Source organism: Ruminococcus flavefaciens (assembly GCF_900119075.1).
Classification (GTDB): Bacteria; Bacillota; Clostridia; order Oscillospirales; family Ruminococcaceae; genus Ruminococcus; species Ruminococcus flavefaciens_Q.
In genome coordinates this window covers 230,687-288,357 of record NZ_FPIP01000003.1, presented here as the reverse complement: position 1 = coordinate 288,357, position 57,671 = coordinate 230,687, and the positions used below count along the sequence as shown (strand labels likewise).

Annotated in this window: 59 protein-coding genes (1 of these 59 cut by a window edge); 31 read left to right on the top strand and 28 right to left on the bottom strand. The window is 49.3% G+C overall.

Features of this window, described 5'->3' with window-relative positions; genetic code table 11:
• The 14 genes from BT105_RS06240 to BT105_RS06175 form a co-directional block, all read right to left on the bottom strand.
• Positions 1-701 carry the 5' portion of a glycosyltransferase family 4 protein gene (locus BT105_RS06240; protein WP_072299932.1) on the bottom strand. 460 nt of this gene lie to the left of the window's left edge, so 701 of the gene's 1,161 nt are visible here — the first part of the coding sequence; its start codon is at positions 699-701; its stop codon lies beyond the left edge, outside the window.
• Complete coding sequence (locus BT105_RS06235) at positions 698-1,699, bottom strand: glycosyltransferase family 2 protein (protein WP_072299931.1); 1,002 nt, start codon at positions 1,697-1,699, stop codon at positions 698-700. The genes BT105_RS06240 and BT105_RS06235 overlap by 4 nt, the downstream gene beginning before the upstream one ends.
• 17 nt (positions 1,700-1,716) lie before the next feature.
• On the bottom strand, positions 1,717-4,185 hold the full coding sequence (locus BT105_RS06230; RefSeq protein WP_072299930.1) for a hypothetical protein: 2,469 nt from the start codon (positions 4,183-4,185) through the stop codon (positions 1,717-1,719).
• A gap of 9 nt (positions 4,186-4,194) precedes the next feature.
• Complete coding sequence (locus BT105_RS06225; RefSeq protein ID WP_072299929.1) at positions 4,195-5,379, bottom strand: glycosyltransferase family 4 protein; 1,185 nt, start codon at positions 5,377-5,379, stop codon at positions 4,195-4,197.
• Positions 5,376-6,581 (bottom strand): glycosyltransferase family 4 protein, encoded by a 1,206-nt coding sequence (locus BT105_RS06220; RefSeq protein WP_072300056.1) that lies wholly within the window; start codon positions 6,579-6,581, stop codon positions 5,376-5,378. The genes BT105_RS06225 and BT105_RS06220 overlap by 4 nt, the downstream gene beginning before the upstream one ends.
• Positions 6,582-6,603: 22 nt before the next feature.
• Complete coding sequence (locus BT105_RS06215; protein ID WP_072299928.1) at positions 6,604-7,677, bottom strand: glycosyltransferase; 1,074 nt, start codon at positions 7,675-7,677, stop codon at positions 6,604-6,606.
• Positions 7,677-8,132 carry a hypothetical protein gene (locus tag BT105_RS06210; protein ID WP_072299927.1) on the bottom strand — a complete coding sequence of 152 codons (456 nt, stop codon included), beginning with the start codon at positions 8,130-8,132 and terminating at the stop codon, positions 7,677-7,679. Before BT105_RS06210 ends, BT105_RS06215 begins: the two co-directional genes overlap by 1 nt.
• A 3-nt stretch (positions 8,133-8,135) precedes the next feature.
• The gene (locus BT105_RS06205; RefSeq protein WP_072299926.1) at positions 8,136-9,152 is read right to left on the bottom strand and encodes a class I SAM-dependent methyltransferase; all 1,017 of its coding nucleotides are present in this window, start codon (positions 9,150-9,152) and stop codon (positions 8,136-8,138) included.
• Between the two features lie 3 nt (positions 9,153-9,155).
• On the bottom strand, positions 9,156-10,382 hold the full coding sequence (locus tag BT105_RS06200; RefSeq protein ID WP_081367815.1) for an ABC transporter ATP-binding protein: 1,227 nt from the start codon (positions 10,380-10,382) through the stop codon (positions 9,156-9,158).
• On the bottom strand, positions 10,382-11,158 hold the full coding sequence (locus tag BT105_RS06195; RefSeq protein WP_072299924.1) for an ABC transporter permease: 777 nt from the start codon (positions 11,156-11,158) through the stop codon (positions 10,382-10,384). The genes BT105_RS06200 and BT105_RS06195 overlap by 1 nt, the downstream gene beginning before the upstream one ends.
• A gap of 174 nt (positions 11,159-11,332) precedes the next feature.
• Positions 11,333-11,809: a 23S rRNA (pseudouridine(1915)-N(3))-methyltransferase RlmH gene (gene rlmH / locus BT105_RS06190; protein ID WP_028514220.1), complete on the bottom strand. Its 477-nt coding sequence runs from the start codon at positions 11,807-11,809 to the stop codon at positions 11,333-11,335.
• Positions 11,806-12,591 carry an MBL fold metallo-hydrolase gene (locus BT105_RS06185; protein WP_072299923.1) on the bottom strand — a complete coding sequence of 262 codons (786 nt, stop codon included), beginning with the start codon at positions 12,589-12,591 and terminating at the stop codon, positions 11,806-11,808. The genes rlmH and BT105_RS06185 overlap by 4 nt, the downstream gene beginning before the upstream one ends.
• Before the next feature lie 153 nt (positions 12,592-12,744).
• Positions 12,745-14,163 carry a cysteine--tRNA ligase gene (gene cysS, locus BT105_RS06180; protein ID WP_072299922.1) on the bottom strand — a complete coding sequence of 473 codons (1,419 nt, stop codon included), beginning with the start codon at positions 14,161-14,163 and terminating at the stop codon, positions 12,745-12,747.
• 135 nt (positions 14,164-14,298) lie between these two features.
• Positions 14,299-14,676: a hypothetical protein gene (locus BT105_RS06175; protein ID WP_072299921.1), complete on the bottom strand. Its 378-nt coding sequence runs from the start codon at positions 14,674-14,676 to the stop codon at positions 14,299-14,301.
• A gap of 464 nt (positions 14,677-15,140) precedes the next feature.
• Here BT105_RS06175 and htpG point away from each other — a divergent pair, with 464 nt between their 5' ends.
• Complete coding sequence (gene htpG / locus BT105_RS06170; protein ID WP_072299920.1) at positions 15,141-17,042, top strand: molecular chaperone HtpG; 1,902 nt, start codon at positions 15,141-15,143, stop codon at positions 17,040-17,042.
• Between the two features lie 202 nt (positions 17,043-17,244).
• Here htpG and BT105_RS06165 read toward each other — a convergent pair whose 3' ends face one another.
• The 12 genes from BT105_RS06165 to BT105_RS06110 form a co-directional block, all read right to left on the bottom strand.
• Positions 17,245-17,631, bottom strand: coding sequence for a metal-dependent transcriptional regulator (locus BT105_RS06165; RefSeq protein WP_072299919.1), 387 nt, complete (start codon positions 17,629-17,631; stop codon positions 17,245-17,247).
• Positions 17,632-17,650: 19 nt separating this feature from the next.
• Positions 17,651-18,235 carry a CDP-diacylglycerol--glycerol-3-phosphate 3-phosphatidyltransferase gene (gene pgsA, locus BT105_RS06160; RefSeq protein ID WP_072299918.1) on the bottom strand — a complete coding sequence of 195 codons (585 nt, stop codon included), beginning with the start codon at positions 18,233-18,235 and terminating at the stop codon, positions 17,651-17,653.
• Positions 18,232-19,563 carry a 30S ribosomal protein S12 methylthiotransferase RimO gene (gene rimO / locus BT105_RS06155; protein ID WP_072299917.1) on the bottom strand — a complete coding sequence of 444 codons (1,332 nt, stop codon included), beginning with the start codon at positions 19,561-19,563 and terminating at the stop codon, positions 18,232-18,234. The genes pgsA and rimO overlap by 4 nt, the downstream gene beginning before the upstream one ends.
• A 1-nt stretch (position 19,564) precedes the next feature.
• The gene (locus BT105_RS06150; protein ID WP_072299916.1) at positions 19,565-20,206 is read right to left on the bottom strand and encodes a regulatory protein RecX; all 642 of its coding nucleotides are present in this window, start codon (positions 20,204-20,206) and stop codon (positions 19,565-19,567) included.
• Positions 20,206-21,390, bottom strand: coding sequence for a recombinase RecA (gene recA, locus BT105_RS06145; RefSeq protein ID WP_072299915.1), 1,185 nt, complete (start codon positions 21,388-21,390; stop codon positions 20,206-20,208). Before recA ends, BT105_RS06150 begins: the two co-directional genes overlap by 1 nt.
• A gap of 73 nt (positions 21,391-21,463) precedes the next feature.
• Positions 21,464-22,084: a metallophosphoesterase family protein gene (locus BT105_RS06140; protein WP_072299914.1), complete on the bottom strand. Its 621-nt coding sequence runs from the start codon at positions 22,082-22,084 to the stop codon at positions 21,464-21,466.
• Positions 22,085-22,217: 133 nt separating this feature from the next.
• On the bottom strand, positions 22,218-23,075 hold the full coding sequence (gene prmC / locus BT105_RS06135; RefSeq protein ID WP_072299913.1) for a peptide chain release factor N(5)-glutamine methyltransferase: 858 nt from the start codon (positions 23,073-23,075) through the stop codon (positions 22,218-22,220).
• Complete coding sequence (locus BT105_RS06130; protein WP_072299912.1) at positions 23,069-24,097, bottom strand: DUF1385 domain-containing protein; 1,029 nt, start codon at positions 24,095-24,097, stop codon at positions 23,069-23,071. The genes prmC and BT105_RS06130 overlap by 7 nt, the downstream gene beginning before the upstream one ends.
• Before the next feature lie 22 nt (positions 24,098-24,119).
• Positions 24,120-25,523 (bottom strand): sensor histidine kinase, encoded by a 1,404-nt coding sequence (locus tag BT105_RS06125; RefSeq protein WP_072299911.1) that lies wholly within the window; start codon positions 25,521-25,523, stop codon positions 24,120-24,122.
• A complete protein-coding gene (locus BT105_RS06120) occupies positions 25,523-26,224 on the bottom strand; it encodes a response regulator transcription factor (RefSeq protein WP_028514206.1) in 702 nt (233 codons plus the stop codon). The genes BT105_RS06125 and BT105_RS06120 overlap by 1 nt, the downstream gene beginning before the upstream one ends.
• 22 nt (positions 26,225-26,246) lie before the next feature.
• Complete coding sequence (locus BT105_RS06115) at positions 26,247-27,581, bottom strand: hypothetical protein (RefSeq protein ID WP_072299910.1); 1,335 nt, start codon at positions 27,579-27,581, stop codon at positions 26,247-26,249.
• A gap of 11 nt (positions 27,582-27,592) precedes the next feature.
• On the bottom strand, positions 27,593-28,951 hold the full coding sequence (locus BT105_RS06110) for a citrate synthase (protein ID WP_072299909.1): 1,359 nt from the start codon (positions 28,949-28,951) through the stop codon (positions 27,593-27,595).
• Between the two features lie 132 nt (positions 28,952-29,083).
• On the opposite strand from BT105_RS06110, the gene spoIID reads away from it, so the two are divergent.
• From spoIID to BT105_RS06015, 19 genes are all read left to right on the top strand, one after another.
• Complete coding sequence (gene spoIID, locus BT105_RS06105) at positions 29,084-30,106, top strand: stage II sporulation protein D (RefSeq protein ID WP_072299908.1); 1,023 nt, start codon at positions 29,084-29,086, stop codon at positions 30,104-30,106.
• A 204-nt stretch (positions 30,107-30,310) separates the two neighbouring features.
• Positions 30,311-31,699: a sugar transferase gene (locus tag BT105_RS06100; protein WP_072299907.1), complete on the top strand. Its 1,389-nt coding sequence runs from the start codon at positions 30,311-30,313 to the stop codon at positions 31,697-31,699.
• Positions 31,696-32,760, top strand: a complete 1,065-nt coding sequence (locus tag BT105_RS06095) for a mannose-1-phosphate guanylyltransferase (protein ID WP_072299906.1) — start codon at positions 31,696-31,698, stop codon at positions 32,758-32,760. Before BT105_RS06100 ends, BT105_RS06095 begins: the two co-directional genes overlap by 4 nt.
• A 63-nt stretch (positions 32,761-32,823) precedes the next feature.
• On the top strand, positions 32,824-33,861 hold the full coding sequence (gene gmd, locus BT105_RS06090) for a GDP-mannose 4,6-dehydratase (protein ID WP_072299905.1): 1,038 nt from the start codon (positions 32,824-32,826) through the stop codon (positions 33,859-33,861).
• 93 nt (positions 33,862-33,954) lie between these two features.
• Complete coding sequence (locus BT105_RS06085) at positions 33,955-34,224, top strand: hypothetical protein (RefSeq protein WP_081367814.1); 270 nt, start codon at positions 33,955-33,957, stop codon at positions 34,222-34,224.
• A gap of 32 nt (positions 34,225-34,256) precedes the next feature.
• The gene (locus BT105_RS06080) at positions 34,257-34,529 is read left to right on the top strand and encodes a hypothetical protein (RefSeq protein WP_072299904.1); all 273 of its coding nucleotides are present in this window, start codon (positions 34,257-34,259) and stop codon (positions 34,527-34,529) included.
• A gap of 9 nt (positions 34,530-34,538) precedes the next feature.
• A complete protein-coding gene (locus tag BT105_RS06075; RefSeq protein ID WP_143186555.1) occupies positions 34,539-35,312 on the top strand; it encodes a hypothetical protein in 774 nt (257 codons plus the stop codon).
• Between the two features lie 12 nt (positions 35,313-35,324).
• Positions 35,325-36,476: a glycosyltransferase family 4 protein gene (locus tag BT105_RS06070; protein WP_072299902.1), complete on the top strand. Its 1,152-nt coding sequence runs from the start codon at positions 35,325-35,327 to the stop codon at positions 36,474-36,476.
• A complete protein-coding gene (locus tag BT105_RS06065; protein WP_081367813.1) occupies positions 36,469-37,590 on the top strand; it encodes a glycosyltransferase in 1,122 nt (373 codons plus the stop codon). The genes BT105_RS06070 and BT105_RS06065 overlap by 8 nt, the downstream gene beginning before the upstream one ends.
• 16 nt (positions 37,591-37,606) lie before the next feature.
• A complete protein-coding gene (locus BT105_RS06060) occupies positions 37,607-38,548 on the top strand; it encodes a GDP-mannose 4,6-dehydratase (RefSeq protein ID WP_072299901.1) in 942 nt (313 codons plus the stop codon).
• 50 nt (positions 38,549-38,598) lie between these two features.
• Positions 38,599-38,943, top strand: a complete 345-nt coding sequence (locus tag BT105_RS06055) for a hypothetical protein (RefSeq protein ID WP_303803772.1) — start codon at positions 38,599-38,601, stop codon at positions 38,941-38,943.
• Between the two features lie 238 nt (positions 38,944-39,181).
• A complete protein-coding gene (locus BT105_RS06050) occupies positions 39,182-39,844 on the top strand; it encodes a F0F1 ATP synthase subunit A (RefSeq protein ID WP_028514192.1) in 663 nt (220 codons plus the stop codon).
• A gap of 26 nt (positions 39,845-39,870) precedes the next feature.
• Positions 39,871-40,089, top strand: a complete 219-nt coding sequence (gene atpE, locus BT105_RS06045; RefSeq protein WP_028514191.1) for an ATP synthase F0 subunit C — start codon at positions 39,871-39,873, stop codon at positions 40,087-40,089.
• A 24-nt stretch (positions 40,090-40,113) separates the two neighbouring features.
• On the top strand, positions 40,114-40,332 hold the full coding sequence (atpE, locus tag BT105_RS06040; RefSeq protein ID WP_028514191.1) for an ATP synthase F0 subunit C: 219 nt from the start codon (positions 40,114-40,116) through the stop codon (positions 40,330-40,332).
• Positions 40,333-40,364: 32 nt separating this feature from the next.
• Positions 40,365-40,853 (top strand): F0F1 ATP synthase subunit B, encoded by a 489-nt coding sequence (gene atpF / locus BT105_RS06035; RefSeq protein WP_072299899.1) that lies wholly within the window; start codon positions 40,365-40,367, stop codon positions 40,851-40,853.
• Entirely contained in the window at positions 40,850-42,874 is a 2,025-nt protein-coding gene (gene atpA, locus BT105_RS06030; RefSeq protein WP_072299898.1) for a F0F1 ATP synthase subunit alpha, read from the top strand. Before atpF ends, atpA begins: the two co-directional genes overlap by 4 nt.
• Before the next feature lie 14 nt (positions 42,875-42,888).
• A complete protein-coding gene (gene atpG / locus BT105_RS06025; protein WP_072299897.1) occupies positions 42,889-43,797 on the top strand; it encodes an ATP synthase F1 subunit gamma in 909 nt (302 codons plus the stop codon).
• 267 nt (positions 43,798-44,064) lie between these two features.
• Entirely contained in the window at positions 44,065-45,456 is a 1,392-nt protein-coding gene (atpD, locus tag BT105_RS06020) for a F0F1 ATP synthase subunit beta (protein WP_072299896.1), read from the top strand.
• An 18-nt stretch (positions 45,457-45,474) separates the two neighbouring features.
• Entirely contained in the window at positions 45,475-45,885 is a 411-nt protein-coding gene (locus BT105_RS06015) for a F0F1 ATP synthase subunit epsilon (RefSeq protein WP_072299895.1), read from the top strand.
• Positions 45,886-46,126: 241 nt separating this feature from the next.
• Here BT105_RS06015 and secF read toward each other — a convergent pair whose 3' ends face one another.
• Both secF and BT105_RS06005 read right to left on the bottom strand, forming a co-directional pair.
• Positions 46,127-47,098, bottom strand: coding sequence for a protein translocase subunit SecF (gene secF / locus BT105_RS06010; RefSeq protein WP_072299894.1), 972 nt, complete (start codon positions 47,096-47,098; stop codon positions 46,127-46,129).
• Positions 47,095-48,525 (bottom strand): preprotein translocase subunit SecD, encoded by a 1,431-nt coding sequence (locus BT105_RS06005; protein WP_431767977.1) that lies wholly within the window; start codon positions 48,523-48,525, stop codon positions 47,095-47,097. Before BT105_RS06005 ends, secF begins: the two co-directional genes overlap by 4 nt.
• Before the next feature lie 362 nt (positions 48,526-48,887).
• Here BT105_RS06005 and BT105_RS06000 point away from each other — a divergent pair, with 362 nt between their 5' ends.
• The 11 genes from BT105_RS06000 to trmD all read left to right on the top strand — a co-directional run bounded on the left by BT105_RS06000 (position 48,888) and on the right by trmD (position 57,416).
• On the top strand, positions 48,888-49,982 hold the full coding sequence (locus tag BT105_RS06000) for an FHA domain-containing protein (RefSeq protein WP_072299892.1): 1,095 nt from the start codon (positions 48,888-48,890) through the stop codon (positions 49,980-49,982).
• A 21-nt stretch (positions 49,983-50,003) separates the two neighbouring features.
• Positions 50,004-50,771, top strand: a complete 768-nt coding sequence (locus BT105_RS05995; protein WP_072299891.1) for a PP2C family protein-serine/threonine phosphatase — start codon at positions 50,004-50,006, stop codon at positions 50,769-50,771.
• Between the two features lie 16 nt (positions 50,772-50,787).
• Positions 50,788-51,024 (top strand): hypothetical protein, encoded by a 237-nt coding sequence (locus BT105_RS05990; protein ID WP_072299890.1) that lies wholly within the window; start codon positions 50,788-50,790, stop codon positions 51,022-51,024.
• Positions 51,025-51,091: 67 nt separating this feature from the next.
• A complete protein-coding gene (locus tag BT105_RS05985; RefSeq protein WP_072299889.1) occupies positions 51,092-51,463 on the top strand; it encodes a hypothetical protein in 372 nt (123 codons plus the stop codon).
• 34 nt (positions 51,464-51,497) lie between these two features.
• Positions 51,498-52,160 (top strand): hypothetical protein, encoded by a 663-nt coding sequence (locus tag BT105_RS05980; protein WP_072299888.1) that lies wholly within the window; start codon positions 51,498-51,500, stop codon positions 52,158-52,160.
• Positions 52,161-52,326: 166 nt separating this feature from the next.
• Positions 52,327-53,766 carry an adenylosuccinate lyase gene (gene purB / locus BT105_RS05975; RefSeq protein WP_072299887.1) on the top strand — a complete coding sequence of 480 codons (1,440 nt, stop codon included), beginning with the start codon at positions 52,327-52,329 and terminating at the stop codon, positions 53,764-53,766.
• A gap of 242 nt (positions 53,767-54,008) precedes the next feature.
• A complete protein-coding gene (locus BT105_RS05970) occupies positions 54,009-54,614 on the top strand; it encodes a helix-turn-helix domain-containing protein (RefSeq protein WP_072299886.1) in 606 nt (201 codons plus the stop codon).
• Positions 54,615-54,806: 192 nt separating this feature from the next.
• A complete protein-coding gene (rimM, locus tag BT105_RS05965; protein ID WP_072299885.1) occupies positions 54,807-55,310 on the top strand; it encodes a ribosome maturation factor RimM in 504 nt (167 codons plus the stop codon).
• 1 nt (position 55,311) lies between these two features.
• Positions 55,312-55,896 carry a hypothetical protein gene (locus BT105_RS05960; RefSeq protein WP_242940095.1) on the top strand — a complete coding sequence of 195 codons (585 nt, stop codon included), beginning with the start codon at positions 55,312-55,314 and terminating at the stop codon, positions 55,894-55,896.
• A 51-nt stretch (positions 55,897-55,947) separates the two neighbouring features.
• Positions 55,948-56,667, top strand: coding sequence for a hypothetical protein (locus BT105_RS05955; RefSeq protein ID WP_072299884.1), 720 nt, complete (start codon positions 55,948-55,950; stop codon positions 56,665-56,667).
• Positions 56,668-56,717: 50 nt separating this feature from the next.
• A complete protein-coding gene (gene trmD, locus BT105_RS05950) occupies positions 56,718-57,416 on the top strand; it encodes a tRNA (guanosine(37)-N1)-methyltransferase TrmD (protein WP_072299883.1) in 699 nt (232 codons plus the stop codon).
• Positions 57,417-57,671 lie beyond the last annotated feature (255 nt).

The window sequence follows — 57,671 nt, the reverse complement described above, 5'->3', positions numbered from 1 at the left end:
GGATCGTACTTCACTATCTCGGGCATTGCCTTGATAATATGGCGAAGTCCCTTATACTCGCGGACAAAACCGAAAAAGAGCAGTATCTTCTTCTCTGGAGCTATGCCTGCCTGCTTTCTGCCCTCCTCCTTTGTAAGGTGGTGGAGGTTGTACTGATTGTGTACGGGCAGGTCTGCCGCCTTGAATATGGGCTTGCTCTTTATCTGCTTGAGGTCCTCGGCGTCAGAGACTGAGTGGGTTATATAAGCGGAGCCGCGCTTGAGGGCGAACTTCGCAAGGAATCGCTGCATGGGGAAATGCTCGTGAGGGAATACATTATGGCATATGAATATGCGCGGTATCTTCCTGAGCATAAACGAGAGACAGCCGTAGCACGGTGCAAAATAGGGGTGCCACCAGTGTATCACTATGAAATCGGGACGCATTTTCTTTATTTTACGGGCTGTAGTTATCCAGTTGAAGGGATTTGCGGTATTGATAAGGAACTGTGCGTCGTCTATCTTGAAAAGGCTGTTGCTGTAGTCCTTCTGCTCCTGATGAAAGAGTATCTTCGGATACTGCATCTTATAGGAAACAGTCTTTACGTTGAAACGCTTTTTAAGGCTGTTTATCATAGTTGCGCAATTATAGGCTATTCCGCCCTTATACGGGTAAACGGGACCTATCATTACGACCTTTTTTCTTTTCTTTTTCTCGCTCATTTGCTCTCCACCTTTTCAGTGCCTGCGTTTTTTGCCTCAGAGCGGAGCTCCTCGTCGCTCTTGCCGCACTCCATTTTTCTCACCCTGTACTGAACGTCCTCAAGGAGCTTTCTGTTAGCGGAGATAGTATCTCCAAGAAGTCCTATGGTTATGGTCTGGAAGCCCATCATAATGAGGATAGCCGTCAGGATAAGGGACTGTACGTGTCCGCTGCCCTCGCCGACAGCCATAAGGATAAGGAATCTTACGCCCAGTACTCCGCCGATAAGAAGCAGTACAAGTCCGATAGTCATGAAAAAGGTCAGGGGCTTGTACATTACGAATGAACGTGTTATTACCGTTGATGAGCGCTTCATATAGCGCCACATACTCGAAAACAGACGGGACGGTCTGGTCTCGGGATTTGTTCTTATGGGAACAGATGTCATGGCAGTTTTATTGTTTCCTGCCTGAATGATAGTTTCGAGAGTATATGTATATTCATTTACAACGTTGAGTCTCAGTGCGGCGTCACGGGAATATGCTCTGAAGCCGCTGGGGGCGTCGGGGATATCGGTACCCGAAGCTACACGGACTACCCAGCTTCCAAGGTGCTGGAACTTTTTCTTCTTCCATGAGAAGTGCTCGGTCTGGTCGATAGGACGCTCTCCGATAACGATATCAGCCTTCTGGTCGATTATCGGGCGGACTATCTTCTCGATATCCGCACCGCAGTACTGATTATCCGCGTCTGTATTGACGATGATATCAGCACCGAGATGCAGGCAGGCGTCGATACCTGCCATAAAGCCCTTGGCAAGTCCCTTGTTGCGCTTGAATGAAACTATATGATGAAATCCAAGCTCACGGGCACGGGCTACGGTATTGTCCTTGCTGCCGTCGTTGATTATGAGATATTCTATGGTGTCGATACCGTCTATATGTCTGGGCAGGTCGTTGTATGCCAGCTCCAGCGTTTTTTCCTCGTTATAGCATGGTATCTGAATGATAAGCTTCATATTTTCATATCCTTTCTTTATGCAGCCGACGAAAAGCGGACTGACTTTACAGGTACTCCCAGTTCACGTGTGTCAACAGGATTTGAAAGCGCCGCCTTCCACAGCGGACAGCATATGGTCAGTATGTTCTCGCCTTCCCTGACCTGTTCCTCATCTGCACTGAAATGGAGCGGCTGACCGTTGTTTTCAGCAGTTATGGTATCCGTGCCTATCTCCTTGCCGTTAAGGAGCATCGTTACCTTTACCTCGTTCACACCCATTGCTTCAAGGGGCATTTCGCAGCCAAGCTCCAATGTTACATCATAATCGCCGGGGTAAAGTCCGCACTCTATCTGAGCCTCTTCGCTGTCTGTCCAGCAGAAATAAGTCTCAAGACCTGAAACTCCGCTCATTTTCGCGTAATCTCCTGCGGCAGTGTACATGAATCTGTACTTGTCGTAGGAATATATCCTGATGTCGTCATCATAGGTGATGAAATGCTTTGAGAAAGGAACTATCCTGCCTCTGTGGTTGAGGTCGTCCTCTATGCTGTGCATTCTGTTTGAATACATTATTGAGAAGTCCTCGTCGTCCATCATTTTCTCGGTAAGCACAAGGACTCTGCCGTATCTTGCCGCAAGCCTGTCTATCTGACCTGCGTCGTTCTCGTCCTCGGGGACTACCTTTGCTCCTGTCATAGAGCGCACAGGCAGCCAGAGCTTCGTGGTGTACTTAGGAGATATCACGATACAATCGTTTTCTCCACCGAAGTCTGCGATATCCTCGAGTATGCTCCACTCTATGCGCGAATCGTCCTTATGTCCCATAAGATATGCGTCAAAGGGAGCTATATAAAGCAGTCCCACAGCAGTTACGGGGATAAGCAGCTTTCCGCCGAAGCGGTCTGCCGCAGACGCGCAGAACAGCACCGCAACAGGTATGAAAGGTGCAAGATAACGTGAATAGTAGTAGTAATGCTGTATCTGATAGCGCAGGAACGCAGAATAAACAAGAATGCAGTAGAAGAACATTATGAAAAGCACAAGTCTCTGCTGGCGCTCGGCAAAAAACTTTACGTTCACAAAGGCAAGTATCAGACCGAGAGGGAAAAGTATGAGTCCCGTACAGCCTGCAAAGCCCCACAGCGTAAGGTGATTGAGGTACTCCCAGCTGTCGAAGCTGAGCAGCGCTTTAACAGCTATGAATGCAACGGGGATAATGAGCATTACCCTCAGAAGATTGCGGAAAAGCTTTGATTCCGAAGCCTTTCGGGTAAATCTTGCAGGATTGAAGTTCTGCTTGGTGCGCTTTTTTACTACAGCAATGAATATCAGAGAAGCAGCAAATGCCGCAGCAGAGCCGATAATAACGACTGTAGTTATGTCATGTACTGTTATTCCGCCCACAAACAGAGGACTGTAATTGTTCATGGTATACATCGGCTGTACGTGTCTCATCATCAGGTAGCTTGCAAAGTATCCTGCTATGGTAACAGGCAGGAGCACTGCGAACTGGCGCTGACGGGTGAATACGTACATTCCGCCGTATATCATCACGAACATGGGTATCATGGTGTAAAGCGAAACGTGATAGCAGCCGAATACCGCTACAGGTATCACCGACAGCCATTTATGGTCGGGATAATCCTCGTCTGTCATAAAGTACAGGAACACCGCAGGGATAAGCGCAAGGAGCATTTCCGTAAGGGACGACTTTGCCACCCATATCACAACGGGAGCAAGCGCCGAGGCTGCGCATACGCAGGCGGCGGTAGTCTCCTTCAGCTTCATATTGCGGCTTATGAAGTACATCAGGAATATCAGGCACACATAGAGTATGGTCTCGAAATCCTGCATATGCTCCATTCCGAAAAGCTTGCCCCATGTGGCAAGGAGTGAGGAATATGTGGGGATACCGTGGATTATACCCGAAGCAGGTCCCTTGCTCCTGTCATACACGGTATCAGGATAATCCTCGGGCTGTATATCAAAGCCTGCAAGGTGGTGCTTGGCGTTGTACGCAAAGGCTTCCTTTTCCTGTTCGGTGGTAAGGTCGTAGTACTCTTCAAGAGTTTTCTGGCGCTTGGTATCGCCGTTCATAAAGAGTATCGCCTGCGTCTGATAAACGCCCTCGTCCTGTCCCATGCCGAAGAAGTAATTCTTCTGTGACACAAAGGGTATCGCAAGAACGGCTATAACTATTGGTATGAGCATTTCCTTTACGGAGAACTCATGACCGACGGTATGTCTTTTGCGGAAGAATTTTCCCTTGTCAAGGAACAGAACCAGACCGAGGACGGCTCCGCAGATAAGCGCAGCTCCTGCGCCTGCCCTGGAAACAGTGTATCTGTCAATGACAAAGAGTCCCATGCTTGCGAATATATGGGCAAAGAACCACATTATCACGCCCATTGTCACAGCTTCTATGATGTTTTTCTTCTTAAACCAGATAACAGCGCTCAGTACAGAGAATATAACTCCCACCAAGCAGACCGCTGAAAATATCATTTATTATATTCACTCCTCACAGATATGGTTTATCATCTCACTGAAATTGCGCATTATTACCTCCCAGCGATAATTGCTGTCAATGTAGGCTTTTGCATTTCGGCGCATTATGCTGTATTCCTCGGGGTGAGAGAAAATATAGTCCAGCACACCCTCAAATTCAAAATAATCAGTGTAATAAAGTCCGCCGTTGCTCTTTACGCAGTGACCTTTCAGCACCTCGCACACGCCGTTTACGATAACGGGCACGGAAAGCGTCATAGCTTCAAGAACGGATATTGAAAGGCTCTCGAAAGCAGAGGGCAGCACAAGGCACTTCGCGCCCGATATGCCGCTGAATTTGTCCTCCTCGCTGACAAAGCCCAGACTTATGATGTCCTTGTCCTTTGGAATCTCGCAGACTGGCTTGCCCATGAGGACAAGCTTGAGACCGCTGTCGGGACGGCGCTTTTTGTACTCCTGAAAGTACCTGAAAAGCTCGGGACAGCATTTGCCCTCGTCGATACGTCCCACGTATATGATGTAGTCGCCATCGATGCCGTATTTGCTGCGGAAGCCTGTTTCATCGGGCTCGCATGGCACCTCAACGCCCGTGCCCATTACGCGGCAGGGCTTGTCCTTACAGTCAAAAAGTCCCTGCACCAGCGCCTTTTCCTCGTCTGTGAGGAAAACGAAGGCTTTAGGGAGCTTGAAAAAGTTCTCATAGGTCTTGAAATGTATGAAGGGCTCCTCATGGGCTGTGGGTATGAGTATGGACTTTTCAGCCACCTCGGGAAGTCCCTTTACGGTGAGGTAGTAGAGATAGGTCACGAAGATGAACATGTCGTACTTATCTTTGTTTTCACGGATATAGTTTATAGCCGCAGGAGAATAAGGTCCCTGCTTCTCGAACCACTTTTCCTCTGTCTCGGTATTGTAGTTTGCAACGCCAGAATTGAGGTACCTGCCGTTGAATTCGTTGAAATCCTTTGCGCGGAGCTTCTCAACAGGGAAACGGAGAACGTGTACTCCGTTTATGTCCTCCTCGTCGGCTTTGTAATAATTCTCCCATGTGGTGTATTCCAGAGCCTTTGTGGTTATGACGTCCACCTCAAATTCAGAAGCAAGGCGCTCTGCAATAAGACGGGTGTAGTATTCCGAGCCGCCGTTTACTTCAAGTCCGTATCTCTGATTTACAAGCGCTATCCTTTTCATTCTTCTCCGATGACCTCTCTGAAAAACTTCCTGTACTTTTCAACTATAACGTCCCACGCGAAATTGCTGCGGACGTATTCTCCGCCGTTCATGCCCATTTGCTTTGCCTTGTCCCTGTTGGCAAGATACCAGTCGGTACAGCCCTCAAACTCGAAATAATCCCCGAAATAAAGACCGCCGTTGGACTCGGATACGAAATTCCGCGTTACGGGGCAGCCGCTGTGCACCAGCACGGGACGTCCGCAGAGCCAGCTCTCCATGATGACCAGCGAGAAGCTCTCGTTGCGTGAGGGCTGACAGAGGAACTCTGCCGCACCCTGTCCGTTGTACTTGTCCTGCTTGTCCACGAAGCCAAGGTCTATTATGCGCTTCTGCTTCACTAAGTCGGCAGGGAGCTCTATGCTTCCGCCGCCGATGAGAACAAGCTTTAAGTCGGTATCGCGGCGCTTGATGTACTCCGAGAAATACTTCACAAGGGTGTGGACGTTCTTGCCCTCGTCCTTGCGTCCTGCGTATATGATAAAGGGACTGTCGATGCCGAATTTTCTGCGGAAAGCCTCTCCGTCAGGGACTATCCCCGTATCCATGCCAATGCCCATGACTATTGTCTTAGTGCCGCTCTGTGAGAAGCCGAAAAGTCTCTCGGCAAGCTCCGCCTCGGGACGGGCATTGAATATCATGCCTGCGGTCTGGGGAAAGAGCTCCTTATAGCGGCTGATATAGGCGTAAGCCTCGTCGTGGAAGCAGGGTATGAACACCGACTTCTTTGGGAAGAGCTTAGCGCCGTTGTAGGCTGTACACAGCAGATATGGTATGAACACAAAGAGGGAGTACTCCTCGCTGTGCTCCTGCATATAGGCATAAAGCTGAGGGCAGTTCACCATTTCCGACAGGAAGATATCCTCCTCCGCAGGAGTAATGCGATGTCCCTTCATAAGCTTTGCGTTCACTGCGTCAAAAGCCGCAGTATCACGTTTTTCTACTTTGAAGCGCCTTACGGTGATGCCCTTTGAGGTCTTTTCCACGCCCTCTTTATTGTAATTCTCGCTCCAGTCCGAGCCTGCGTCCTTTATGCAGGTGGACAGTATCTCAAGGTCAACTCCCGCCGCATGGAGGTGGTCTGTGACCTCGCGAAGCTCCATTTCAGCTCCGCCCGGGATATTTTCTCCGTACCACGGGATAACAAATCCAATTTTTTTCATTTCAGTATCCTTATCAGGCAGCTTATTTGCCTTCAATAAAGGCTTTCAGCTTTGTCTCGAATATATTGCTGAGTCTCTCGTATGAAAAGTATTCCAGTCTCTTGCGCTGTCCCTCGATGACGCTCTCACGGAGCTTGTCGTCGGTGAGCAGTCTGTCCATGACTGCCGCCGTGAATACGGGATCGTTATCGTCAAGAAGTATGCCGCTGCCGCCGAGAGTCTCGCCGATAGCGCTGGTATTATAGGCTATTATGGGCACGCCGAAGAACATGGATTCAACCAGCGGTACGCACAGTCCCTCATGCTCGCTCATGCAGAGAAAAGCGTCGGCAATGTGGTAATACGCCAGTATCTCACTGAACTTGATATGTCCCGTGAAGATAACATCGTCGCTGAGTCCGAGAGCCTTGACATACTTCACAAGGCGCTCGTTGTAGTTCTCCATGCCGTTTGCCGAGCCTACAAGTATAAGTCTCGAATCCGGGTTGAGCTTCCTGTAGCAGCAGTAAGCGCGTATAACGTTTTCCTGCTTCTTGTTGGGAGCTATTCTGCCCACGAATATGATGTTTTTCTTGCCGTCGCGGTACTTCTTCATGGTAGCCTCGTCGGGAGCCTGCTCGTAGTCCTCAAACTTTGTCAGTGAGGGGCTTATGTCTATCTTGCAGGTATAGCCCATTCTGATGAGCTCCGACTTGTTGTACTCCGACACCGCAAGGACATAGTCCATTTTGTCGCGGAGATACTCAACGCCCTTGTAGCCGTACTCCGTAAGCTGTGTAGCCGAAGCGCTGTAGGGGCGGAAGAAATCGGGAGGAGTGATATTGTGGTATATCATCACCCTGCGGCACTTGTAAGTGTCTATTTTAAAGGATAAGTCCGTGCCTGTGGACTTGTGGTATATGAGCACATCGTCCTTTTTCAGGTCGCGGAGCTTGTCAGCCTTTATAGCTGTGCCCTCGGGAAGTCTCTTGTCTATATTCTCGGCATAGATATCTGTGGAATAGCCCATTTTGCCGATTATTTCTTTAAGTGCTATCGCGTCATTTCCTACGCCGTCGCCGAATGAAAGGGTAGGCAGTATCTGAACTACTCTCATTACTTGCTCTCTCCGTTAAGCCTGCTGCGGAGCTCCGCATTTTCGCGCTCCAGCTTGTCAAGACGTATCATGAGCTCCTTGTGAGCAAGCTCCATAGCCTCTACCTTGCTGCTCATATCAGCGGACTTGTTCTCTGTGAGAGACTTGATGACCGTGACCGCATTTGCGTTGAAGTCGTTCTGCTCGAATACGACGGGCTCTACGTAGAACTTCATAAGCTTGCGGAGAACTTTCTTGAAGAAAACCTTTATGCCGTTTCCCTGAAGCTCCTTGTAGGGCTGTATATAGTAATGTGTGCTGATATAGTCGAGAGCCTCCGAGGCAGAACCGCTCTGAGCGTTCTTTTTGTATGGAACGTCCTCAAAGCTGAGCATATCCGCAGTAAGCCCCTGCTCCTTTATCTTCTGCTTTATCTCAGCCATTATCTCTTCTATATTTATACTTCCGTTTTCCATGATTTATCCTTTCTTTACGGCTACTACCGCGTAATCCTGACTTCCGAATATCATATCGGATACGCGCTTCATCGCCTCATTGAATTCAGCCGTATTTTCTCCGTCTGCCAATTTCAGAGGAGGTATCTCAAAGGGCGGTCTGCTGCTTTCGGTATATATTATCTCGATATCCTTAAAGCCTGCCTTTTCAAGGTAATATTGCAGCGTAAGCGGGTGAACAGGCTTTATATGTGAGGGATCGATGTAGAATGCATTTGTGTATATGGACAGCGATGTAGGGTTCGGCGTCTCCATGATGATACAGCCGCCGACTTCAAGGCGCTCATATGCAGTATTGCACAGGCGTATTATCTGATGAGGTTTAAGGTGCTCCACTACCTGTCCCACGAATATGCCGTCAACGCCCTCGGTCTTTTCGAGGAAGTCGCAGCCGTCGGCGCAGGTGGCTTTCAGCCCCTTGGAATTGCAGTATTCGGTATAGGGCTCATAGATATCCACGCCCTCGGCAGCTATGCCGTTATCCTGCATGAGTGAGAGGAATTCTCCCCTGCCGCAGCCGATATCCACTACCTTTTTCTTGCCGCGGCAGTATTTGAGGTAGAACTCCTGAGACTTCTTTATGCTCTCGATAGAGCCGCGGAAGTGGTTCTCAAAGTCGAAATAGTCGATATCATCGTAATCCGAGCCGCTGCTCTCAGCCGCAGGCTGTACGGTCTGTACAGCTCCCTCCTTGCTCGTCTGCACGGGAGCCGCTTTCAGTTTTTTTTCCACAGAGCCAAGCTTGCTCTTGAGGAATTCCTCCTCGCTGATGAGCCTTTCTATGAGGGTATTGTTGTTCCTGAGATTGACGCAGGCAGCCTCAAAGTCCTTTCTCAATTCATCACTTGTCTGCACATTGGCGATATCCCTGTCTGCTGCCTCCAAGCCGGCAAAAAGCCAGCCGAAAAGCTTTCTTTTCAGCGCACCCTTGATACCCTTCTGATTTTTTACACTGTCTATAAACTGCGATATATTACTCATTTTTTACCTCTTGAGCTTCCATGTGTGTTCGATGCGGGAAACTCCCACATCGCCCATTGCCGATATCATCTGTATCCTGTATGCCTGACGGAAATAGTCAATTGGTATGCCTTCGCCCTGCTCTATGGCGATGTCGATATTGTACTCGCCTGCAAGGAGCTCAACGTTTTTCATCAGTATCTCCGCCGTACCGCTTTCGCTGATAGTTATGTCGGGCTGCTTGTCTATACGGGTATTGGTGCCGTAGCACTGTATACCGTTCATGTCAAAGACTCCGAAGCCGAATACCGCGTCCTTTACGGGCTTTTTCACGGTATAGTCGATACTGAGCCTTATGTCCTCGCCTGTACGGAAGGTCTTCTGCTCGCTGCCGTCAGCCGCAAAGGAGCGCACCTTTTTTATACGCACCTCTCCGCTGCCCCAGCGCTTTCCTGTCTCCTCCTCGGAGACCTCCTCCGCATCGCTTTCGGACTTGTTCTTTTCCTGCATTTTTCTGCTCATATAATCAAGGTATTCAAGGTCTATCTCCTTGGGAGGTCCCTCCGCCTTGATAAGTCCCTCGTGTATCCATATAGCGCGGTCGCATATCTGCTCTATCTGTCCGAGGGCGTGGGATACTATTACTATAGTAGTGCCCTGCGCCTTTATCTCCTTTAGCTTGTTGAAGCACTTTGTCTGGAAATTGGCGTCGCCTACGGCGAGTATCTCGTCGATAAGAAGCACGTCCGCGTCAACATTTATAGCTACCGAGAATGCCAGTCGCATATACATACCCGAGGAATATGTGCGGACAGGGTTGTCGATGAACTCGGCAAGCTCCGAAAAGTCCACTATATCCTTGATACGGGCGTCTATTTCCTTTTTGGTGAGTCCGAATATAGCCGCATTGGTGTAGATGTTCTCCCTGCCGCTCATATCGGGATGAAAACCTGCTCCCAGCTCTATAAGGCTGGAAACCCTGCCTTTCAGCTTTATAGTTCCCTCGTCGGGATACATTATCCTTGTGAGAAGCTTCAGCGTTGTACTCTTGCCGCAGCCGTTGTGACCGATAAGTCCTATGGCTTCGCCTTTTTTTACGTCAAAGCTTATGCCGCGGAGCACCTTGCGCTCCTCATAGCGGCTGCGCTTGCGGAACAACAGGCGCTCCTTCAGCTGGGCACCCTTGTCGAGGTACACCTTGAAGCTCTTGGTCACGTTTCTGACCTCTATTGCGATATCATTTTCTGCCATCAGAGTTCCTCCGCAAAATGCCTTTGAAGCTTGTTGAATACGAATGCGCCGAATACAAGGAAGAATACTCCCAGACCTGCCGCCCAGAGAAGCGCTGTCAGGTCGGGTACCTGCTTTTCATAGAGCACCGTCCTGTAGCAGTCGATAATATGCGTCATGGGGTTGAGATTGAACAGGGGCAGATACCTGTCAGGGACTATCTTCTTGGAGTAAACTACGGGGGTAAGATACATCCACGCCATTGCAACAATGCCGAGGATATGCTCCAAGTCTCTGAAATAAACTGTTACCGCCGAAGCTATCATCGCCATACCGAGGGCGAATATATACTCCACTATCATTATCACAGGCAGAGTCAGAACTGCCACGAAGTTTATTCCTGCTCCCGTTACTATTATCACCGCAAATATGACTATGAAGCACAGCAGCATATTCACAAAGCAGCTGGTCACATAGGATATGGGGATTACCATTCGCGGGAAGTATATCTTCTTTACGAGGTCTTTCTGTGATATAATGGACGCTGCTCCCACCGTTATGGAGGAGGAGAAGAATATCCACGGTATCAGCGCAACGAAGAGGTAAAGGTAATACCTCGGTATATCGTTGCGAAGTATCTTAGAGAAAACTATCGTGTAGACTATCAGCTGGAAAAGCGGATTGATGAACGTCCACAAAAAGCCCAGCACCGAGCCCTTGTAGCGTCCGCGGAGGTCCTTTTTCACAAGGCTGAATATCATCTGTCTGTAAGCATACAGCTCTTTGATCGTACTCATTAATTGCTCCTTGAAACGCGCAGAAACGGTCTTTACCGTCAAAAGCGCATAAAATTCCATAGTATCTTTTAATTATATCACAACGCCTTTTGGCTGTCAAGTCCGCAGGATTCACCTAAAATTACAGCCCCTACAAAACTAACGGCTAAAAAAGGACAGCCGAAGCTGTCCTTTTTATTTATGGTATTTTCCGCCCTCTGCGATCTGGAATGCGCGGTATATCTGCTCTAAGAGCATTACCCTTGCAAGCTGGTGTGGAAAGGTCATCTTCGACATAGAGAGTTTAAGCGCTCCCATTGCCTTTATCTCGGGATCAAGTCCGAATGAACTTCCTATTATAAAGGTCACGGTGCTCTGACCGCTTACTCCTGCGGAGCTTATCTTCTCCGAGAGCTCGGGACTTGTGAGCTGCTTCCCCTCGATACACATAGGCACTATCATGCCCTTTGCATAGCGCTTTATCTGCTCCGCTTCCTTTTTCAGCGCAGTCGCTATCTCCTTTTCCGAGGGCTCGTCACTGAGTCGGCACTCGTCCAGCTCGTGGAGCTCGAAATTGCAGTACCTGCCCAGCCGCTTTATATATTCTGCACAGGCGCTGCGGAGATATTCCTCTTTCAGCTTGCCTATGACTATAAGATTTATATTCATCAGAAAATAACAGCTCCTCCCTGAGTTTCAACGGGAGCTACGCCCAAAAGGTAGTCCCTGCCCCTTGCGAAGCGTTCAAGGCTCCGCTGAACGGTGCTGTCCGCGATATTGGGACGGTTGTTGTCCTGACTGAGATGTCCCAGCAGGAAATGGGTAGTTCCTCGCTCTATGAGCTTTCCCACCTGCACGGCGCAGTCGTCGTTGGAGAGATGACCGTTTGGCGAAAGTATGCGCTCTTTCAGATACAGAGGATACGGACCTGTGCGCAGCATATAGTCGTCGTAGTTGGCTTCGATGAGCACCATTCGGCAGCCATTCAGCGCCTCGTCAACCTCGGGAGTAACGTGTCCCAAGTCCGTACAAATGGCGCAGTACTTATCATCGGAGGTATGTATCCTGTAGCCGCAGCTCTGTATGGCGTCGTGAGGCGTATTGAAGCAGCTCACCTCGCTGCCGCCGCAGCTTATGGTCTTGCCCGTAATGTCAATGACATGAGAGACAGGCGCTATCTTATTCCCGTCGCAGAGCCGCTGCAAAGTGCGCTTCTGACCGTATACAGGCATTCCCGTTTTCTTGGTCAGCATTGCAAGTCCTGCAACGTGGTCCGAGTGCTCATGGGTTATGAAAACTCCCTGTACAGCGCTCAGGGGAATGTGGTTGACTTCGAGGGCTTCGCTGAGCCGCTTGAAGCTTACGCCGCAGTCTATGAGTATGCCGCCCTTTTCTGTTCCGATAAAGGAGGAATTGCCCTTGCTGGAGCTGAAAAGGGGATAAAGTCTTGCCATTGGATATTCTCCGTTCCGTTTATTTAATTCATAATTCACAATTCATAATGCATAATTAATGTGTCAGCTTGCGCTGACAGCTTTATTCAATATGTCCGCCTAAAGGCGGACACTTATAATTATGAATTATGCATTAAGCATTATGAATTTGTATCAGAGCTTGTTTATCTCTGTTCCCTGTCTTGTCTCCTTGACCTCATAGCCCAGAGCTGCTATCTTGTCGCGGAGCTCGTCTGCCAGTGCGAAATTCTTTTCCTTACGTGCAGCCTTGCGCTGTTCAACAAGCTCAAGAACCTCACTTGGGATATCAGCAGAAGCCGAACCTGCGTTTTCTGCAAGCTCCTTAGCATTTGCAATAAGGTCAAGTCCGAGAACTTCGTCGAACTTAGCGATAAGAGCAAGCTTTGTAGCGCCATTTGCCTTGGATTTCAGCACGTCGTATATAACTGTGATACCCATAGCGGTGTTAATATCGTTGTCGAGAGCGTCTGTGAAGTCCTTCATAAGGCGGTCGTACTCAGCCTTGTCGATATCGCCGCCATTCTCCTTAGTAAGAGGAGCTATCTTCTCTATGAGCTTGTTGTAAGCCACAACAGCGTTGTCAAGGTTCTCCCATGAGAACACAAGGGACTTCCTGTAGTGTGAAAGCAGGCAGAAGAAACGGTATACCACAGGCTTGTAGCCTTTTTCTTCGAGGAGCGATACTGTAAGGAACTCGCCCTTGCTCTTGCTCATCTTGCCGCTGTTTGTATTGAGGTGGAGCACATGGAACCAGTAGTTGCACCACTTATGTCCGAGGTAAGCCTCAGACTGAGCTATCTCGTTGGTGTGGTGAGGGAAAGCGTTGTCGATTCCGCCGCAGTGGATATCGAGGTACTCGCCGTTGTTCTTCATGCTTATGCATGAGCACTCGATGTGCCAGCCGGGGTAGCCGATACCCCACGGGCTGTCCCATTTGAGCTCCTGATCGTCGAACTTGGACTTTGTGAACCAGAGCACGAAGTCAGCCTTGTTTCTCTTGTTCTCGTCAGCTTCAACGCCCTCACGAACACCTACTGCAAGGTCTTCCTCGTTGAAATCGTTGAAAACGTAGTACTTTTCAAGCTTTGAGGTATCGAAATAGATGTTTCCGCCTGCCTCGTAAGCGTAGCCCTTTTCCATAAGAACGCTGATAACGCGGATAAACTCGTCGATATAAGTAGTAGCAGGCACTACAACGTCGGGCTTCTTTATGTTGAGCTTGTCGCAGTCGCCAAAGAAAGCGTCTGTGTAGAACTTTGCTATTTCCATAACGGTCTTGTGCTCACGCTTTGCTCCCTTGAGCATTTTATCGTCGCCTGTGTCGCCGTCGCTGGTGAGATGACCTACGTCGGTTATATTCATAACGCGGTTCACGTCGTAGCCTGTGAAGCGAAGATATTTTTCGAGTATATCCTCCATGATGTAGCTTCTCAGGTTGCCTATGTGAGCGTAGTGGTACACAGTAGGTCCGCAGGTGTACATATTTACCTTGCCCTCAGCGTGGGGCACGAATTCTTCTTTTTTATGGGATAATGAATTGTATAACTGCATTTTTATTCCTCCAAAATCATTTATGTGTGTAGGGGGCGATGCCCACATCGCCCCGTGCTCATATGGCAACTATATTCGGGCTGATGTAGGCATCAGCCCCTACATATTAATTATCGTTCATGCAATAATTACGCATTAAAACGCCCATATTTCAGGCGGTGGGTTCTTTATCTTCAGCTTTGAAAAATACCCGAACATCACAAGAAACTCGGGCAGTACGCGCAGTCCGTCACGGTAGTATGCGTCCATGCGCTCGCTGTCTGCGGCTATGCCCTTGTAAGTGCGCGGACACGAGAATGTCCACTCTGCGGTCAGGCTGTCGAAGCTCAGCCTGAAAAAGCCTGCGGGACTGAACTCGTCAAAGGCTTCAAGAAGCGCTATGTGGTCACCTGCGTCATCTGCCGCACCTACATAGGCTTTTGCCCCGTCAAGGCTTACCGCCGCAAGAAATCGGCTGTCGTTTTTTACGGCTTCGTTTACTGCCTCGTCCGAGGGATACTTGATTATATTCATTTAAGCCTCCTTAAAATAACAAAAGCCCCCGAGGGTATACCTCGGAGGCGCAATTGCTCGTTTCCACTCCGTCTTGAACTCGTCTTATCCTTAACGCGGACGAAACGCCGACAGATACACACGCCTATGCGCTTCCCTGCCGAAGCTGACAGCCGCACTTCACTTCTCCCGACCATGTGCTCGCACCCTCCGCACACTCTCTGAAAGTCCGCAAAAAAAGCTACTCTGACTGCTATGCCTTTCTCAGTAATTAGTTTTTAGTGATTAGTGCTTAGAATGTACTAAACTCCAAAAATTATTATATACCAAAGTGCAGGCTCTTGTCAAGACTGGGGACTGCTTCTCAAATATGAACAAATTGTAAACATTTCCTTCTGCCCTTGACTTTGTACCTGCAAAAGATATATACTTTATTTAGCACTCTAAGAGATAGAGTGCTAAAATCAACTACGGAGATGTTTTAAATGGAAACAAAACAGTTCAAAGCAGAGTCCAAAAGACTGCTGGATATGATGATCCACTCGATCTATACTCATAAGGAGATCTTCCTCCGCGAGCTTATCTCCAACGCAAGCGACGCTATTGATAAGCTGTATTTCAAATCTCTCACCGACGACAAGGTCGGTCTCAATAAAGACGATTTCGCTATCTGGATATCCGCCGACAAGGACAGCCGTACACTGAAAATAACCGATAACGGTATCGGTATGACCGAGGAGGAGCTTGAAAACAACCTCGGTACTATCGCTAACAGCGGCTCTTTCAAGTTCAAGAATGAGAACAAGCTGGAAGAGGACAACCAGATTATCGGACAGTTCGGCGTAGGCTTCTACTCCGCATTCATGGTAGCCAAGAAAGTGACCGTTATCTCAAAGGCTTACGGCAGCGACAAGGCTTATCAGTGGGAGTCCGAGGGCGTTGACGGCTACACTATCACAGAAGCCGACAAAAAGAGCACAGGTACCGAAATTATCCTCGAAATGCTGGACGACACCGACGACGAGAACTACGGCGAGTTCCTCGACCAGTACAGGATAAAGTCCCTTGTAAGCAAGTACTCCGACTATATCCGCTTCCCTATCAAAATGGAAGTATCCCACAGCCGTCCAAAGGAGCAGACCGAGGAGGAAAAGGAAGCCAAGAAGCCTCTCGAATACGAGGATTACCTCGAAGTAGAGACTCTCAACAGCATGACTCCTCTCTGGAAGAAGAACAAAACAGAGCTCAAGGAAGAGGACTACAAGCACTTCTACACCGAGAAGTTCTTTGATTACAACGAGCCTCTGAAATACTCACACATCAGCAACGAAATGCCTGCTTATAACGCACTTCTCTATATCCCGTCAAAGGCTCCATTCGACTACTACTCAAAGGAGTACGAAAAGGGCTTGCAGCTCTACTCAAACGGCGTTCTCATCATGGACAAGTGCGCAGACCTGCTCCCAGATTATTTCAGCTTTGTAAAGGGACTTGTTGACTCAGAAGACCTGTCGCTGAATATCTCCCGTGAGATGCTCCAGCACGACAGACAGCTTAAAACTATCGCCAAGAGCATTGAAAAGACTATCAGCAACGAGCTGAAGAAAATGCTGAAAAACGAGCGTGAGAAGTACGAGGAGTTCTGGAAGGCATTCGGCTTACAGCTCAAATACGGCGTTTACAGCGACTTCGGCATGAACAAGGACAAGCTTCAGGACCTCCTGATGTTCACATCTTCCAACGAGCAGAAGCTGGTAACTCTTGACGAGTACGTTACAGGTATGCGCGAGGATCAGAAGTACATCTACTACGCTACAGGCGAGAGCGCAGCACGTATCGAGCAGCTGCCACAGACAGAGCTCGTAAAGGACAACGGCTTCGAGATACTCTATCTTACCGATAATATCGATGAATTCGCATTAAAGGCTCTCATGCAGTACAAGGACAAGGAATTCAAGTCCGTATCTGCTGACGACCTCGGTCTTGAAACTCCCGAAAAGAAAGAGGAGCTCAAGGCTAAGGAGGAGGAGAGCGCAGACCTGCTTAGCCAGCTGAAAGAGGCTCTTAACGGCAAGGTCACAAAGGTAGCGCTCTCACAGAGACTGAAATCCCACCCTGTATGCCTTACCAGCGAGGGCGAGATATCTCTCGAAATGGAAAAGGTGCTCAACTCAATGCCGACTGATCAGAAGATAAAGGCACAGCGCGTTCTCGAGATAAATCCCGAACACGAGATATTCGGCAAGCTCAAATCTCTCAGCGAGAGCGGCGACAAGGACAAGCTGGGCAAGTACGCAAAGCTCCTCTACGATCAGGCGCTCCTTATCGAGGGCATGAGCATTGAGGATCCTGTGGAGTTCTCGAATCTCATTTGTGAATTGATGTAAGCAGCGTAACGCTGCACTGTAGGGACGCCCTCACTTGCAGGGCTGTCCCCCTAATCGGGTCCGTCCCCTCTGTCGCGTTGCGACATCTCCCCACACCGTGGGGAGTCACCCTTGACCTGACCAAAGGGAGTATACTCCCTTTGGAATCCCATTATTACGCTATTCTCAAAGTAAAAACGGTACACTCTCGTGTACCGTTTTTTTATTTATCCTGTTTTTTGATGGTGCGTCTTACTATCTTTTTCAGTCGTGCGCAGGTATCCTGCGGAAAATCCGTTATGAACATGAGCGCCTGCTCGTGAGCCTGCTCCTTGGGGAGCTTCAGGAACCTGTGGAAGAAGGTGTAGACCTCATCAAATGAAGCGAATATCTCCTCAACAGCTGCCTCTCCCTCGGGAGTAAGCATAACGCTGTTGCAGAAGTCCTCGTAGACGTATCCGCAGTTAGCCAGACATCTCAGCATTTTGCTGACGCTGGGACGTGAAACGCCTAAATGACGGGATATATTCACACAGCGCACCTGCCCGTCTCTTTCGGTGAGCTCTTTTATTGCTGCCAGATATCGTATCTGACCTGCACAATGCTGCATTTTATGCTCCTTTCATGTATCACTTGTCGGAGTCTATGAGATTCCAGTAGCCCTTCAGATATACTCCGCCCGAAATAACGGTGAGTATAGTCGATACCCATACAAGCACGGGCACAAGGATATTATCTACTGCATTTACGAAAGTTCCGACGGGAACTATACCGAAATCATAGAGAAGACACAGCCAGAACAGTATAGCTATGATAGCTACCATTGTAAATGCGGTCTTCAGCTTGCCCCAGATACCTGCGGCAACTACAACGCCGCTGTTTGCGGCAAGAAGTCTCAGTCCCGAGACCATGAATTCTCTTGCGGTGATTATGATGAGCGGTATTGCGCCCATTTTCACACAGGGCAGCTCCACGAAAACGGTGAGAGCCGCTAATACAAGCACCTTATCCGCCAGCGGATCAAGGAATTTGCCGAAATTAGTAACAAGATTACGTGCTCTTGCTATTTTTCCGTCAAGAGCGTCGGTAATGGAGGCTGCTGCAAATATCACCAGCGCAATACCGTAGTGGAACGGCACGTTTATATACATAAACAGCAGAAAAAACGGAATAAGAACGACTCTCAGCAGAGTCAGCTTATTTGGCAGGTTCATTGGCTTATCACCTCTCCTATCAGATCGTAATCGAGTGTATCGGTGATCCTGATCTTAACGTAATCGCCGATATTAAGGGGCTTATCCGACGTAAAGAACACCTTTCCGTCAATGTCGGGAGCGTCAAGGGGCGTTCTGCCGAACCAGCACTCTCCGAACTTGTCGAAGCCCTCAACAACTGCGGTGAGCTCCGCGCCCATTAGGTTTTCGTTGTTCTCACAGCTTATGAGCATTTGCTGCTCCATGATTATATCAGCGCGGTGGGCGGCTGTTTCCTCGTCTATCTGGTCGGGGAAGCTGTAAGCCTTTGTACCCTCCTCACGGGAATAAGCAAAGCAGCCCAGTCTGTCAAAGCGGACTCTCTTAACGAACTCAGCCAGCTCCTCGAACTGCTCCTCGGTCTCTCCCGGGAAACCTGTAATGAGAGTTGTACGGAGTACCACGTTAGGCACCTTTTCACGGATATGAGCAAAAAGCGCCTCCAGCTTTTCCGTGTCGCCCCAGCGGTTCATGCGGCTGAGTATATCGCCGTTGCAGTGCTGTATGGGTATTTCGAGATACTTCACTATCTTGTCCTCACGGGCGATAACGTCAAGAAGCTCGTCGGTTATGCGCTCGGGGTAGCAGTAAAGAGTGCGTATCCAGCGGAGACCGTCTATTTTGCACAGCTCTGTAAGAAGCTCCGCCAGCTTCGGCTCGCCGTAAAGGTCCTTGCCGTAGAGAGCAGTGTCCTGTGCGATGACAACAAGCTCCGTAACGCCGTTGTCTGCGAGGAATTTTGCTTCTTCAAGCAGCTTTTCCATGGGAACGCTGCGGAATTTACCTCTTATCATGGGTATAGCGCAGTAGGTACAGCAGTTCGAGCAGCCCTCTGCGACTTTAAGATATGTGAAAAAGGGCAGTGTGGAAATTATTCTCTCGCCGCAGAGCTCCGCGTCAAGCTTGGGCGCGAAGTGCACCACGCGCTCGTCTGCGAGGACGTGGTCGAGTATATCCACGATATCCTTAGTATCGCCTATTCCGATAACAGCGTCTGCCTCGGGGAACTGCTCCGCAGCCTCCTCCTTGTATCTCTCAACAAGGCAGCCTGTGATGATTATTTTCTTTAAAGTGCCCTCCTCCTTGAGCTTTCCCAGCTCGAGGATAGTGTCGATAGCCTCCTCCTTTGCAGCCTTTATGAAGCCGCAGGTGTTGACTACCGCCACATCGGCAAGTCCCGGTTCTGTAACAAGCTTGTAGCCGTGATTTTTCAGCTTGCTGAGCATACGCTCAGAGTCCACAAGATTTTTTGAGCAGCCAAGTGAAACCATGCCCACCTTGATCGCCATGTCAGTTTTCCTCCTCAAGGTCGCCTGCGCTCTCGAAATACTCCTTGACAGCGCGGTTTATCTCCGAAAAATCGTAGCCGTACCGCACAAGAGCGTTCTTGACCTTTTCTATTGATTTTCTGTCCTCAATATCCGTTAAGTATCGGGAATGCTTGGTGCGGAGAAGCTCCATGAGATTCTCGCCGAATGTCTCGCTGTAGGGCGCCAGAGCGTCTTCGGCGATGAACTGGTCAACGCCTTTAAGCATTATCTCACGCTTGCAGCGGCGATAGCCGAAGTGCTTTATCTCCACCAGCTTACGCGCCATGCGCTCGGCATAGCGCTCGTCGTTGATGAAGCCGTGCTCCGTGAGCCTTTTCATCACTGCGGTGCAGAGAGCTTCGCTCTTGTAGTTCTCCACCAGCTTTCTGAACATTTCCGAATATGTGTAATCCCTGTAATCCAGCAGGTAAAGCGCCCGCTGATAGGCTCTGCGGAAGTTTGAAGCGTAGACTATCTTTTTCAGGGTTTCGCGGTCTGTCTCCATGCCTGCGTGTATGCCGAAATCGGTGATGATATCGGCGTGGAGATAGAGCTTTCGCCCGTCGTCAAGCTCCGCCTCATAGGTCGAGCCCTTGTATTTGCTTACTGAGGTTATTTTCATTATTCCTCAGCAGGAGTAAATTCCTCAAAGTTCTCATCGAAGTTTGCGAGAACGTCGTCATCTGCCTCGGGAGCGCCGCCCTCAGCCGATGTATCCTCGGAAACGACAGCCTTTTCAGCAGGCTTGCTCTTCTTTGCAGGAGCAGCATTCAGCTCGTCCTTGCGTGCGAGTATCTGCTCCTCTATCTCCTTCATGAGCTTTTCGTCATTCTGGAGAAGCTCCTTGACGTTGTCGCGTCCCTGTCCAAGCTTCTGGTCCTTGTAGCTGAACCATGAGCCGCCCTTCTTGATGATGTCAAGGTCAACCGCAAGGTCAAGCACCTCGCCTGTACGGGAGATTCCGCTGCCGTACATAAGGTCGAACTCGCACTCCTTGAACGGCGGAGCTACCTTGTTCTTGACTATCTTGCAGCGTGTGCAGGCGCCGATAACGTCAGTGCCCGACTTGAGCACCTCGCCCTTTCTTACCTCGATACGGACAGAGGAATAGAACTTCAGAGCGCGTCCGCCGGGGGTAGTCTCGGGGTTGCCGTACATAACGCCTATCTTCTCACGTATCTGGTTGATGAAGATAGCCACGCAGTTGGATTTTGATATAGCAGCAGTCAGCTTTCTCATAGCCTGAGACATGAGTCTTGCCAGCTGACCGACGTGGAGATCGCCCATTTCACCGTCAATTTCGGCACGGGTAGTCATAGCAGCGATAGAGTCGAGAACTATAACATCGATAGCTCCCGAGCGGATAAGAGCCTCTGCTATTTCAAGAGCCTGCTCGCCGCTGTCGGGCTGTGATACCAGCAGGTCGTTGATGTTTACGCCGAGAGCCTGCGCATAAACAGGATCGAGGGCGTGTTCAACATCGATGAATGCAGCCTCGCCGCCAGCCTTCTGAGCCTGTGCGACTATGGACAGAGCAACGGTAGTCTTACCTGAGCTCTCGGGACCGTATATCTCAACGATACGTCCTCTCGGAACGCCGCCTATACCCAGCGCCATATCCAGAGTCATGGAGCCTGTTGGGATAGCGTCAACATTGAGAGTCTTGGTCTGTCCGAGACGCATTACAGCGCCTGCGCCGTATTTCTTTTCTATCTGCTTGAGAGCGCCGTCAAGGGCAGTTTTCTTGTCCTCTTTGGTGGTAACTCTCACAACTGTAGGCTTTTTAGCAAGTTCTTTCTTTGCCATTGGTATTTCCTCCGTATATATTATAGTATATTAACCTTTAAATTTCCTGAATAAAATTCATGATACTTCACTCTCAGCTCTGGATCAAGTCAAGGCTGATGTGCTCAAAGTCGACTGAATCCTCATTGACCTCAATAAGAAGCCATGAAGCGCCCTCCAGTCCCGAAGCCGAAACGGAAACTACATTTCCCTTAACGAAATTCTGATGACAGTGACCGATGACTGCAAGGTCGTATTTCGTTACGTTTTCGCCCTCGCAAGCCTTATCGAAGCTGCCGTCCTTCAGGCTTGACAGCGGTAAAAAGGGATATGGCTTTTCAATATCCAAAAACAGGAAGTGGGAAAAATGCAGTTTCTTTCCGCTGCTTTCTATTTCACAGAATAGGGGCATTTCCCTGATGAACTCCATTTGCTCTGCGGTAAGCTTTTTCCTCACTCCGTCGTAATAAGCCCTGAGATGCTCCACATCGGGATCAACGTCAACGCCGTGCTGAGCGTAAAGCTCGCAGTTGCCCTTTAAGCAGACTATACCGCTTGCTTTCAGAAGTTCAAGACATTCAAACTCCTCGTTTCCGCGCTGAAAAATATCGCCTAAAAACACTGTTTTATCGGGTTTGGCTGCTTTTATCTGTTCAAGAACTGCTTCAAGGGCTTTGAGATTTCCGTGAACATCTGAAAACACCGCTATTTTCATGGCTTATCCTTTCTTGATGGGTTTGTGTAGGGAACGCCGCCCTCGGCATTCCGATGTAGGGGCTGATGCCCACATCAGCCCGAATTGTTTTTTAATCGAACGGGGCGATGTAGGCATCGCCCCCTACAGTTGGCTAACGGCTAAGGGCTTTAACAGCGGCTGCTGTTCTTATTATTCCGCCGCCGTCACGGCGCAATTCAACGTCCGTGAAGCCGTTTTCTTCCAGTATCGCCTTTACGGCGTCATGCTGTCCCATGCCGAATTCATAGGCTATGAAGCCGCCCGACTTTATCGAGCTTTTCCACAGCTTCGTCATGGCTCTGTAGAAGTCCAGACCGTCCTCGCCGCCGAAAAGCGCCGTAGCAGGCTCATGCTGAACCTCTGTTTGCAGCTCCCTCATATCCTGAGCTGTAAGGTATGGCGGATTGCTGACCAGTATATCCAGCTCAGTGAGCTGCTCTGCGATACTGCTGTCCAGCACGTCTCCGTGAATTATATTTACATCACAGCCGTTTAGCTCCATATTCTGTCTCAGATAGGGCAGAGCCTTATCGGACAGCTCCACTGCGCAGATATCCGCATTGGGGAGCTCCTTTTTCAGGGCAGCTGCGATACAGCCGCTGCCGCTGCAAAGGTCGGCTATCTTAGGTGTTGTCATTTTCTCCCGTCGGCAGATGTCAAGCACCTGCTCCACAAGAGTTTCGGTATCGGGACGGGGTATCAGAACTCCCTCCCCTATTTTGAAATTGCAGCCCCAGAATTCCCACTGACCGAGGAGATACTGCAAGGGATAGCCCTCGGAGCGTCTCTGCGCAAGTGAAAGTATCTCCTGCGCCTTGTCATCAGGCACAGGGAGCTGCGGAGCGAACATGGGGTTCCTGTCTCCCAGCAGGTCCTGAAGGATACAGTTCGTATCAAAGTCGGCAGTTTCCTCGTCACGCTGTGCAATGAGTTCCCTGCATCGGGCAAAAAGCTCCTTTCGGCTTACCACCTGTCCTCCTCCTTATCCTTGGGGATACAGGGAGTAAGAGCTGCTATTGCTATCTCAATCATGCTGTCGTCGGGCTCGCGTGTGGTTATGCGCTGCATAGCAAGTCCCGGAGCGGAAAGTATTCTTGTGAATGTGTTGTCGTTGTTGCCTGCAAGGCGTATGCACTCATAGGACACGCCTACTACCAGCGGCAGGAGCACCAGCGAAGCCACTATTCTCTGCCATGTCACCGTGAAAGGCACGAAGCACATCACGAATATGCTGACTATGAGAACTATGAATATAAAGCTTGTACCGCAGCGCTTGTGGAAACGTGTCTGCTTGCGGACGTTCTCCACTGTGAGGGGGAGCTCCGCCTCATGGCAGGCAATGGTCTTGTGCTCTGCGCCGTGATACATGAACTGGCGCTTTATATCCTTCATAAGGCTGATAATGTACATATACAGCACGAAAATAGCTATCTTTACTATGCCCTCAAGAAGTGAGCGCAGGAAGCGGTGCTCCTTGACGGCTGGGATAAATCCCACTATCCATTTCGGCAGGAATGCGAACAGTCCGAAAGCCATAACGATACCTATGAGTATGCCGATGTACATTACGATATCGTATACGGAATCCTCTTTTTTATCGGACTTCTTCTTTGCCTCAGCACCCTCGGCAGGAGCGGCTGCTGCGCTTTCTGTCTTTATCTCGGCAGGCTTCTCTGCTTCGGACTTTTTCTTCTTGTCCTTGCCGTCTTCCTCGTCATCGGGTATCTGCTTTTCCGCAGACTTCATCATGTACTTGTAGCCCTTGACAAGTGAGCCTACAAACCCCGTACAGCCTCTTACGAGAGGTACTTTCTTGTACCACGGAGCGTTCTTGCCGTTGTTTTCCTCCCATGTTTCAAGGTCTATAGTGCCGTCGGGAAGCCTGCAAGCCATTGCGCCCGTATTCGGACCTAACATCATTATGCCCTCGATAAGAGCCTGTCCGCCTATTTTGGATTTGAATTTTTCCTGTGTTGTGTTGTTTTTTCCCATGTTTTCACCTTATAGTGTGTAATTACTGCTTCACCGCAGGCAGAGTTATGGTAACAGTTGTACCAAGTCCCTCGCCCTCGCTGTCGATATCGAGGGAGCCGCCGTGCATACTGATTATCTCATCTGCAACGGCAAGTCCGATACCCGAACCGCGGCGTGTGTGGTTTGCTTTATAGAATTTGGTCTTGACCTTAGCAAGGTCGGATTTTTTGATTCCGCAGCCCGTATCCTTTACGGAAACTATGATGTTTCCGCCCTTTTCATATGCCTTTATAGTGACGGTATCCCCTGCTGACGAGTATTTCAGCGCATTGTCGATAACGTTGATGAATACCTGTCTTATACGGTTCTTGTCGCCGAATACAAAGGGGAGCATATCGGGCTCGTCATAGATTATCTCCTGATTCTCGCGTCTTGCCTTGTCGCTGTAAATAAGCACAGCGTCGCCAAGCTCCGCGAGGATATCCATATTTGCATTCTGAAGTGTGAAATGACCGCTCTGCATACGGGAGAAGTCAAGGAGCTCCTCTACCATCTGCGAAAGTCGCTCGGTCTCATTTACGATAACGCCGACGCCCTTTTTCATGGTGTCGGGACTTCCGCCGCCGTCTATCATGAGAGTCTCCGCCCAGCCCTTTATAGCGGTGAGAGGAGTTCTCAGCTCGTGAGATACCGAGGAGATGAACTCATTCTTCATAGCCTCCGTAGCGGAGAGCTCGTCAGCCATATTGTTTATGGCGGTACAGAGGTCGCCTATCTCGTCGTCGCTGTCGTTCTCAATACGTGTCGAGAAGTCTCCGAGGGCGAATTTACGAGCGATACCGCTTATCTGTCTGATAGGTCTTACGATAGAGCCTGCAAAATACAGACCTGTTATGACGATTATCAGTATGATAGTGACGCAGACCATAGTCACCACGGCGGAATAGCTCTTAATAGTGTTGTCTATCTCCGTCAGGGACGTTACCATGCGGACTGCGCTGTACTCGTTACTCATAGAGGTTATGGGCACGGATACTGCCAGCACCTTTTCGCCGCCGCCCAGCCTGTACACGTTGTAGCCCTCGTTCTTTTCGAGAGCCTCCTTGTAGTCAGGCATAATATCTTTAGCGTCGGGCGAAAATCCCGATGAGGTAAGAACCACTCTGCCCTTTGAATTTATCGCCATGAGCTCTATCTTGTCCTTCTCGTTGAAGGTCTCAAGCATTTTTCTCATCTCCGCCGAGAAATTCGCAGAGCTGTCCTGAGAATGCATACTCAGCACGCTTGTTACGGCGTTGAGCTTTGATACAAGATACTGCCTTGCAGAGCTGTAGAAATAGTTCTGTATCGCATAGATTATCGCCATATCTATTACAAGGAGCGACAGGACAACAACGCCTAAGTTGTTGAATATCCAGCGCTTTGTGATACTTTTTTTAGCCATTACTGCCCGTCATTCCACTTATATCCGTAGCCCCAGATAGTGATGATGTACTTCGGGTTTGAAGGCTCCTCCTCTATCTTCATACGGATACGTCTGATATTTACGTCGACTATCTTATCGTCGCCGTAGTAGCTCTCGCCCCATATATGGTTGAGTATGCTTGCACGGTCGAGGGCTGTGTTTTTATTGTTCATGAAGTACTCCAGTATCTGGTACTCCACCTGAGTAAGCTCTATGGGAGCACCGTCCTTGGTAACGGTGCGGCTCTTCAAATTGAGCACGAATGGACCGCTCTCTATTACGGACTGCTTCTCGGTCTTGATGAAGCTCATGCACACACGGCGGTATATAGCGTCCACACGGGCAGTGAGCTCCGACGGTGAGAACGGTTTGGTGATATAGTCGTCAGCGCCTATCATAAGACCGCTGACCTTGTCCATTTCCTGAGTTCTTGCAGTAAGCATGATAATGCCGATAGTCGAGCTCTTTTCACGTATCTTCTTGCAGACCGTAAAGCCGTCTATTCCGGGCATCATAATATCCAGCAGGACGATATCGAAGTTGCCGTGCTCAGCCTCAAAGGTCTTGAGAGCAGCTTCTCCGCAGTTTACATCTACTACATCATAGCCTGCGCGTTTAAGGTTTATGACAACGAATTCGCGGATAGTATCCTCGTCCTCGCATATAAGTATACGTTTCATCAGTGTTCACTCCTTTGGTGTGTCAGTCTCTGTATCTGAATCCCACAGCCGCGTCGCCCGAGGTTATGGAAAGTCCGTCGCCTTCTGTATCAACATTCCGTGGTATCAGGGCAAGGCAAGCCGAATCGCCCTTGGTATGCATGAGCATATAGCCGCTTGAAATCCTGTCCTCCCGCGAGGGTACGTCCTCTGCGCAGAAGATATGCAGGAGCTCTCTGCCCATTTTTCCGTCCCTGAAAGCGCAGAAAACTATCTCGTCATTGACGACGTCGCGCTTTACTGTGACATTTCCCTCCCATTTTTCGGGGAAAAGAAAGATATATCCGTCATTTACACTGTAATATGAGGTATAATGCTTTTCCAGCTTATCGTCGCCGATGACCTGCTTCCAGTCCGTCAGCCTGAGCTGCTCGCTCTCGGGAGACTCTCCGTATCCCGGAGCTGTGACCTGCACGGGTATCTCTATGCTGCCGTCGCCGTCAACATCGAAGCTGCCGCAGCCTGCGGGACGGATAGTTTCCGCAGACCTCTCAGGGGTGCTGAATACCTTGTGCAGTGCGCCGTCCTTCATGTAAAGGACATCTGTCTGAACAGAGCCCGCGCCTGACTGAGCGTCGATATATACGCCCATTTCGGAATCGCCCACCTTGCCGTAGCTTATGTCGAAATCGCTGAAATTATCGCTGAGCTCAAGGTAGGACCTGTGATAGGTGCCGCTGTCGTCCAGCTTGAAAGCCTCAGCCATAGCCTCGCTCTCGCTTGTGGCTCCCATAAGTCTGAAGAGCTCGTACTGTCCGTCAAGGTCAAGGTCCACCACGTCAAAAAAGGCGTAGGACTTTGATTTTGAGAACGTAGGCGGCTCCTGTAATCTGCCGTCGGCATAGGTGTATATGGAAACATTCTTCTCGGAACGGTTTATCATACTGGTTCCGATGATGATGTTCACACGGTCGTTTGAGCCGAGTCTGGATATCTTGACCTCCTCTATCTCGCTGCCTGCGGCAGGGATATCATAGGCGGAGGTCCATTCGCCGTCCTCCTTTTTGTCGAGGACGTTTATATGCAGGGGATTCTCGTCAGCTGCATGGTTGTTTCTCTCATAGAACACAAGAGCCTCGTTGCCGCCGTCGCCGTCGATATCCTCGATTATGAACGCCGAGAGATACTTGCCCGACTTGGGGTATTTAAGGCTAATGTTCGATGTGTTGAGGGAAGTCGTCAGCTTGGAGTATATCTGCTCCTGCTCGGGACCGAGCTTCGGCGGAGTCATAAGGGTATCTATGCTTGCACCGAAGGTACAGCCCGTAAGTGCAGCCCCCGTTGTGAGGGCTGTGAAAGCTGCTGATATTTTTTTCATAGGATATGAGCTTATTCGCGCTCAGAGAGCTTTATGTATTCCTTTTCCTTTGCGATAGCCTTGTAAGCAGGACGGATTATTCTTCCGCCCGTGAGTATCTCCTCCATGCGGTGAGCAGCCCAGCCTGCCATACGCGCAATTGCGAACAGCGGTGTGAAGAGCTCGTCTGGGATACCCAGCATACGGTAAACAAGTCCCGAATACATATCAACGTTAGCGCACATTGCCTTTGAGCTGCCCTTGAGCTCGAGGAATATCTCGGGAGTAAGTCTCTCGATAGTTTCGAGAAGTCTGAACTCTGCCTCGATCTCCTTGCCCTTTGCAAGCTCGAAAGCCTTTTTCTTCAGTATAACGGCACGGGGATCGGAGATAGTATATACCGCGTGTCCCATACCGTAGATAAGACCTGAGTGGTCGTTGGTCTCCTTGCGGATAGTCTTGCGCATATAGTCGGCTACCTCGCCCTCGTCCTCCCAGTTCTTGATGTTAGCCTTGAAGTTGTCAAGCATATTGATAACAGCAAGGTTAGCGCCGCCGTGACGGGGACCTTTAAGTGAGCATATAGCCGAAGAATAAGCCGAATAAGGATCTGTTCCCGATGATGTGAGGACTCGGCAGGTAAATGTGGAGTTGTTTCCGCCGCCGTGCTCAGCCTGTAACATCAGGAGACGGTCAAGCATCTGAGCCTCGTCCTTGGTGTACTGTCTGTCGGGACGGAGCAGAGAGAGGATACACTGAGCGGTGTTCTCCTCGTAGTTTATAGGGTGCATTATCATGCTCTGGTTGTCGAAAACCCTGCGCTTTACCTGATAAGCGTTAGCCATGATGACAGGCATCTTGGCGATAAGGCTTACCGCTGTGCGCATTTCGTTTTCAAGCCCCTTGTTCTCGCACTCGTCGTCGTAGGAATACAGAGCCAGCACCGAACGGGCAAGCTTGTTCATGATATTCTTTGACGGAGCTTTGAGTATCATATCCTCAACGAAACCGTTGGGGAGGTCTCTTTTCACTGAGATATAGGAGCTGAAAGTCTTAAGCTCCTTCTCGTTGGGAAGATGACCGAAGAGCAGGAGGAAAGCAGTCTCCTCATAGCCGAAGCGGTCGTCCTTTTCAACATTCTCAACAAGGTCGTTGATGTTATAGCCTCTGTATATTAACTGTCCGGGGATAGGCTCCTTTTCGCCCTCGTTGACTACATAGCCGTGAACGTTGCAGATATTGGTGATACCTGCCATAACACCTGTGCCGTCGCTGTTGCGAAGTCCTCTCTTGACATGATATTTTTCATAAAGCTTGGGATCGATAGCGGAATTATCCGCAAGTCTCCCGCATAAATCTGTAATGTTAGCGCCTGAAATGTATGACGGCATCACGATCACACTCCTAAAACATATTCATTTTCAATTATACACCATATTCATTATAATGTCAAATGTTATTTACAATATAAAGAGCTGTTGCAAAACAAACGTTCTTGTATATTGTGCCGAAAGGAGAACCCTATGAAAAAACTTCTTATCTCAGCTTTACTGCTTGTTGTGTCCGTAACTGTGCTCCCTGCCGTTCCCGTGCTTATCCGCGGCAGAAGCGGTCAGAACGATACGGAACAGGCGGTGAAGCTACAGGAAATAGTCCTCGATGACAAAAATACCGCCGAAAGCCCGGCTTTTTCTTCCGAGCCCTACAAAGTCCTCGACGTTGACAGCGGCAGGGTGCTGAAAGTGCCCGTCCGCGAATACGTCATCGGAGCTGTATGTGCGGAAATGCCCGCTTCATTCGGCGAAGAAGCCCTGAAAGCTCAGGCTGTAGCCGCCCATACCTATGCGGAGCGCCAGCGTCTCCGCGAAAAAGAAAGCCCCTCGGCAGAGCTGAAAGGTGCGGATTTCTCCAATGATACCGGGAAATATCAGGGCTGCTACACAAAGGAGCAGATAAAAGAGGCTTTCGGAGACAATTTCGATAAAAACTACAAGAAAATAGCCAAAGCCGCCGACGAGGTGCTCCCCTACATCATCACCTACGAAGACGCGCCTATTATCGCCGCTTTTCACTCCATGTCGGCAGGCTTTACCGAGAGCGCCGAAAACGCATGGGGAGCTCCCGTGGACTACCTTGTGGAGGTTGACAGCCGCTCCGACCTGACAGCTCCGAAATTCCGCGAGGACAAGCGCTTTTCTCCCGACGAGCTGAGAGCCGCCCTTGAAGCCGCCTTTAAGGGCATAAAACTGGGTGACGATTTCAGGGAATGGCTCAATGTGCTGACCGTTTCCAACTCGGGCACAGTCCTCACCGCCGCCGCAGGTGACCGCACAGTCACGGGAAACGACCTGAGACAGGCTCTTTCCCTGCGCTCCGCAAGCTTTGAGGTGCGCTGCGAGCCCGACGAGATAGTCATCACCACCAAGGGCTACGGTCACGGCGTGGGCATGAGCCAGTACGGCGCGGACGCCATGGCGGCACAGGGAAAAAGCTGGCGTGAGATACTGGAGCATTACTACCCGAACTGCACCATATCAAAGAGCTGAAATAATGGCGCTGCTCCTGCATTAATTAATCTGTTTTTGTGCAAAACGCAATAATATCTTTTCATTTATTGCCAAATACGTCAAATTATATTGACAGGTCTTTCCAGATTTGCTATAATAACTCTATACCGCTTTTTGCGGCACAGAGAGATAATAAATACAGAATCACAAGGAGACTGCGTCCGTCACAAGCGGATAAGGATTATGAACAAAAACAGAGATTTATATAAAAGATTCGTCACCTTTATTTCGGGAATACTGCTTCTTGCCATGCTTACGGGCATTTTTGCCTTTGTATGGTACAAAAACTACAGCGGCGAGATAGTGCTCCCCTACTACAGACGAGGAAACTGGGTGCTCATCGCTATATACTGCCTGCTGGTATGGCTGTTTTTCAGAGCCTACGGCGGCTTCAAGCTGGGCTACCTCAAAAAGACCGATATGCTGTACGCGCAGATGATATCAATGGTCTGCGTCAATACAGTTTCATACTTTCTCATAAGCCTCATTGGACGACATTTCATGGCTGTTGCTCCTGTGGCGCTGATGACCTGCACGGATATGGGAGTCATAGCCCTATGGACTCTCCTTGCAGGCAAGCTGTACTTCATGATATATCCGCCCAGAAAACTGGTCATCATCTACGGCAGTCATCAGGCGGCGGCTTTAGTCCTTAAAATGAGCCAGCGCGTGGACAAGTACATGATTTGCGAGTCCATAAGCATAAACGAGCCCGAAGAAAAGGTACGCGAGATAATTATGAAGTATGAGGGCGCTATCATATGCGATATCCCTGCCGAGCAGAGAAACGATTATCTCAAATTCTGCTTCGAGCACTCCAAACGCGCGTATATCGCCCCGAAAATCTCAGATATTATAATAAGAGGCGCAGATGATATCCGCCTCTTTGATACACCTCTCATGCTCTGCCGAAATTACGGACTTGATTTCGAGCAGCAGCTCTTAAAGCGCATATTCGATGTTATATTCTCACTTATTGCGCTTATCCCTGCGGCGCCTTTCATGCTCATAGCCGCACTGGCTGTAAAGCTCTACGACAGAGGTCCCGTATTCTACAAGCAGAAGCGCCTTACCCTCAACGGCAAGGAGTTCGACGTTTACAAGTTCCGCAGCATGATAGTTGACGCGGAAAAGGACGGCAAGCCCCGTCTTGCCTCCGAAGAGGACGACCGCATAACTCCTGTGGGAAAGATACTGAGAAAATTCCGTGTGGACGAGTTCCCTCAGCTCCTGAATATACTCAAGGGCGATATGTCCGTGGTAGGACCGCGTCCCGAGCGCCCCGAGCTCACTAAGGAATACGAAAAGGAAATGCCCGAATTCGGCTTCCGCCTTAAAGTAAAGGCAGGTCTCACAGGCTATGCCCAGGTTACGGGAACCTATGACACAACACCCTATGACAAGCTGAAAATGGACCTGATGTATATAGAAAATTACTCGATACGTCTCGACCTTCAAATAATATTAATGACATTAAAGACAATGCTCTTCCCGCCAAAGAACAACGCCGAGACCGAGGAGCTGCTCCTTGCGGCGAAGAACAGCGAAAAAAAGGAGAACACAGAGAAATGAAGACCACCGCAGTCATCATGGCAGGCGGACGTGGCGAGCGCTTCTGGCCAAAGAGCCGCAACGCTACCCCTAAGCAGTTCCTCTCCCTTACCAAAGACGGAGAGACCATGATACAGAAAACCGTAAAGCGCCTTATGCCCATTGTTGAGGCTGAGGACATCTACATCGTTACAAATGCTGCTTACACAGACCTTGTGCACGAACAGCTCCCGAATATCCCCAAGGAGAATATACTGGCTGAGCCCTGCGCAAGGAATACTGCTCCATGTATAGCCTTTGCGGCGGCTGTCATCAACCGCAAGTACGAGGACGCAGTAATGCTGGTACTGCCCTCTGACCACCTCATCGGCTATGAGGAGATATACATCAACACTCTCAGAAAGGCTATCAAAGCCGCTGAAAAGGGCAAGCGCCTTGTTACCATAGGCATTACTCCCGAATATCCCGAAACAGGCTACGGCTATATCAACTTCGGTGAGGAAAAGGGCGATGTCTACGCTGTTGAGCGCTTTGTTGAAAAGCCCGACCTTGCTACCGCAAAGGAGTACCTTGCTTCGGGAAGATACCTCTGGAACAGCGGTATGTTCGTATGGAAGATATCCTCCATTATGCTCAATCTAAAGGCTCTCATGCCTGATATATACGAGGGAGCTGTCCGTATCGGAGAGGCTTTCGGCACTCCGCAGTTCACGGACGTTCTCGTAAAGGAGTTCACCGCATTCAGAAGCGAATCCGTTGACTTCGGCATCATGGAAAAGGCAAAGCACATCTACACTATCCCGGGAAGCTTCGGCTGGGACGACGTGGGAAGCTGGCTGGCTGTTGAGCGTATCAACGAGACCGACGACGACAAGAACTACATCGACGGCGACGTTATCACAATTGACTCAAAGCGCACCACGATATGCGGCGGCAAGCGCCTTATAGCCGCTGTTGGTACAAGGGATATCATCATCGTCGATACCGACGACGTCCTCCTTGTGTGCTCAAAGAACAACACACAGGACGTAAAGAAGGTCATTGCTCAGCTGAAAGAGCAGGAAAGAACAGAATTTATATAAATTGAGAATTATTATGCGGGCATCGCCCCCTACAGCTCAGATTTGAATAAAAGGAGTATAAATATGAAAAACGCACTTATTACAGGAATCACAGGACAGGACGGCTCTTACCTCGCAGAGCTTCTCCTCGAAAAAGGCTACAGGGTTTACGGTATCTGGAGAAGAAAGGCTACCGTTGATTACGGCAATATCGCTCACCTCAAGGACAAGGTACACCTCATCTACGCTGATATGACCGATCCCGTATCCCTCATCTCCGCTATGAGAATTTCACAGGCTGACGAGGTATACAACCTTGCCGCTCAGTCATTCGTTGCTACAAGCTGGGACACACCTCTCGGCACAGCAGATATAGACGCTCTCGGCGTTACAAATATGCTGGAGGCTATCCGCATAGTAAAGCCCGAGGCACGCTTCTATCAGGCTTCCACATCTGAGATGTTCGGTCTGGTTCAGGAGATACCTCAGAAGGAGACAACTCCTTTCTACCCAAGAAGCCCGTACGGCGTAGCTAAGCTCTACGGTCACTGGATAACAAAGAACTACCGCGAGAGCTACAACCTCTTTGCCTGCTCCGGTATACTTTTCAACCACGAATCAGAGCGCCGCGGCATAGAGTTCGTTACACGTAAGATAACCGACGCCGCTGTACGCATCAAGCTGGGCGTACAGGAGTACATGGAGCTCGGCAACATGGACTCAAAGCGTGACTGGGGACACTCAAAGGACTATGTCCGCGCTATGTGGCTCATGCTCCAGCAGGACAAGCCCGATGATTACGTTATCGCTACAAATGAGACAAGAACTGTCCGCGAGTTCGTTGAGACTGCTTTCAAGCACCTTGATATCGAGGTCGAGTGGCAGGGCACAGGCGTTGACGAGATAGGTATCAACAAGGCAAACGGCAAGACTATCGTAAAGGTAAACAAGAAGTTCTTCCGTCCTGCCGAGGTAGATATACTTCTCGGCGATCCTTCAAAGGCTGAAAAGGTTCTGGGCTGGAAGCGCGAGATAAACTTCTCACAGCTTGTTGAGCGCATGGTAAAGAACGATCTGGAGCTTGTACAGAATGAATTAAAGGTCAAGGAGATACTTGGCTGATATAAACCATAACAGCCGATCGGAGGGACTGGGGATACAGTCCCTTGAGAGGGGTTCGGTCTGCTGTAAATAATGATAAAAGGGAGTATAAATATGGGCATGGAGCTTGATATTTTAGGCTACGAGAAGGGCGGCTACAATCAGGAGTCCTTCATAGCCAAACTGGACGCATACAATACACTCATAACCGCAATGCAGAACGGTCTTCCCAACGACAAGGCAAAGGCTGAGCTGGAGCTTATCCACCAGCAGCCTATGTTCAGGGAAAAAGGCGGATTTTTCGGCAAGGTGGGCTTCTCAGTGAAGGATGCCGACGCCTACATCGCAGACCTTGAAAAAGGTATCGCAAAAGCATTCAAATAAAATACACAGCGCTTTCTGAAAGGAGCGTTATTATGGGAAATGAGATCTATTTTGACACCGTGCTGGGGGGCTATGTCAAAAATGACGTCCTCGCAAAGATAGACGCTTACAATGCGCTTATCGACAGGATCAGCGGAATGATGATATCCGACGCAGCTATAAACGCAGAGCTGCTGAAAATAAGACATATGCCGCTGAGAAAGGCAAAAATACTGTTCCTGCCTGCTTCGGGCTTCTCTGTAAGTCAGACGGACAGCTATATCGACGACCTCGAAAGAGAAATAGCAGACAAGGTAATGCTTTAAGTCGGAAATATGATGAATTTCATCTGTTTGCTCAGCTTTTCGGAGCGATTCAAGGAGATCTTAGAGGATTACGGTCTGATAGCACTTGCAGCTGTACCAAGTCTGGTGATTATCGGCGTTCTTATCGCAAAATATATCAAGCTGCTCATAGCCGATCCGCTGGGCTCGCTTTCCGCACTTTTTCTCGTGCTGGGTGTTATCGCAGCACTGACCGTACCTGCATTTTTCATTGATCCCGATCTGTGGTGGAATATTATCTATCTCGCCATTCTCGCTGTACCTGTGATATATTTCGCGGTAAAACAGCCCAAAAGAATGGTGAAGATAACACTGCTGACTCTTATCTGCGCAGCACTTCTTGTAGCGATAGGCTTTATATTCAGCCCTGCTATAGCTATTGCCGCAGCTTTCAACGGAATTATGGGAGCTATAACGCTGTCGTCTTTTTTCAGTCTCAGAAAATGCATAAGGCTTGAAAAAACAGGCTTGCGCACCGAGGGCAGATTCCTGCGGTGGCAGATATACGGCAGAAATGCCAAGGCTATATTCGGCTATACCACTGATGACGGAGCGTACCATGAGGAAGCTGTCCGCGATTTTGCAGCAGCTTCACGAAAAATGAAAAAACAGCAGCTGACGCTTCTCTATGACAGAGATGACAAAAAAACTGTATATGTACAGAAGTATTCTCTTATAGGCTGTATCTCTTATTTCTGCATATTCCTCGCTTTATCGGCAGGATTGCTTATTTTTACGATATATCTGCTTATATTGAGCAGATAAACAGGAGCTATTATGAACATCACCTTCGACGCTGTGCCTATTTGCAGCGAAAAAATGACGGGCATAGGCTGGTGCGAGCTTGGACAGACTCAGGCTGTGGCAGCGCTTTACCCCGAAAATAAATACGAATACAGCTTCTTTACAAGCGGCGATAATGAGCGCGTAAAGCGCGTGAAGCAGCTTGCAGGCAAGGATATAAAGCTCAACACATCGGGCTTTTCAGGCTTTGTCTACAGAGCTGTCAGCACCTTTCTGCCTGTTCCCTACTCGTTCTTCTTCGGCAGGAAGTCCGATGTCACACACTTTTTCAACTATATAGTGCCGCCCTTTGTCCACGGCAAAAAGGTAGTCACCGTCCATGACATGGTGTACAAGACCTTTCCCGAGACAGTCCGCGGCAGGACTAAATATATGCTTGATATAGGTCTGAAACGCTCCATAAGGCGTGCAGACCTTATCGTTACGGACTCGGAATTTTCCAAGACCGAGATAATCAAATATTTCCCCAAATGTGAGAGCAAGATAAGAGTCGTTCCCTGCGGAGTTGACCTCGAACGCTTTCACCCCTGCACAGAGCCTGAGCGTATCCCCGAGGTGAAGAAGTCCCTTGAGATAGAGGGCGACTACTTTCTCTATGTGGGTACTATCGAGCCACGCAAGAACTTAGAGCGCCTTATATCGGCTTATGCGGCATTTGCCAAAAAGGTCGGAGAAAAAGCTCCGAAATTAGTGCTTGCAGGGGGCAAGGGCTGGCTTGACAAGGGAATTTACAGCCGAGTTGAAAAGCTGGGCATGGAAAAGAATATCATCTTCACAAAATACGTCCCCTCAGAGGACATGAATCCTCTCATGTGCGGCGCTCTGGCATTCGTTTTCCCGTCACTGTACGAGGGCTTCGGTATGCCGCCTTTAGAGGCTATGGCCTGCGGAGTACCCGTGCTTGCTTCGGGAGAGGCTTCACTCCCCGAGGTAACAGGCGACTGTGCCGTTATCTGCGACGCATACGACGTAAAGAGCATTGCAAAGGGACTTTACAGGCTCTACAGCGACGAAAAGCTCCGCGAAGAGCTGAGCCGCCGAGGACTTGAAAGAGCGCAGGGCTTCACATGGGAACGCTCTGCAAAAATGCTCATGGACGTATACAGGGAGCTGAAACATGAATAAAAAACTGCGAATCCTTGAAGTAAACAAAGCTTATTATCCCCATATCGGCGGTATAGAGACCATAATCAGGCAGTATTCCGAGGAGCTTGGCAGGCTTGACGGCGTCGAGGTAAAGGCTCTGGTCTGCCGCGACGGACGGGGCAGGACTATCCGCGAGAAGATGTGCGGCGTTGATATTACCCGTGCAGGAAGCTTCGGGACCTATTTCAAATGTCCCATATCGCTGTCGTTCATACGATATCTGCGAAAAATGTCTAAAAAAGCCGACATCGTACACATACACGTACCCTTTCCCCTTGCTGACGCGGCGCTCATGCTGTCGGGATTCAAGGGCAAAGTGGTAGTCTCATGGCACAGCGACATCGTAAAACAGAAAAAACTCATGCTCTTTTACAAGCCCTTCATGTGCTATCTGCTGAAAAGAGCTGATATCATACTGACAGCTACGGAGGGACACGTTAAGCATTCGCTGTATCTGCCCGAATTTGCGGACAAGTGCAGAGTTCTCCCCTATGGTATCATACCCGAGGAGTACCTCGCCGTACAGCGCCGTCCCGTGCTCACCGAAAGAGCAACCGACAAGAACAGCGTCAAGGTGTTCTTCACAGGCAGACTTGTCTATTACAAGGGCGTTGACGTGCTTCTCCGCGCATTTACAAAGGTGAAGGGCTGTGAGCTTTTCATCGCAGGCACAGGCGATTTGGGCGACAGGCTGAAAGGCTACGCCGCCGCTCACGGCATGGAGGACAAGGTACATTTTCTGGGATTTCTCCCCGATGAGGAGCTCCGTCAGGCTTACGCCGACTGCGATATCTTCGTGCTCCCGTCGGTAGCTCCAAGCGAAGCATTCGGCATAGTACAGCTTGAAGCTATGGTCTACGGAAAGCCCGTCATCAACACATCTCTCCCCTCGGGAGTCCCCTATGTAAGTCTCCACGGAAAAACGGGACTTACCGTACCGCCCTCGTCGCCAAAGGCTCTGGCAAAGGCTATAACTCTCCTTGCAGAGGATAAGGAGCTCCGCGAAAAATACGGCAGAGCCGCCGCAGAGCGCGTACAGACGGACTTCAACGAGAAAAAGATACTGAACGACCTATACGAATTACTGAAATAAACAGGAGGGCAGACATTTGAAAGCATTGATAATCGGTGCGGCAGGCTTTGTGGGCGGCTATCTTATCCGCGAACTCAGCGCCGCAGGCTGGGAGGTACACGCGACCTGTCTGCCTAATGAGAATATAAGCGAAAGCTGTCCCTCATATCCGCTGGATATCCTGAAAAAAGAGGATATATCGGCACTTCTGGACAAAATATCACCTGATATCGTATATCACCTTGCGGCTCAGAGCTCCGTTTCCGTGTCGTGGAAAAAACCTCAGCTCACCGCAGAGATAAACGTTGTGGGAAGCATAAACGTACTTGAAGCTCTCCGCGAAGCAAAAAAACAGGACATTCGCACGGTGCTTATCGGCTCCGGCGAGGAATACGGCTATATCCGTGAGGGAGCCTGTCCGCTCAGCGAGTCCGAGCCGCTGAATCCCGGCAATATTTACGCCGCTACAAAGGCTTGTCAGGGTATGCTGGGCGAGATATACGCCCGCGCCTACAAAATGGATATCATCATGGTGCGTGCTTTCAACCACTCGGGACCTGCACAGAGCAATATCTTCGTTATCTCGGATTTCTGCCGTCAGATAGCGGAAATTGAAAAAGGTCTCCGCGAGCCCGTCATCAGCGTGGGAAATCTCTCAGCAAAGCGCGATTTCACCGATGTCCGCGACGTTGTGAGAGCCTACAGGCTTCTCGGTGAAAAGGGAAAGAGCGGCACTGTCTACAACGTGGGCAGGGGCAGAGCTGTGGATATACAGTTTATTCTCGATACAGCCCTGTCTTTCGCCAAATGCGATATCGAAGTCAAGCAGGATCCCAGCCGCATGAGAGCTTCGGACATTCCGCTGATAGAACCCGATGTATCCCGAATCTTCGGCGATACAGGCTGGAAAGCAGAGATAACCATGGAGCAGACCGTTGAGGATACTCTCAACTACTGGCGCGAAAAGCTCATGTCCTAAGGGACTACACTTGGAAAAGAACAGTAAAGAAAGAGAACAAAGGATAGGAAGTGAACAAATTGTCCGATTTAAAGCTTACAAATGAGAAAATGCGCACCTTTACAGGTCATGAAAAGATAAGCACCCTCAAAGCAGGCGAAAAGCTTACTGAGTTCGGCGAAAAGCAGAATAACGCCAATGAGCTCCTTGCCGCAAACGTCAACGACCTTATCAAAAGAGTATGCGCTTTAGAGGACAAGCAGATACAGAACGAAGACATTATGCGCAAGATAGCCAACGAGCTGGGTGCATTCAAGAAAGAGCTTGACCGCATACGTCTTGCGGAAAAGCTCAACTCAGGTGCTATAGAGCGCCTTGACCGCGCAATAAAGCTCTCGGAGGGCGACGGCAAGTAACAAAATATATATTTTGATATTCCCAATGATTATGCATAAATTTTCGTCAAACTCTTGACAATAGGCGGATTTTGTTATATTATATAAGGGTGTGGAAAGGATATACCACCGCTGCTTGAAAAAAGTCCGTCGGACCGTATATCTGTACTCAATCAAGACTCAATCAACGGAGATTTGTGTAATTGCAGTCTCCGTTTTATTATTTTGGCGCAAAGCCATACTGAAAGAAGGTGTTTAAATGGACAATCTTTTGGAAGAACTGCAATCCAAGACCGCCTTTACGATACCGATTCTCGGAGGTATACCCGTTGCCGATTCATGTGTGGTAACGTGGATAATAATGGCAGTTATCGTTCTTTTGTCCATAATATTTACACGAAAGCTCAAAAAAGTACCCACAGGCTCTCAGTGCATACTTGAGGGCATTATCGACTGGCTGGACAACTTTTTCCTCGGCATACTCGGTCATAAGGGCAAAAAATACCTGCCATTCCTCGAAACTCTGATAATTTACATAGCATTTGCCAATTTAATAGGTCTGTTCGGCTTCGTTCCGCCCACAAAGGACGTAAACGTCACGGCTGCTCTGGCAGGCGTCGCTATAATCGCCGTTCAGCTGTCGTTCATCATCGAAAAGGGACCGCTGAAATGGCTCAAGAGCCTGCTGAACCCGATAAATCTGCTGGACCTTGTGACAAGACCGCTGTCGCTGTGTATGCGACTTTTCGGTAACGTCCTCGGTGCATTCGTAGTCATGGAGCTTATAAAAACAGGTCTCTGCGCAATAGGCGTTCCTGTTATCGCAAGCGCATACTTTGATATTTTCGACGGACTCTTACAGGCTTATGTATTCGTATTCCTTACTTCTCTTTACATGGCTGAAGCCATTGAGGAAGAATAACTTCAACTTCACGGAGGTATAAATTTATGGGACTTATCGCAATCGGCGCTGCTATCGCCGTTCTTACAGGCGCAGGTGCAGGCGTAGGTATAGGCATCGCTACAGCTAAAGCTACAGAATCTATCGCAAGACAGCCCGAGGCAAAGGGCGACATCAGAACAGCTCTCCTGCTGGGCTGTGCCCTCGCAGAGGCTACTGCTATCTACGGTTTCGTTATCGCTATCCTTATTATCGGTAAGGCATAATCACATATATGGAGGTATATTAAAATGGGACTCATCGCAATTGGCGCTGCTATCGCCGTTCTTACAGGCGCAGGTGCAGGTGTAGGTATAGGTATCGCTACAGCTAAGGCTACAGAATCTATCGCGCGTCAGCCCGAGGCAAAGGGCGATATCAGAACAGCTCTCCTGCTGGGCTGTGCTCTCGCAGAGGCTACTGCTATCTACGGATTCGTTATCGCTATCCTTATTATCGGCAAGGCATAAGCCGAAGCAGATACACATAAGGAGGGCATATAATGATCAAATTTGAATTCTGGTACATTGTCGAGACTGTCATAAATGTACTGATATTGTTTATTCTGCTGAGGATATTCCTTTTCAAGCCTATAAACAAGATGAAGGCTGATCGTACACGTACTATACAGGATAACCTCGACTCTGCCGAAAAGGCAAAGGCTGAGGCTGAGGAGCTCCGTCAGCAGTATGAGGACTCTATCAGCGAAGCCAAGGAAAAGGCTAACCAGATCATAATGAAGGCGCATGAGGACGCCGAGTCCGAGCGCACCGCAATTATCAGGAAGTCTCAGGAGGAGGCTGAAAAGATAGTTGCCGACGCCGACAAGACTATAGAAAACGAGAGAAAGCGCGTTCTCCGTCAGGCTCAGTCCGAGATCGCAGACCTCGCTATCGAGGCTGCTTCCAAGATCATCGGTGAGAATGTTGACGACGAGAAGAACCGCAAGCTTGTAGATAAGTTCCTTTCCGATGAGGAGGGCAAGAAATGAGAGACACAGACAGAGAACTCCTGAAAGAGCTGGTACGTCTGGACGTTTCCCAGACTGACTGCTCCGAGACAAGGCGTGTGCTGGAGACCTGCCCCGATGTGGCTGATACTCTGGCAAATCCCCTTGTTACTCACGACGAAAAGCGCGGCATAATCAGCAAGCTCTTCCCCGAATCGGTACAGAAATTCATGATAAATACCGTCCGCAGCGGCGCTGTGGCAAATATAGGCGAGATACTTGACGAGTACGAGGATATGCTCCTCGACAAGCAGGGCAGCATCAAGGCTGTAGTCCGCTATGTTACTCCCCTTACGGAGTCTCAGCAGGCTGATCTCCGCAAGTTCATCATGGAGAAATTCGTCAAAGAGGACGTTGACATAGAGTACAAGCACGATCCCGATATCATCGGCGGTTTCATACTCAATGCAGGCGACCTTGAATACGACAAGAGCTACCGCACAAGCCTCCGCCTTATGAAGGACACTCTCCAGACCAAGGCGGCTGAATACGTTGACGCTCCTGCCGCTAAGAGCAAGAACAGCGATATAATTTCCGTTCTCAAAACAGAGGTGCGCGACTTTGACGTAAAGTCAGGCGCTACGGAAACAGGCTTCGTCACCCGTCTCGGCGACGGTATCGCACGAGTTTACGGCATGAATTCCGTAATGTACGGTGAGCTTGTCGAGTTTGAGACAGGTATCAGAGGTATCGTTCAGAACCTTGAAGAGAAGTCCATCGGCGTCGTTCTTCTCGGTGACGACCACGGTCTCACAGAGGGCTCTTCCGTTATCAGAACAGGCAAGAGAGCAGGTATCGGCGTAAGCGACGAGCTTCTCGGACGAGTAGTTGACGCTCTTGGCTCGCCTATCGACGGTCTGGGAGCTATCAAGGCTGAGGACTACTTCCCTATCGAGCGCGAAGCTCCGGGCGTTATCGAACGTAAACCCGTAAATACCCCATTGCAGACAGGTATCCTCGCTATCGACTCCATGTTCCCTATCGGACGCGGACAGCGTGAGCTCATAATCGGCGACAGACAGACAGGTAAGACCTCTATCGCCGTTGATACCATAATCAATCAGAAGGGACAGGACGTTATCTGCATCTATGTTGCCATAGGTCAGAAGTCTTCTACCGTTGCACAGATCGTAAATACACTGAAAAAATACGGCGCTATGGATTACTCCGTAGTTGTATGCGCTTCTGCCAGCGATCCTGCTCCTTTCCAGTATATATCACCGTATTCGGGTACTGCTATCGCTGAGTACTTCATGTCAAAGGGCAAGGACGTACTCATAGTATACGATGACCTTTCAAAACACGCCGTCGCATACAGAGCCATGTCGCTTCTGCTCCACCGTCCTCCGGGACGTGAGGCTTACCCCGGCGACGTATTCTATCTCCATTCGAGACTTCTCGAGCGCTCCAGCCGTCTTGACGACGAGCACGGCGGCGGTTCGCTGACAGCTCTCCCTATCATCGAGACTCTGGCAGGCGATATCTCCGCATATATCCCGACCAACGTTATTTCTATCACAGACGGTCAGATATTCTTAGAGAGCGAGCTTTTCAACTCAGGTCTCCGTCCTGCGGTGAACTACGGACTTTCCGTATCCCGTGTCGGCGGCGCGGCTCAGACAAAGGCTATGAAGAAGGCTTCGGGAAATCTCCGTATCGACCTTGCTCAGTTCAAGGAAATGGAGATATTCACACAGTTCTCCTCGGAGCTTGACCAGTCAACAACAGAGCTTCTCGACCACGGCAGAATGCTCACAGAGCTGCTTAAACAGCCCCTGTATAATCCCCTGCCTCACTCCGAGCAGGTAATACTCCTCTATGCGGCACAGCACGGCTTCTTCAAGGGTATCCCCCTCAAGGAGCTGAGAGAATACCGCACAGACCTCATGACATATATCAGAAGCTACGGTCAGGATATAATCTCCGAGATAGATGAGAATAAGGTCCTCACCGACGATCTTGCAGACCGTATCGAAAAAATACTCACAGCTTTTGAAGAATAAGGCGGTGACAAGCTATGCCTAACATGAGAGAGATCCGCGAAAGGATCGCAAGTATCCAGCAGATACTGAAAATCACCAATGCTATGTACCTCATGTCGTCCTCCAAGCTTAAAAAGGCAAGGAAGTCACTTGAGTGCACAGAGCCCTTCTTCTACAAGCTCCAGTCCACCATTGAGAGCGTTCTGGAGCATACTCCCCACACCCGTCAGCTCTACTTCGACAGACGTAAGGATATCCCCGAGGATAAGCGTAAAAAGGGCTATATCGTCATCACAGGCGATAAGGGACTGTGCGGAAGCTACAATCACAACATACTCAAATATACCGACCAGAAGCTGGACGAGGCTGCCGACCTTGACAACTGCTACCTCTTCGTTATGGGACAGGTAGGCAGAATGTACTACCAGAGGCGTATCAACAGCGGCAAAAAGGCTTCCGTTGACGGCGAGTTCCTCTATACCACACAAAATCCAACGCTCTACAGAGCAAAGGAAGTGGCGGAGATAGTTCTGGAAAAGTTCGAGAACCGCGAGCTGGACGAGGTATACCTCATTTACACGGATATGGTCAATTCGAGCCTACAGGAGACAAGAACCCTGCGGCTGCTGCCCTTTGAGCGAAAGCACTTCGGCAAGGCGGCTGACGGCACTATGAAGAAGCTGCCAAAGGCTTCGTTCATGCCCTCTCCCGAGGAGGTAATGAACTACCTTATCCCGCAGTACGCAAAGGGTATCATCTACGGAGCTATGGTAGAGGCGTTCTGCTGTGAGCAGCAGTCCCGTATGACCGCTATGGACGCGGCTACTACCAGCGCAAAGGACATGATAAAGGACCTGTCACTGCTGTACAACCGTGCAAGACAGGCGGCTATCACTCAGGAGATAACCGAGGTATGCGGCGGTGCACAGTCTCTCGTTGAATGATCGTAGGGAACGCGCATTGCCCGTCCGAATACAACAAACATAAAACAATATATGTAGGGGCTGATGCCTAACAGGCACCCGTACCCTCTGTCGCTTTGCGACATCTCCCTACACTGTAGGGAGTCCCCCACATCAGCCCGTCAAATTTACACAATACCCACGGGGCGATGTGGGCATCGCCCCCTACAATACGTTTCTTTTTATTTATCCGAAAGGCACGGACGCCCAAAGGGCGCCCCTACAAGTTCTCTTAAAAAGGAGAAAAAAATGGAAAAAGGCAGAATCACGCAGGTCATCGGACCTGTTATAGACGTTGAATTCGGCGCAGGAAAGCTCCCTATGATAAGGGACGCCCTCACCGTCGAGGTTGACGGCAAAAAGCGCGTTATGGAGGTCGCTCAGCATATGGGCAACCACATAGTCCGCTGTATCATGCTGGCGTCCAGCGAGGGACTCAGCAAAAATATGGAGGTCACCTCCACAGGCTCCTGTATCAAGGTGCCTGTAGGCGAGCAGACTCTCGGACGTATGTTCAACGTACTCGGCGAGCCTATCGACAAGAAGGGCGACGTCGAGACCGAGGAAAAATGGGAGATACACCGCAAGGCTCCTACTTTTCAGGACCAGAGCCCTGTTGTAGAAGTCCTCGAAACAGGTATCAAGGTCATCGACCTTATCGCTCCCTACGCTAAGGGCGGTAAGATAGGACTTTTCGGCGGTGCAGGCGTTGGCAAGACCGTCCTCATTCAGGAGCTTATCAGAAATATCGCCACCGAGCACGGCGGCTACTCCATATTCACAGGCGTCGGAGAGCGTTCCCGTGAGGGCAACGACCTCTGGAACGAAATGCAGGAATCGGGAGTTATCTCCAAGACAGCTCTCGTTTTCGGCCAGATGAACGAGCCCCCCGGATCGCGTATGCGTGTTGCTCAGACAGGTCTTACTATGGCTGAGTACTTCCGTGACCGCGAGCACAAGGACGTTCTTCTCTTTATCGACAATATCTTCCGTTACGTACAGGCAGGCTCCGAGGTATCGGCTCTTCTCGGTCGTATGCCCTCTGCCGTTGGCTATCAGCCTACTCTGGCTAATGAGGTCGGCGAGCTTCAGGAGCGTATCACCTCTACGAAAAACGGCTCTATAACCTCAGTACAGGCAGTCTATGTCCCTGCGGACGACCTTACAGACCCTGCTCCTGCGGTAACCTTCGCACACCTTGACGCTACTACGGTACTTTCCCGTAAGATAGTCGAGCAGGGTATCTACCCTGCTGTTGATCCTCTGGAGTCCAACTCACGTATCCTCGAACCAGAAATAGTAGGCGAGGAGCACTACACCGTGGCAAGACGCACACAGGAGCTTCTCCAGAAGTACAAGGAATTGCAGGATATCATCGCTATCCTCGGTATGGAGGAGCTTGACGAAGATGACAAGCTGGCTGTATACCGCGCAAGAAAGATACAGAAGTTCCTCTCTCAGCCGTTCAACGTTGCCGAGAACTTCACAGGTCTCAAGGGCAAGTACGTGCCGTTAAAGGACACTATCGAGGGCTTCAAGGCTATCATCGACGGCGATATGGACAAGTACCCCGAGGCTGCATTCCTCATGGCAGGAACTATCGACGACGTTATCATGAAGGCTCGTCAGATGGACGAGTAATAGGGAGGCGGCTGGATTATGGCTAAGACCTTTCACCTTGAGATAATTGCTACTGACCGTATTTTTTTCAGCGGAGAGGTGGAGCACCTCGTTATCACCGCTATAGACGGACTTCTCGGTATAATGGCAGGACATGAGCCGCTGGTAACCTGTCTCCCCACAGGCGAGCTTAAATACCTTGTGGACGGCGAATGGAAGTATGCCGCCATATCCGAGGGCTTCATACAGGTAATGCCCGATTCGTCAATTATCCTTGCGGAGACCTGCGAGCTTCCCGAGGAGATAGACATCAAACGCGCTCAAGAAGCCCGTGAACGCGCTGAGGAGCGTCTCAGGCAGAAGCAGAGCATCAAGGAGTACTATGAGACTCAGGCTGCTCTCAACCGCGCTATGAACCGTCTGAAAATATCACAGAAACATTTCAAGTAACAAAAAAGCACTCCGTGGGAGTGCTTTTTCTGTCGGGACACTAATTAGGCGTCCGAATTACTCTCATAACTCATGTAGGGGGCGATGCCCGCATCGCCCCGTGTATCTCGTTTACCTTTTGCGGGCTGATGTAGGCATCAGCCCCTACATTGGTCATTTGAGGTCGTTTCGTCAGGCACGGACTGACAAAGGCAGCCCCTACATACAAAAAACCGTCCGCTTTTTGCGGACGGTTTTGATTTTACTTGGAAGCCTTGCCCTTTGCAGCTCTCTTGTTCATCCACCATGACCATGTTACAGGTGCAACGAAGAGTGATGAGAACGTACCTGAGATAAGTCCCATCATAAGCGGAACAGAGAAGCTGAGGAGCGAATCATAGCCTGTTACCATAACAACTATTGTTACTACGAGCATTGTACCGATAGTTGTGATAGATGTTCTGATAGAACGTGTAAGCGACTGTGTGCAGCTTACGTTGATAAGCTCGTTAAGAGAAGCCTTTGGCATAAGCTTGCGGTTCTCTCTGATTCTGTCGTAGATAACGATAGTATTGTTGATAGAGTAACCGAGGATAGTAAGAAATACAGCAACGATATTTGAATCGATATTGAAGCCGCATACCACTGTAGTTGCAAATGCAACGAGAAGGTCGAGGCAGAGAGCGAATATTGAGCAGACACCTGCTGACCAGCCGCCGATATTTCTGAATCGGATAGCGATATAGATGATAACGACGATAGCAGCGAAAATAACCGCTACCAGACACTTGAGCAGGAACTCACGTCCTGATGTAGGATTAACGTCGTTTGAATCGTATATCTCAAGGTCGTTTTCGGTAAACTTATCTCTGAGAGCTGTAGTGAGCTCTGTCTGTCTGTCAACAGTAAGTCCCTGATCGGAGGTAAACGAGATAGTTACCTGCTTTCCGCCTGAGTCAAGGCTCTCACCTGTTCTTACTACAACAGTTGAACCAACGATGTCCTTTACTGTTGAAGCAACATCGTTTGTGTTGATCTCGCCCTGATAAGTGTAGGTGATAAGAGTACCGCCCTTGAACTCGATAGCGAGATGAATGCCCTGAATAACAGCTCCTGCGATGAATACGAGCAGAACGCCGATTACAACGCCGAGTATGAGCTTTTTCTTTGAACAGAAGTTATATACCTTCTTGGGAGTTAATACGACTTCTTTCTGAGTATCTTTCTTGCTCATTTCGTATCACCTCCGTAAAGCTTTCTGTTTTTGAAGCACTTGAACTTGGAGAGTGATGTTACCATAAGTCTTGAAGCAAATACTCCGAAGATGAAGTTGCAGATAACGCCTGCCAGCAGGGTAAATCCGAAGGAGTAAACAACGCCCTCAGCTGTAGCGCCGAATGCGAAGAAAATAGTCTTGTTGAGTATCTTTGAGAAGAAGCTGTCGGGAACACCGAAAGCGCCCATAAGGATAACTGCGATGATAACGTTTGTGATGTTACCGTCGAGGATAGCGGAGAATGCTCTCTTGTAAGCTATCTTTATAGCAGCGTCAAGGGACTTGCCTGTTCTGAGCTCTTCCTTGATACGCTCGCCTGTGATGATGTTTGCGTCAACACCCATACCTACTGCAAGTATGATACCTGCGATACCGGGTATAGTAAGAGTCGAGCCGTTCATGAAGCCGAACCAGCCTGTGATAGCTGCGATAGAGCCTGCTACCTGTCCGCAGAGTGCGATAACAGCAACAAAACCCGGGAGTTTGTAGAGGAATATCATGTATACAGCTATTCCGACGAATGCGATGAGAGCTGCAAGGAGTATAGCGTCCAGTGAGCCTTCACCCATTGTAGGAGAGATAGTTCTGAAGCTCTTTGTCTCCATTTTGAACGGAAGAGCACCTGAATTTATCTGGTCAGCAAGCTTCTTTGAAGAATCAGCGTCAAAGCTGCCTGAGATCTGAGCCTTACCGTCTGTGATAGTGCTGTTTACTCTCGGAGCGGATATCATAGTGTTATCCATCCAGATAGAGATAGGTGTTTCAGTACCCATGAGCTCGGCTGTAGCAGCAGCGAACTTCTCTTTACCTGAGTTTTCACCGTCTGACTTGAGCTCAAGAGAAACAACATATTCCAGATCCTTGCCGTCGTCGGTAGGTAAGTACTGGCTCTTTGCAGAAGCGATATCGTCACCTGTGAGGACGATCTCACCTGAAGGAACGGTATTTCCCTCTGCGTCAGTAGTTGTATCAGTGCCCTTACGGAATGTCAGCTCAGCCATTTCGCCGAGCTCCTTAACGGCAGATTCGGGATCGAAGTTTGATTCGCCGACCTTCCATGGAAAGCGAACGATAATTCTGTCGCTCTTTGTATCGCTGTAGACCTCGTTATCCGTGATACCGAGTGAAGAAAGTCTTGTCTTGATGACCTCGGTAGCGGAATCCAGCTGAGCTTCGTCAGCGTCGAAGTCGCCTGCGGGACCGAAGGTAACGTCAACACCGCCCTTGATATCGATACCAAGACGGATATCGTCAACGCCCTTGACGTAGGTGGTCCTGTTGTCGCCGTAGAGCTTATCAATGCCAAGAACTGATGTTACGGCGAAAATAGCGATAAAAGCAACGACAATGAAGAAAGTTTTTTTGCCTGTCTTTTTCACAGTCATGCCTCCTGTTTTTGAGCTTTTTTTCAGGTCTGCCAGTGCGCAGATAAGCCTTTAAGCTCATATTTCCTGTCTCTATGACAATTACAATTATTGTACTATATTTTTATAAAAAAGTCAAGCATATGAGCTGAAAATATTCCCATTTCAAAAATATGCACAATTACAGCAGCTCAAATTTGGAATTATGAACAAATTACTTGTAGGGAACGCCGCCTTCGGCGTTCCGAGTCTTTAGCTTGCAGGGGCGGATATTATCCGCCCGATTATACGTAACGGGTGAACGTCGTCCCCTACAGTAAAATCTTGACTTTGCATACATAATATTGTATAATATTAAACAGCAAACCGAAAGGAGCGGTAACGTGGCAAAGCTTAGATTTTCCGAAAAAAACGGCGAGGTGTGCATACACTGTAAATTCATGGGCAGCGAAATGCTCAACGAAGCCGAATACAACTATTTCATAGACAATCGCATAAAGGGCTGGCTCGTACCGCGCTCCACAGCCGCAGACAAGCTTGAATTCACAGGCGCAAGGGGTATCCCCCTCATGCACCTTCTGAAAAGCGGCGTCGACACAAAAAAATATTTCCGAATAGTTTCAAATCTTCTCGATATACTTGAAGTGGCTGAAAACTGCGGATTTAATATGCAGAATATCGTACTTGACCTCGATTTCGTCACAGTTTCTCCCGAAAACTGCGATATTCACCTGTTTTATCTGCCGCTTTGGTACAACGAGAGCTTTAACGACGGCATAGTGAACTGCCTGCGCAAGATATCCACTTACGCTAAATACGCAGACCAGAACACCTACGCCAACATAGACAGCTTCATGAATTATGTCATCGGTATGCGGGTTTTCAGCATATACCAGACCAAGGAGTATATCCGCGAGACCTGTCCCGAAATATTCGGTCAGTCCTACGACCACAGACAGTTCAGCAGACCTGCTCAGCAGGAGCAGCCCGTCCGCACACCGAGAGTTATACCGCCTGTTCAGCAGAGCGGCGACACTCACCAGTTCAATATACCAAAGCCCGTAAAGGCTCCCGTACCTGCGGTGCAGAAGCCCGAGCCAAAGGTGCTGCCCTCTATAAACGAGGAGAAGCGTCAGCCCCTCCCCGAGCTCATAAAGCAGGAAAGACCTCATGTTGAAGTGAGATATCCTACCCTCACGAGGCGTTCTACGGGAGTTACCGTGAATATCAGCAAGCCTGTGTTCAGAATAGGCAAGGAACGCGACCGCGTTGACTTCTGCGTTACCGAAAACAGGACTGTCAGCCGAGTCCACGCCACTATATACACCCGTGACGGCTCATGCTTCATTGAGGACAACAACTCCACCAACAAGACCTATATAAACGGCACGCCCCTGCTCCCCGAAAGGGAGATAAAGCTGAAAAGCGGCGACGTGCTCACACTTTCAAACGAGGAATTCGATTTCACAGACGTATGATCTGCGTCACAAGGGGAAATTATGGAATATATTGCAGCCTGTGATACCGATGTGGGTATCACCAAAAAGATAAATCAGGACAGCGTATGCATAAAGACTGCTAAAACAAATACAGGCAGAGCCGCGCTGATACTGGTATGCGACGGCATGGGAGGACTCTCACGGGGAGAGCTTGCCAGCGCCGAGGTAGTCCGCAGCTTCGCCGAATGGTTCGACAGGGAGCTGCCCTTTGAGCTGCCCGAATGGGACTGGCATACTGCCGCCCATAACGTAATAAGCAGGCTCCGCCGCCTTAACGCAAAGCTTGTTGCCTACGGCAGGCGCGAGTGTTTGCAGCTGGGCACTACCGCAACAGGCATTATCGCCGTAGATTCGCAGTTCATGACCTTCCACGTAGGCGATACCCGTATATACAAGGTGTCGGATAAGCTGAGCCAGCTCACCGACGACCACACTTTTGTCAACCGCGAGGTAAAGCTGGGAAATATGACTCCCGAGGAGGCCCGCACCGATCCCCTCAGGAACGCTCTTGTACAGTGCATCGGCGTTACCGACGATGTTTTCCCCGAGGTAAAGCTTGGTGACCTTGAAAACGGCGTAAACTACATGATATGCTCCGACGGTTTCCGCCATGTTCTCACGGAAAAGGAGCTTTTCGAGGAGCTTTCACCTAAAAAGCTGACCACAAAGGCGGATATGCAGAAGCAGCTCCGACAGCTCATCGACACCGTCAAGGACAGAGACGAGACCGACAACATAACCGCCGCACTGTTTCGTCCCGAGCTGTAATGCAAAGGAGATACCTATGACTACAGGAGAGATACTTGTTATCGCAGCTGCCGCTGCGGTATTCATCATAATAAACATCATAATGTGGAGCATTATCGCTAAAAAAGAGCGAAAAGCCAACGGAAGCGGCGCTTCACGAAGCAAAATGACATCTGTTCCGCTCAGCGAGGTATCCGCGGCAGCTGCCGCAGCAGGCTTCGAGCTCATGGAAAACACTGTCATAGTCCACACTGATGACGTAATAAGCGATTAAGCCCGAGCTCCCACGCAGGCTTCGGCTTAATATATATTTTTATACATGATATAGGAGGAAAATCAAAATGAAATTAGCATTCAAGATAATGAGCATATTACTGCTCGTTTATTACGGCATTATCGCCATTATCGGAGTACTTGGCATAGCAGGCGTCGGCGCTGCTACCGCAGGAAAAACAGGCGGAGAAGCTGCCTTCGGCGGTGTAGCTATACTCGCTATCCTGCTGGCTCTCATACCGACTGCAATAGCTCTGTTTATGGCTTTCTACGGCGTAAAGGAGAACTACAATATGTGCTTCAAGCTGGCGGCGATACTTATGGTGCTCAACATCATATCATTCATCGGCTCGGACAACAAGAGCTCCGCTGTTTTAGGACTCGTTTTCTCTATCGCTTACTGCTTCATGGCTAAAAAGCTGGACGACGGCGCATACTAAGCAATATACTCAGCATACATAAGGAGGCGTTTATATGACACAGGCAAACGAATTAGGCTATAACCGAAGCGTCAGATCACAGGAATTCGCACACAACCGAACACTTTACAACAGAGTACAGAAGGTGCGCTCAAAGCTTATATTCTTTTATATAGCGCCTCTCGCAGTATATCTGCCCACAGCGATATTTATGGGACTTATCTCATATGTAGTCGCAGGCGCACTTGACGCACTGATAGTGGTACCCATTGCAGCCTATTTAGCGTGGAAGGGCTGCTACAGATACCACGACTTCTCACTTATGGCACTCATAGGTGTACTGGTGATAAATCAGCTGCTTCTGATGTTCCTCAGTCCGTATGAGAACAAGCTGTTCTACGATTTCAATATCTTCGGCAAATTCTCGATCATGCATCTGGTACTGCTGGCAATAGTTGGCACAGCAGCAGTCATCAACCTGAAAATAAACATTACCTACCATAAGCTTGAAGAAGCCGACGGCTTTCCGCAGTTCAACGAGCGCTTTTTCGATCAGGAAATGGATATAAAACAGTACGGCATAAAGGATCCCTATCAGCAGATGATAGACGACCGCAAAAGAACGGCTTCGGATTCCATGTCGGATGTGGTGCTCCCTCAGAGCAGTCCTGACGGTCATATCGCAGACGCAAAGCAGGGGACTATGGACGAGCTGTGATGTCAATGGGTAATTTACACAGAAATAAAGCAAAATTTCATCAAAACTAAGGCGGCTCCGTGCCGCCTTTTTTATTGACATGACAGGCTTATAATGATATAATAAATTTGATATCCTTTGCGCTGAATGCGCAGTATAATTTTTATTTTAAAGGAGTAAATTTCAAATGAGCGGTAATATCAACAGCTATGAAAGCCCATTCTGCACACGTTATGCAAGCGAGGAAATGCAGTATATTTTCTCTGCGGATAAAAAGTTCACTACATGGAGAAAACTCTGGGTGGCTCTCGCAAGAGCCGAAATGAAGCTCGGTCTTCCTGTTACAGAGGCACAGGTCAAGCAGCTGGAGGAGCATATAAACGACATTGACTACGAAATGGCAGCAGAGCGCGAAAAGATAACCCGTCACGATGTTATGGCTCACGTTTTCACATACGGACAGGCTTGTCCCGACGCCGCAGGCATAATCCACCTCGGAGCTACTTCCTGCTATGTAGGCGATAATACAGACGTTATCATCATGCGCGACGCTCTTAAGATAGTCCGCAGAAAGCTCATAAACGTCATGAACAACCTTGCAAAGTTCGCAGACGAGTACAAGAACCTCCCCTGCCTTGCTTATACACATCTTCAGCCTGCACAGCTCACAACCGTGGGCAAGAGAGCTACACTCTGGCTCAACGAGCTCCTCATGGACTTCAACGACCTTGAATACCGTATGTCCACACTGAAGCTTCTGGGCTCAAAGGGCACAACAGGCACACAGGCTTCATTCATGGAGCTTTTCGAGGGCGACACTGACAAGATAAAGAAGCTTGAGCAGATGATAGCAGAGGAAATGGGCTTTGACGCTGTAGTTCCCGTATCAGGTCAGACCTACTCACGTAAGGTGGACTCAAAGGTGCTGGAGCTCCTCAGCGATATCGCACAGTCCGCAAGCAAATTCTCCAACGATATGCGTATTCTCCAGTCCTTCAAGGAAATGGAGGAGCCAAGAGAGAAGAAGCAGATAGGCTCTTCTGCAATGGCTTACAAGCGCAATCCTATGCGCTGTGAGAGAATCACTTCCCTCGCACGTTACGTAATGATAGACAGCCTTAACCCTGCATTCACAGCAGGCACACAGTGGTTCGAGAGAACTCTGGACGACTCCGCTAACAAGCGTATCAGCGTAGCAGAGGCATTCCTCGGCGTTGATGCTATCCTCAACATCATGATGAACGTTACAAACGGCATCGTGGTATATCCCGAAATGATACGCCGCCGCGTTATGGCAGAGCTCCCCTTCATGGCAAGCGAGAACATCATGATGGACGCTGTAAAGAAGGGCGGAAACCGTCAGGAGCTCCACGACCGTATCATGGACTACTCCATGGAGGCAGGCGCAAACGTTAAGGTCCGCGGTCTGGACAACAATCTCTGCGAGCTCATTGAAGCTGACCCCATGTTCATGGTAACAAAGGAAGAGCTGGACGCTGTTCTCAAGCCCGAGAACTATACAGGCAGAAGCTCACAGCAGGTTGACGAGTTCCTTGCAGAGTGCATCAATCCTATCCTCGAAGCTAACAAGGATATCCTCGGCGAAAGCTTTGAAATGAAGAACTAAGCAGCGTGACGCTGCACCCTTGCCCCGATGTCGCTCGTAAACTCGCTCACTATTATTAAATCGGTTACTTGTACATCGCTTACGGCACTTTGTACCAATTATACCATTACAGGTCATCGGCAAATGGCTTGAAATCGCACTCTACGAAGCGTAGACTCCGCTTGATACCGTAATTCTACGGCTCATGGGTGTACTTTTTCTCCGCAGCATGATACACTTTTCTCAGAAAGGAGGACACATGAATGGATCAGGTAAAGATCGGCAGATTCATCTCTCAGATGAGAAAAGAAAAAGGACTTACACAGAAACAGCTTGGCGAAGAACTCCTTATCAGTGATAAGACAGTTTCCAAGTGGGAGACAGGCAAGGGTATGCCCGAGGTGTCCCTTATGCTCCCCCTCTGTGAAAAGTTAGGTATCAATGTAAACGAGCTCCTCACGGGCGAGCGTATCCCCGACGAGGACTACAAGAAGAAAGCGGAGGAAAATATTATGAATATCATGCGTGAAAAAGAGGAAAGCATAAGAAAAATAATCATTTCGGCTATTTCAGCCGCTATCGCAGTACTTGCAAGCGTTACGATCATATTAGTGGCAGGCACACTGAAAATGGAAACATGGCAGAGGATTCTGCTTATCGCAATAGCCGTGATCGTTATGGCAGGCGGTATCGCTGTTGCCTGCATGGCGGATCTGAGCGCAGGCACTTATGAGTGCAGGCACTGCGGAACACGCTTCGTACCGTCTGCAAAGAGCTATGTTTTCGGCATTCATACTCTCACAAAGAGAAAGCTCACCTGCCCCAAGTGCGGCAAACGTTCATACTGCAAGCGCAGATTAACTCATTAAGCGCAGAGCCTGCGCACCCTTGCCACGCGAGCTGAGCCAGTTCGCTCACTATTACTAAATTTGTTAATTGTACATCGCTTACGGCGCTTTGTATAAATTACGCCATGTAGGGGCGCCCGCAGGATACAAATATTATTGTCGGGCGGCGTTCCGCCGCCCCCACAATGAAACATCAAACAGGTAAATAATAAAATGAAAAAAGAATATCTCGAAGCAGGCAAGATAGTCACCACCCACGGTATCCGCGGCGAGGTGAAAATAATGCCCTATACCGACAGTCCCGAGCTTCTTGCGGAGTTCGACAGGCTGTTCATAGGAAAGAACCACGAGGAAGTGTTCATTGAGCGCTCCCGAGTGTTCAAGAATACAGTTATTGCAAAGATAGAGGGAATCGACACTCCCGAAGCGGCGGAGAAGCTCCGCAACAAAGTGCTCTATATGCACCGCGACGACCTCGAACTTGACGAGGGCACCTATTTCATACAGGACCTCATAGGTCTTGAAGTCCGCGACGCAGACAACGACACCGTTTACGGCAAGATAGCCGACGTTATGCAGACAGGCGCAAACGACGTTTACGTCATAAAGGGCGACGATAAGGAATATCTCGTCCCTGCTATCGCAGACGTTGTGGTCTCTACGGACGTTGACGGCGGAGTAATGACTATCCGTCCTCTTGACGGACTTTTCGACTGAAATGAAAAAGAGCAATATAATAGCTGTCGGAGCTCTTACTGCGGCTTTTGCGGCAATTGCCGCATGGTCGGCAATGACCAGCGCAGAACCGCTGAAAGGCTGGCTACAGCTCCCGAAATGGGGCGTATCGGTAACAGGGATAGTTTTCCTGCTCATGCTGTTTATCCCCAATATCATATGGAGCAAAAATCAGCCCACAGGCTATGAGGAGTCCGCAAAGCACGAGAACAAGCTTCTCCTCGGTCTTGAACGCACAGGCGAAGTCCTTGTGTCGGTATTCGTACTTATCGACCGCCGACTTGACCGCTTTGCCGTTTCGCCCCGACTGGGCTATCTTATACTCGCACTCATACTTATGATAATGTATGAGCTCTACTGGATAAAATATTTCCGAAGCAGCCGCACCCTCGGAGATATGTACTCGGATTACTGCGGCTTTCCGCTGGCAGGCGCTTCACTGCCTGTATTTGCGGTATTTCTCCTCGGAGTATACGCCCGCAGCGTCTTTCTTACTGCGGCGTCTCTCATACTTGGGATCGGACACATCGGCATACACCTTATGCATAAAAAAGAGATAGAAAAATAAAAAGAACAAAAGAAAATTCGGCGTAAATACGCCAAAAGGAGGCACCCAACCATGAAAAAATTCTTCGGCATACTGTTTTTGCTCATAATCGCCGCAGCAGGCGTCTGCGCTTACTTCTTCCCCGGCATACCGTATAAATACAAGTGCACCCACGAATTACAGCTTACCGACAGTATCTGGGAGACCATTCCCGATGATCTGCCGCCTCTGCCAGAGGAATGCGCCGACTATTCAAACTTCGGTCTGCGCCTTACCGCGTGGAACGATATGAAGCCCATGCGCACCGACGACAAGTCCGAGGCAAAATGGCAAAACGGCGACGATACCCACTATATCATCATAAACGAGCTGAGTATAAGCGAAAGCGACGATTTTCTCGACAGAACGGGCATTTCCAAGGAAGCTCTCGACCGTTACTGCAAGGCTGTGGAAAAGACCACTCCCGAGAACGGCTATGAGTTCACAAAGCTGAAAATGTCCCTTACTATGGAGGATTTCGATATCCACGACTTCAAGAACTCCAAGACCTTCTATCTTATGATGAAGGAGAAAAACGAAGCATATTTCGGCGAAAACAATCCGAAAGTATACTATTCCGTTGACGGAGTAGGCTTCCGCGGCTGTCTCCACATCGAAAAGGTGTCAGACTACAACATGGCATTCATCGACATCTACCCCGAGCGCGATAAAAAGACCAAATACCACATCGGCATAAAGGTCACAGATACAAATGAGATACTGGCGATCGCAAACAGTATCAAGCTTACATAATAATATCCGAGACCGCTTCATGCGGTCTCAAATCATAAAGGAGCATAAATATGCATATTGAAATAGCCACACTGTTCCCCGAAATGTGTGAAGCCGTCCTCGGCGAGAGCATTATCGGCAGAGCCCGCAAGGCAGGAAAAATAAGCCTTCACTGCCGTCAGATACGGGAATATACTCAGGATAAGCACCGCCGCGTTGACGATACGCCCTACGGCGGCGGAATGGGCATGGTAATGCAGTGCGAGCCCATTTACAACTGCTACAAGGCAGTCTGCGAAGACCTCGGCGCAAAGCCCCATACTATATATATGTCTCCCAAAGGCAGGATATTTGACCAGCAGAAAGCCATTGAGCTGTCAAAAATGGACAATATCCTCATTCTCTGCGGTCACTATGAGGGCGTAGACCAGCGTGTTATCGACAAGATCGTAGACGAGGAGATATCCATTGGCGATTATGTACTCACAGGGGGCGAGCTCCCTGCAATGGTAGTTGCCGATACTGTCGCCCGTATGTGCGATGGAGTACTCTCCGACGAGGTCTGCTTCACCGACGAGAGCATTTACAGCGGACTTTTAGAGTATCCTCAGTACACACGCCCCGAAATATGGGAGGGCGAGGCGGTTCCGCCCGTGCTCCTTACGGGACATCACAAGAACATCGAAACATGGCGTCACGAGCAGAGCCTGAAGCTCACAGAGGAGCGCCGACCTGACCTTCTGGAAAAATATAACGGAAAAATTGGCTGACCAATTCCTCAACAATTTGTTCCACAAAAAATGCCATTGTTCCACAAAGTGTTCCACACATAACTGGCTGTATAGACAAAAAAGCATTCTCCCTTTAGAAAAAAATACCATAATATCATGTTGATAAATATGCACTTTCAACAATCACTATCAACAATTTTTTGTAGTGATAATAAACAAGCAAGTTGATAAAATTTCATTCACATTTAATCTAAATGTAGAATTTAGCGGAAACATGACTTTTAATCATAAAAA

What these genes read in the sequence shown, in the direction of transcription:
- BT105_RS06235 (WP_072299931.1), bottom strand. Translation starts at nt 1,699, where the DNA reads ATGAAGCTTATCATTCAGATACCATGCTATAACGAGGAAAAAACGCTG.
- BT105_RS06230 (WP_072299930.1), bottom strand. Translation starts at nt 4,185, where the DNA reads ATGATATTTTCAGCGGTCTGCTTGGTGGGAGTTATATTCTCTGTACTG.
- BT105_RS06225 (WP_072299929.1), bottom strand. Translation starts at nt 5,379, where the DNA reads ATGAAAAGGATAGCGCTTGTAAATCAGAGATACGGACTTGAAGTAAAC.
- BT105_RS06220 (WP_072300056.1), bottom strand. Translation starts at nt 6,581, where the DNA reads ATGAAAAAAATTGGATTTGTTATCCCGTGGTACGGAGAAAATATCCCG.
- BT105_RS06215 (WP_072299928.1), bottom strand. Translation starts at nt 7,677, where the DNA reads ATGAGAGTAGTTCAGATACTGCCTACCCTTTCATTCGGCGACGGCGTA.
- BT105_RS06210 (WP_072299927.1), bottom strand. Translation starts at nt 8,132, where the DNA reads ATGGAAAACGGAAGTATAAATATAGAAGAGATAATGGCTGAGATAAAG.
- BT105_RS06205 (WP_072299926.1), bottom strand. Translation starts at nt 9,152, where the DNA reads ATGAGTAATATATCGCAGTTTATAGACAGTGTAAAAAATCAGAAGGGT.
- BT105_RS06200 (WP_081367815.1), bottom strand. Translation starts at nt 10,382, where the DNA reads ATGGCAGAAAATGATATCGCAATAGAGGTCAGAAACGTGACCAAGAGC.
- BT105_RS06195 (WP_072299924.1), bottom strand. Translation starts at nt 11,158, where the DNA reads ATGAGTACGATCAAAGAGCTGTATGCTTACAGACAGATGATATTCAGC.
- BT105_RS06185 (WP_072299923.1), bottom strand. Translation starts at nt 12,591, where the DNA reads ATGGCAAGACTTTATCCCCTTTTCAGCTCCAGCAAGGGCAATTCCTCC.
- cysS (WP_072299922.1), bottom strand. Translation starts at nt 14,163, where the DNA reads ATGCAGTTATACAATTCATTATCCCATAAAAAAGAAGAATTCGTGCCC.
- BT105_RS06175 (WP_072299921.1), bottom strand. Translation starts at nt 14,676, where the DNA reads ATGAATATAATCAAGTATCCCTCGGACGAGGCAGTAAACGAAGCCGTA.
- htpG (WP_072299920.1), top strand. Translation starts at nt 15,141, where the DNA reads ATGGAAACAAAACAGTTCAAAGCAGAGTCCAAAAGACTGCTGGATATG.
- BT105_RS06165 (WP_072299919.1), bottom strand. Translation starts at nt 17,631, where the DNA reads ATGCAGCATTGTGCAGGTCAGATACGATATCTGGCAGCAATAAAAGAG.
- pgsA (WP_072299918.1), bottom strand. Translation starts at nt 18,235, where the DNA reads ATGAACCTGCCAAATAAGCTGACTCTGCTGAGAGTCGTTCTTATTCCG.
- rimO (WP_072299917.1), bottom strand. Translation starts at nt 19,563, where the DNA reads ATGGCGATCAAGGTGGGCATGGTTTCACTTGGCTGCTCAAAAAATCTT.
- BT105_RS06150 (WP_072299916.1), bottom strand. Translation starts at nt 20,206, where the DNA reads ATGAAAATAACCTCAGTAAGCAAATACAAGGGCTCGACCTATGAGGCG.
- recA (WP_072299915.1), bottom strand. Translation starts at nt 21,390, where the DNA reads ATGGCAAAGAAAGAACTTGCTAAAAAGCCTACAGTTGTGAGAGTTACC.
- BT105_RS06140 (WP_072299914.1), bottom strand. Translation starts at nt 22,084, where the DNA reads ATGAAAATAGCGGTGTTTTCAGATGTTCACGGAAATCTCAAAGCCCTT.
- BT105_RS06130 (WP_072299912.1), bottom strand. Translation starts at nt 24,097, where the DNA reads ATGGGAAAAAACAACACAACACAGGAAAAATTCAAATCCAAAATAGGC.
- BT105_RS06125 (WP_072299911.1), bottom strand. Translation starts at nt 25,523, where the DNA reads ATGGCTAAAAAAAGTATCACAAAGCGCTGGATATTCAACAACTTAGGC.
- BT105_RS06120 (WP_028514206.1), bottom strand. Translation starts at nt 26,224, where the DNA reads ATGAAACGTATACTTATATGCGAGGACGAGGATACTATCCGCGAATTC.
- BT105_RS06115 (WP_072299910.1), bottom strand. Translation starts at nt 27,581, where the DNA reads ATGAAAAAAATATCAGCAGCTTTCACAGCCCTCACAACGGGGGCTGCA.
- BT105_RS06110 (WP_072299909.1), bottom strand. Translation starts at nt 28,951, where the DNA reads ATGCCGTCATACATTTCAGGCGCTAACATTACAGATTTATGCGGGAGA.
- spoIID (WP_072299908.1), top strand. Translation starts at nt 29,084, where the DNA reads ATGAAAAAACTTCTTATCTCAGCTTTACTGCTTGTTGTGTCCGTAACT.
- BT105_RS06100 (WP_072299907.1), top strand. Translation starts at nt 30,311, where the DNA reads ATGAACAAAAACAGAGATTTATATAAAAGATTCGTCACCTTTATTTCG.
- BT105_RS06095 (WP_072299906.1), top strand. Translation starts at nt 31,696, where the DNA reads ATGAAGACCACCGCAGTCATCATGGCAGGCGGACGTGGCGAGCGCTTC.
- gmd (WP_072299905.1), top strand. Translation starts at nt 32,824, where the DNA reads ATGAAAAACGCACTTATTACAGGAATCACAGGACAGGACGGCTCTTAC.
- BT105_RS06085 (WP_081367814.1), top strand. Translation starts at nt 33,955, where the DNA reads ATGGGCATGGAGCTTGATATTTTAGGCTACGAGAAGGGCGGCTACAAT.
- BT105_RS06080 (WP_072299904.1), top strand. Translation starts at nt 34,257, where the DNA reads ATGGGAAATGAGATCTATTTTGACACCGTGCTGGGGGGCTATGTCAAA.
- BT105_RS06075 (WP_143186555.1), top strand. Translation starts at nt 34,539, where the DNA reads ATGATGAATTTCATCTGTTTGCTCAGCTTTTCGGAGCGATTCAAGGAG.
- BT105_RS06070 (WP_072299902.1), top strand. Translation starts at nt 35,325, where the DNA reads ATGAACATCACCTTCGACGCTGTGCCTATTTGCAGCGAAAAAATGACG.
- BT105_RS06065 (WP_081367813.1), top strand. Translation starts at nt 36,469, where the DNA reads ATGAATAAAAAACTGCGAATCCTTGAAGTAAACAAAGCTTATTATCCC.
- BT105_RS06050 (WP_028514192.1), top strand. Translation starts at nt 39,182, where the DNA reads ATGGACAATCTTTTGGAAGAACTGCAATCCAAGACCGCCTTTACGATA.
- atpE (WP_028514191.1), top strand. Translation starts at nt 39,871, where the DNA reads ATGGGACTTATCGCAATCGGCGCTGCTATCGCCGTTCTTACAGGCGCA.
- atpE (WP_028514191.1), top strand. Translation starts at nt 40,114, where the DNA reads ATGGGACTCATCGCAATTGGCGCTGCTATCGCCGTTCTTACAGGCGCA.
- atpF (WP_072299899.1), top strand. Translation starts at nt 40,365, where the DNA reads ATGATCAAATTTGAATTCTGGTACATTGTCGAGACTGTCATAAATGTA.
- atpA (WP_072299898.1), top strand. Translation starts at nt 40,850, where the DNA reads ATGAGAGACACAGACAGAGAACTCCTGAAAGAGCTGGTACGTCTGGAC.
- atpG (WP_072299897.1), top strand. Translation starts at nt 42,889, where the DNA reads ATGCCTAACATGAGAGAGATCCGCGAAAGGATCGCAAGTATCCAGCAG.
- atpD (WP_072299896.1), top strand. Translation starts at nt 44,065, where the DNA reads ATGGAAAAAGGCAGAATCACGCAGGTCATCGGACCTGTTATAGACGTT.
- BT105_RS06015 (WP_072299895.1), top strand. Translation starts at nt 45,475, where the DNA reads ATGGCTAAGACCTTTCACCTTGAGATAATTGCTACTGACCGTATTTTT.
- secF (WP_072299894.1), bottom strand. Translation starts at nt 47,098, where the DNA reads ATGAGCAAGAAAGATACTCAGAAAGAAGTCGTATTAACTCCCAAGAAG.
- BT105_RS06005 (WP_431767977.1), bottom strand. Translation starts at nt 48,525, where the DNA reads ATGACTGTGAAAAAGACAGGCAAAAAAACTTTCTTCATTGTCGTTGCT.
- BT105_RS05995 (WP_072299891.1), top strand. Translation starts at nt 50,004, where the DNA reads ATGGAATATATTGCAGCCTGTGATACCGATGTGGGTATCACCAAAAAG.
- BT105_RS05990 (WP_072299890.1), top strand. Translation starts at nt 50,788, where the DNA reads ATGACTACAGGAGAGATACTTGTTATCGCAGCTGCCGCTGCGGTATTC.
- BT105_RS05985 (WP_072299889.1), top strand. Translation starts at nt 51,092, where the DNA reads ATGAAATTAGCATTCAAGATAATGAGCATATTACTGCTCGTTTATTAC.
- BT105_RS05980 (WP_072299888.1), top strand. Translation starts at nt 51,498, where the DNA reads ATGACACAGGCAAACGAATTAGGCTATAACCGAAGCGTCAGATCACAG.
- purB (WP_072299887.1), top strand. Translation starts at nt 52,327, where the DNA reads ATGAGCGGTAATATCAACAGCTATGAAAGCCCATTCTGCACACGTTAT.
- BT105_RS05970 (WP_072299886.1), top strand. Translation starts at nt 54,009, where the DNA reads ATGGATCAGGTAAAGATCGGCAGATTCATCTCTCAGATGAGAAAAGAA.
- rimM (WP_072299885.1), top strand. Translation starts at nt 54,807, where the DNA reads ATGAAAAAAGAATATCTCGAAGCAGGCAAGATAGTCACCACCCACGGT.
- BT105_RS05960 (WP_242940095.1), top strand. Translation starts at nt 55,312, where the DNA reads ATGAAAAAGAGCAATATAATAGCTGTCGGAGCTCTTACTGCGGCTTTT.
- BT105_RS05955 (WP_072299884.1), top strand. Translation starts at nt 55,948, where the DNA reads ATGAAAAAATTCTTCGGCATACTGTTTTTGCTCATAATCGCCGCAGCA.
- trmD (WP_072299883.1), top strand. Translation starts at nt 56,718, where the DNA reads ATGCATATTGAAATAGCCACACTGTTCCCCGAAATGTGTGAAGCCGTC.